The 55,339-nt window shown below is 65.6% G+C and carries 57 protein-coding genes (1 of these 57 only partly in view); 26 read left to right on the plus strand and 31 right to left on the minus strand.

The features are described 5' to 3' along the window. Positions 1 to 368 precede the first annotated feature (368 nt). The 4 genes from IP92_RS25315 to IP92_RS25330 form a co-directional block, all read right to left on the minus strand. On the minus strand, positions 369 to 791 hold the full coding sequence (locus tag IP92_RS25315) for a PaaI family thioesterase (protein ID WP_145880527.1): 423 nt from the start codon (positions 789 to 791) through the stop codon (positions 369 to 371). Positions 792 to 867: 76 nt separating this feature from the next. Beyond that, positions 868 to 1,791 carry an ABC transporter permease gene (locus IP92_RS25320; RefSeq protein WP_145880529.1) on the minus strand — a complete coding sequence of 308 codons (924 nt, stop codon included), beginning with the start codon at positions 1,789 to 1,791 and terminating at the stop codon, positions 868 to 870. Next, entirely contained in the window at positions 1,788 to 2,876 is a 1,089-nt protein-coding gene (locus IP92_RS25325; protein WP_145880531.1) for an ABC transporter permease, read from the minus strand. Before IP92_RS25325 ends, IP92_RS25320 begins: the two co-directional genes overlap by 4 nt. Further along, entirely contained in the window at positions 2,863 to 4,455 is a 1,593-nt protein-coding gene (locus tag IP92_RS25330) for an ABC transporter ATP-binding protein (RefSeq protein WP_145880533.1), read from the minus strand. Before IP92_RS25330 ends, IP92_RS25325 begins: the two co-directional genes overlap by 14 nt. 230 nt (positions 4,456 to 4,685) lie before the next feature. Between IP92_RS25330 and IP92_RS25335 the strand changes: the two genes are divergently transcribed. From IP92_RS25335 to IP92_RS25350, 4 genes are all read left to right on the plus strand, one after another. Continuing rightward, positions 4,686 to 5,438, plus strand: coding sequence for a GntR family transcriptional regulator (locus IP92_RS25335; protein ID WP_145880535.1), 753 nt, complete (start codon positions 4,686 to 4,688; stop codon positions 5,436 to 5,438). A gap of 223 nt (positions 5,439 to 5,661) precedes the next feature. After that, complete coding sequence (locus tag IP92_RS25340; RefSeq protein ID WP_145880537.1) at positions 5,662 to 6,507, plus strand: outer envelope protein; 846 nt, start codon at positions 5,662 to 5,664, stop codon at positions 6,505 to 6,507. A 21-nt stretch (positions 6,508 to 6,528) separates the two neighbouring features. Beyond that, positions 6,529 to 7,605: a BMP family ABC transporter substrate-binding protein gene (locus tag IP92_RS25345; protein WP_145880539.1), complete on the plus strand. Its 1,077-nt coding sequence runs from the start codon at positions 6,529 to 6,531 to the stop codon at positions 7,603 to 7,605. A gap of 28 nt (positions 7,606 to 7,633) precedes the next feature. Then, positions 7,634 to 8,122, plus strand: a complete 489-nt coding sequence (locus tag IP92_RS25350) for a nucleoside deaminase (RefSeq protein WP_145880541.1) — start codon at positions 7,634 to 7,636, stop codon at positions 8,120 to 8,122. 3 nt (positions 8,123 to 8,125) lie between these two features. Here IP92_RS25350 and IP92_RS25355 read toward each other — a convergent pair whose 3' ends face one another. The 9 genes from IP92_RS25355 to IP92_RS25395 all read right to left on the minus strand — a co-directional run bounded on the left by IP92_RS25355 (position 8,126) and on the right by IP92_RS25395 (position 16,506). Continuing rightward, positions 8,126 to 9,316 (minus strand): acyltransferase family protein, encoded by a 1,191-nt coding sequence (locus IP92_RS25355; protein WP_145880543.1) that lies wholly within the window; start codon positions 9,314 to 9,316, stop codon positions 8,126 to 8,128. A gap of 91 nt (positions 9,317 to 9,407) precedes the next feature. Further along, positions 9,408 to 10,082, minus strand: a complete 675-nt coding sequence (locus IP92_RS25360) for a uracil-DNA glycosylase (protein ID WP_145880545.1) — start codon at positions 10,080 to 10,082, stop codon at positions 9,408 to 9,410. A 53-nt stretch (positions 10,083 to 10,135) separates the two neighbouring features. Then, positions 10,136 to 10,495, minus strand: a complete 360-nt coding sequence (locus IP92_RS25365) for a hypothetical protein (protein WP_145880547.1) — start codon at positions 10,493 to 10,495, stop codon at positions 10,136 to 10,138. 1 nt (position 10,496) lies between these two features. Continuing rightward, positions 10,497 to 11,060 carry a hypothetical protein gene (locus IP92_RS25370; RefSeq protein ID WP_145880550.1) on the minus strand — a complete coding sequence of 188 codons (564 nt, stop codon included), beginning with the start codon at positions 11,058 to 11,060 and terminating at the stop codon, positions 10,497 to 10,499. Positions 11,061 to 11,390: 330 nt separating this feature from the next. After that, a complete protein-coding gene (lipA, locus tag IP92_RS25375) occupies positions 11,391 to 12,377 on the minus strand; it encodes a lipoyl synthase (RefSeq protein ID WP_145880552.1) in 987 nt (328 codons plus the stop codon). Between the two features lie 17 nt (positions 12,378 to 12,394). Next, on the minus strand, positions 12,395 to 13,084 hold the full coding sequence (gene lipB / locus IP92_RS25380; RefSeq protein WP_145880555.1) for a lipoyl(octanoyl) transferase LipB: 690 nt from the start codon (positions 13,082 to 13,084) through the stop codon (positions 12,395 to 12,397). Positions 13,085 to 13,208: 124 nt separating this feature from the next. Further along, positions 13,209 to 13,484, minus strand: coding sequence for a DUF493 family protein (locus IP92_RS25385; RefSeq protein WP_145880557.1), 276 nt, complete (start codon positions 13,482 to 13,484; stop codon positions 13,209 to 13,211). A 155-nt stretch (positions 13,485 to 13,639) separates the two neighbouring features. Continuing rightward, positions 13,640 to 15,793 carry a DUF6600 domain-containing protein gene (locus IP92_RS25390; protein ID WP_145880559.1) on the minus strand — a complete coding sequence of 718 codons (2,154 nt, stop codon included), beginning with the start codon at positions 15,791 to 15,793 and terminating at the stop codon, positions 13,640 to 13,642. A 74-nt stretch (positions 15,794 to 15,867) separates the two neighbouring features. Then, positions 15,868 to 16,506, minus strand: coding sequence for a LysE family transporter (locus IP92_RS25395; protein WP_145880561.1), 639 nt, complete (start codon positions 16,504 to 16,506; stop codon positions 15,868 to 15,870). Between the two features lie 106 nt (positions 16,507 to 16,612). On the opposite strand from IP92_RS25395, the gene IP92_RS25400 reads away from it, so the two are divergent. From IP92_RS25400 to IP92_RS25460, 13 genes are all read left to right on the plus strand, one after another. Next, positions 16,613 to 17,539 (plus strand): DUF808 domain-containing protein, encoded by a 927-nt coding sequence (locus IP92_RS25400; RefSeq protein WP_145880563.1) that lies wholly within the window; start codon positions 16,613 to 16,615, stop codon positions 17,537 to 17,539. Positions 17,540 to 17,793: 254 nt separating this feature from the next. After that, a complete protein-coding gene (locus IP92_RS25405) occupies positions 17,794 to 19,431 on the plus strand; it encodes a methyl-accepting chemotaxis protein (RefSeq protein WP_145880565.1) in 1,638 nt (545 codons plus the stop codon). Positions 19,432 to 19,447: 16 nt separating this feature from the next. Then, entirely contained in the window at positions 19,448 to 20,881 is a 1,434-nt protein-coding gene (hemN, locus tag IP92_RS25410) for an oxygen-independent coproporphyrinogen III oxidase (protein WP_145880567.1), read from the plus strand. A gap of 11 nt (positions 20,882 to 20,892) precedes the next feature. Continuing rightward, positions 20,893 to 21,660, plus strand: a complete 768-nt coding sequence (locus tag IP92_RS25415) for a sulfite exporter TauE/SafE family protein (RefSeq protein WP_145880569.1) — start codon at positions 20,893 to 20,895, stop codon at positions 21,658 to 21,660. Next, on the plus strand, positions 21,657 to 24,089 hold the full coding sequence (locus IP92_RS25420; RefSeq protein WP_145880571.1) for a heavy metal translocating P-type ATPase: 2,433 nt from the start codon (positions 21,657 to 21,659) through the stop codon (positions 24,087 to 24,089). Before IP92_RS25415 ends, IP92_RS25420 begins: the two co-directional genes overlap by 4 nt. A gap of 12 nt (positions 24,090 to 24,101) precedes the next feature. After that, positions 24,102 to 24,269: a cbb3-type cytochrome oxidase assembly protein CcoS gene (gene ccoS / locus IP92_RS25425; RefSeq protein ID WP_145880573.1), complete on the plus strand. Its 168-nt coding sequence runs from the start codon at positions 24,102 to 24,104 to the stop codon at positions 24,267 to 24,269. A gap of 242 nt (positions 24,270 to 24,511) precedes the next feature. After that, positions 24,512 to 25,948: a cytochrome-c oxidase, cbb3-type subunit I gene (gene ccoN, locus IP92_RS25430; RefSeq protein WP_145880575.1), complete on the plus strand. Its 1,437-nt coding sequence runs from the start codon at positions 24,512 to 24,514 to the stop codon at positions 25,946 to 25,948. Positions 25,949 to 25,958: 10 nt separating this feature from the next. Further along, complete coding sequence (gene ccoO, locus IP92_RS25435) at positions 25,959 to 26,588, plus strand: cytochrome-c oxidase, cbb3-type subunit II (RefSeq protein ID WP_145880578.1); 630 nt, start codon at positions 25,959 to 25,961, stop codon at positions 26,586 to 26,588. A 13-nt stretch (positions 26,589 to 26,601) separates the two neighbouring features. Beyond that, the gene (locus IP92_RS25440; protein WP_145880580.1) at positions 26,602 to 26,772 is read left to right on the plus strand and encodes a cbb3-type cytochrome oxidase subunit 3; all 171 of its coding nucleotides are present in this window, start codon (positions 26,602 to 26,604) and stop codon (positions 26,770 to 26,772) included. Then, complete coding sequence (gene ccoP / locus IP92_RS25445; protein WP_145880582.1) at positions 26,765 to 27,697, plus strand: cytochrome-c oxidase, cbb3-type subunit III; 933 nt, start codon at positions 26,765 to 26,767, stop codon at positions 27,695 to 27,697. Before IP92_RS25440 ends, ccoP begins: the two co-directional genes overlap by 8 nt. An 18-nt stretch (positions 27,698 to 27,715) precedes the next feature. After that, a complete protein-coding gene (ccoG, locus tag IP92_RS25450; RefSeq protein WP_145880584.1) occupies positions 27,716 to 29,101 on the plus strand; it encodes a cytochrome c oxidase accessory protein CcoG in 1,386 nt (461 codons plus the stop codon). A gap of 78 nt (positions 29,102 to 29,179) precedes the next feature. Further along, positions 29,180 to 29,695 carry a FixH family protein gene (locus IP92_RS25455; protein WP_145880586.1) on the plus strand — a complete coding sequence of 172 codons (516 nt, stop codon included), beginning with the start codon at positions 29,180 to 29,182 and terminating at the stop codon, positions 29,693 to 29,695. Positions 29,696 to 29,883: 188 nt separating this feature from the next. After that, positions 29,884 to 30,807 carry an antitoxin Xre/MbcA/ParS toxin-binding domain-containing protein gene (locus tag IP92_RS25460; RefSeq protein WP_145880588.1) on the plus strand — a complete coding sequence of 308 codons (924 nt, stop codon included), beginning with the start codon at positions 29,884 to 29,886 and terminating at the stop codon, positions 30,805 to 30,807. A 125-nt stretch (positions 30,808 to 30,932) separates the two neighbouring features. On the opposite strand, the gene fnr is transcribed toward IP92_RS25460, so the two are convergent. Beyond that, on the minus strand, positions 30,933 to 31,691 hold the full coding sequence (gene fnr, locus IP92_RS25465) for a fumarate/nitrate reduction transcriptional regulator Fnr (RefSeq protein WP_145880591.1): 759 nt from the start codon (positions 31,689 to 31,691) through the stop codon (positions 30,933 to 30,935). Positions 31,692 to 31,872: 181 nt separating this feature from the next. Here fnr and IP92_RS25470 point away from each other — a divergent pair, with 181 nt between their 5' ends. After that, complete coding sequence (locus IP92_RS25470; protein ID WP_145880592.1) at positions 31,873 to 34,983, plus strand: HAMP domain-containing sensor histidine kinase; 3,111 nt, start codon at positions 31,873 to 31,875, stop codon at positions 34,981 to 34,983. 9 nt (positions 34,984 to 34,992) lie between these two features. Here the strand turns inward: IP92_RS25470 and IP92_RS25475 are convergent, their stop codons facing one another. Beyond that, positions 34,993 to 35,463 (minus strand): hypothetical protein, encoded by a 471-nt coding sequence (locus tag IP92_RS25475; RefSeq protein WP_145880595.1) that lies wholly within the window; start codon positions 35,461 to 35,463, stop codon positions 34,993 to 34,995. Positions 35,464 to 35,522: 59 nt separating this feature from the next. On the opposite strand from IP92_RS25475, the gene IP92_RS25480 reads away from it, so the two are divergent. Beyond that, entirely contained in the window at positions 35,523 to 36,800 is a 1,278-nt protein-coding gene (locus IP92_RS25480) for an SDR family oxidoreductase (protein ID WP_145880597.1), read from the plus strand. Next, entirely contained in the window at positions 36,800 to 37,264 is a 465-nt protein-coding gene (locus IP92_RS25485) for a DUF2269 family protein (RefSeq protein ID WP_145880599.1), read from the plus strand. The genes IP92_RS25480 and IP92_RS25485 overlap by 1 nt, the downstream gene beginning before the upstream one ends. Positions 37,265 to 37,271: 7 nt before the next feature. Here the strand turns inward: IP92_RS25485 and IP92_RS25490 are convergent, their stop codons facing one another. After that, positions 37,272 to 37,586: a helix-turn-helix domain-containing protein gene (locus IP92_RS25490; RefSeq protein WP_145880602.1), complete on the minus strand. Its 315-nt coding sequence runs from the start codon at positions 37,584 to 37,586 to the stop codon at positions 37,272 to 37,274. Then, a complete protein-coding gene (locus IP92_RS25495; protein WP_145880604.1) occupies positions 37,583 to 37,930 on the minus strand; it encodes a type II toxin-antitoxin system RelE/ParE family toxin in 348 nt (115 codons plus the stop codon). Before IP92_RS25495 ends, IP92_RS25490 begins: the two co-directional genes overlap by 4 nt. A gap of 327 nt (positions 37,931 to 38,257) precedes the next feature. On the opposite strand from IP92_RS25495, the gene IP92_RS25500 reads away from it, so the two are divergent. Then, positions 38,258 to 38,911, plus strand: a complete 654-nt coding sequence (locus IP92_RS25500) for a hydrolase (RefSeq protein ID WP_145880606.1) — start codon at positions 38,258 to 38,260, stop codon at positions 38,909 to 38,911. Here IP92_RS25500 and IP92_RS25505 read toward each other — a convergent pair. Beyond that, the gene (locus IP92_RS25505; RefSeq protein WP_145880707.1) at positions 38,889 to 39,503 is read right to left on the minus strand and encodes a YdeI/OmpD-associated family protein; all 615 of its coding nucleotides are present in this window, start codon (positions 39,501 to 39,503) and stop codon (positions 38,889 to 38,891) included. The two genes, IP92_RS25500 and IP92_RS25505, sit on opposite strands and share 23 nt — an antisense overlap. Next, a complete protein-coding gene (locus tag IP92_RS25510) occupies positions 39,503 to 39,934 on the minus strand; it encodes an SRPBCC family protein (protein WP_145880608.1) in 432 nt (143 codons plus the stop codon). The genes IP92_RS25505 and IP92_RS25510 overlap by 1 nt, the downstream gene beginning before the upstream one ends. Before the next feature lie 50 nt (positions 39,935 to 39,984). On the opposite strand from IP92_RS25510, the gene IP92_RS25515 reads away from it, so the two are divergent. The 3 genes from IP92_RS25515 (at position 39,985) to IP92_RS30675 (ending at position 42,366) form a co-directional block, all read left to right on the plus strand. Continuing rightward, on the plus strand, positions 39,985 to 40,923 hold the full coding sequence (locus tag IP92_RS25515; protein WP_145880611.1) for a LysR substrate-binding domain-containing protein: 939 nt from the start codon (positions 39,985 to 39,987) through the stop codon (positions 40,921 to 40,923). A gap of 91 nt (positions 40,924 to 41,014) precedes the next feature. Continuing rightward, positions 41,015 to 42,235, plus strand: a complete 1,221-nt coding sequence (locus IP92_RS25520) for an MFS transporter (protein WP_145880613.1) — start codon at positions 41,015 to 41,017, stop codon at positions 42,233 to 42,235. Next, entirely contained in the window at positions 42,232 to 42,366 is a 135-nt protein-coding gene (locus IP92_RS30675; protein WP_260071727.1) for a hypothetical protein, read from the plus strand. The genes IP92_RS25520 and IP92_RS30675 overlap by 4 nt, the downstream gene beginning before the upstream one ends. Here the strand turns inward: IP92_RS30675 and IP92_RS25525 are convergent. Then, positions 42,358 to 43,266: a LysR family transcriptional regulator gene (locus tag IP92_RS25525; RefSeq protein ID WP_145880615.1), complete on the minus strand. Its 909-nt coding sequence runs from the start codon at positions 43,264 to 43,266 to the stop codon at positions 42,358 to 42,360. The two genes, IP92_RS30675 and IP92_RS25525, sit on opposite strands and share 9 nt — an antisense overlap. A gap of 90 nt (positions 43,267 to 43,356) precedes the next feature. Here IP92_RS25525 and IP92_RS25530 point away from each other — a divergent pair, with 90 nt between their 5' ends. Next, a complete protein-coding gene (locus IP92_RS25530) occupies positions 43,357 to 44,241 on the plus strand; it encodes a DMT family transporter (RefSeq protein ID WP_229418967.1) in 885 nt (294 codons plus the stop codon). Positions 44,242 to 44,245: 4 nt separating this feature from the next. On the opposite strand, the gene IP92_RS25535 is transcribed toward IP92_RS25530, so the two are convergent. The 3 genes from IP92_RS25535 to IP92_RS25550 are packed head-to-tail and all read right to left on the minus strand — an operon-like array spanning position 44,246 to position 46,138. Further along, entirely contained in the window at positions 44,246 to 44,818 is a 573-nt protein-coding gene (locus IP92_RS25535; RefSeq protein ID WP_145880620.1) for a YceI family protein, read from the minus strand. After that, positions 44,815 to 45,795: an SRPBCC domain-containing protein gene (locus IP92_RS30290; RefSeq protein WP_199271778.1), complete on the minus strand. Its 981-nt coding sequence runs from the start codon at positions 45,793 to 45,795 to the stop codon at positions 44,815 to 44,817. The genes IP92_RS25535 and IP92_RS30290 overlap by 4 nt, the downstream gene beginning before the upstream one ends. Next, the gene (locus IP92_RS25550) at positions 45,782 to 46,138 is read right to left on the minus strand and encodes an ArsR/SmtB family transcription factor (protein ID WP_145880622.1); all 357 of its coding nucleotides are present in this window, start codon (positions 46,136 to 46,138) and stop codon (positions 45,782 to 45,784) included. The genes IP92_RS30290 and IP92_RS25550 overlap by 14 nt, the downstream gene beginning before the upstream one ends. A gap of 183 nt (positions 46,139 to 46,321) precedes the next feature. On the opposite strand from IP92_RS25550, the gene IP92_RS25555 reads away from it, so the two are divergent. Then, complete coding sequence (locus tag IP92_RS25555; protein WP_145880711.1) at positions 46,322 to 47,305, plus strand: IS1595 family transposase; 984 nt, start codon at positions 46,322 to 46,324, stop codon at positions 47,303 to 47,305. Positions 47,306 to 47,473: 168 nt separating this feature from the next. Here IP92_RS25555 and IP92_RS25560 read toward each other — a convergent pair whose 3' ends face one another. The 8 genes from IP92_RS25560 to IP92_RS25595 form a co-directional block, all read right to left on the minus strand. Next, the gene (locus IP92_RS25560) at positions 47,474 to 48,487 is read right to left on the minus strand and encodes an alpha/beta hydrolase (protein ID WP_145880624.1); all 1,014 of its coding nucleotides are present in this window, start codon (positions 48,485 to 48,487) and stop codon (positions 47,474 to 47,476) included. A 41-nt stretch (positions 48,488 to 48,528) separates the two neighbouring features. Further along, positions 48,529 to 49,311 (minus strand): alpha/beta fold hydrolase, encoded by a 783-nt coding sequence (locus IP92_RS25565; RefSeq protein ID WP_145880627.1) that lies wholly within the window; start codon positions 49,309 to 49,311, stop codon positions 48,529 to 48,531. Positions 49,312 to 49,493: 182 nt separating this feature from the next. Next, complete coding sequence (locus tag IP92_RS25570; RefSeq protein WP_145880629.1) at positions 49,494 to 49,988, minus strand: energy transducer TonB; 495 nt, start codon at positions 49,986 to 49,988, stop codon at positions 49,494 to 49,496. Positions 49,989 to 50,081: 93 nt separating this feature from the next. Further along, on the minus strand, positions 50,082 to 51,584 hold the full coding sequence (locus IP92_RS25575; RefSeq protein WP_145880630.1) for a tryptophan halogenase family protein: 1,503 nt from the start codon (positions 51,582 to 51,584) through the stop codon (positions 50,082 to 50,084). A gap of 26 nt (positions 51,585 to 51,610) precedes the next feature. Continuing rightward, the gene (locus IP92_RS25580) at positions 51,611 to 52,612 is read right to left on the minus strand and encodes a cupin-like domain-containing protein (RefSeq protein ID WP_145880632.1); all 1,002 of its coding nucleotides are present in this window, start codon (positions 52,610 to 52,612) and stop codon (positions 51,611 to 51,613) included. Beyond that, positions 52,596 to 53,306: a SapC family protein gene (locus tag IP92_RS25585; protein ID WP_145880634.1), complete on the minus strand. Its 711-nt coding sequence runs from the start codon at positions 53,304 to 53,306 to the stop codon at positions 52,596 to 52,598. The genes IP92_RS25580 and IP92_RS25585 overlap by 17 nt, the downstream gene beginning before the upstream one ends. A gap of 15 nt (positions 53,307 to 53,321) precedes the next feature. Beyond that, complete coding sequence (locus IP92_RS25590; RefSeq protein WP_145880637.1) at positions 53,322 to 54,860, minus strand: tryptophan halogenase family protein; 1,539 nt, start codon at positions 54,858 to 54,860, stop codon at positions 53,322 to 53,324. A 119-nt stretch (positions 54,861 to 54,979) separates the two neighbouring features. After that, on the minus strand, positions 54,980 to 55,339 hold the 3' end of the coding sequence (locus tag IP92_RS25595) for a TonB-dependent receptor (RefSeq protein WP_145880639.1). It continues 2,616 nt past the right edge of the window; only the last 360 of its 2,976 coding nucleotides appear in the window; its start codon lies off the right edge, out of view; its stop codon occupies positions 54,980 to 54,982.

Below are 55,339 nucleotides of genomic sequence, written 5' to 3' on the forward strand. Positions count from 1 at the left end.
TCAGCTGTCGAACGAGAGCGGCCGTGGAACAGGACCAAATGGACATTGGCTGAGCCGCCTCCCGGCAGAGCTGAAATCGCCAAAGGGTCGAGAAAGCCTGCTCAAAGCACTGAATTCCGGCCGGGAATTCGCCCATCTCTCAGCGCCATCCGGCACGTTCAACCGCACCGGAGGGGACAATAGCGCCGTTGTGAGACGTGCGAACCTTCCCGGCACGCGACCGCGATTTCGGTAACTCTCGGGCGGGAATTATCGCCCGTCCCGCTCCTCATCCTTGCGCTTGCGCTGTTCGTACCACTCCCTGGCCAGCGGCGCCAGCGCCGCCATGATCCCGGCCACGATGATGGCGATCCCCGCGTACAGCATGACTATTTCGGGTACAGCACCATCTGCGTGCAGCGGAACAGCGCGATCGTCTTGCCCGTTGCCTTGTTCGTCACCGTGGCGTCCCACACCTGCGTGGTCTTGCCCATGTGGATGGCCGTCGCCGTCACGGCGATCGTGCCGTCGCGCGCCGTGCCCAGGTGGTTCGACTTCAGTTCGATCGTCGTGAAGTTCTCCGCGCCCTCCGGCAGATTCGCGAAGCAGCCATAGCCGCAGGCCGTATCGGCCAGGGTCACGATGGTGCCCGCATGCAGGAAGCCGTTCGGCGCCAGGTGGTGCGGGCCGATGTCGATTTCGGCCGAGAGCGTGCCCGGCGCCACGTCGGTCACCTTGATGCCCAGGTGTTCCGGCAGCGTACCCTTGGCGCGGTGGCTGAAACGCTCGAGTTTCTGTTGAATGTCGTCCATTGTTCTTGTCTCCTTGGAGCGGACGATCATAAACCACCCGCGGCGTGCGCGGGCCGAGCATGCGCTCTAATGCGTGCTAGTCAGCCCGGAAGTTCCGTCCCAGCGACATCGGCTTGTTCAGCAGGATCGTCTTTGGATCGCGGCAGATGATCACCAGGACGACGATGGTTGCGAGATACGGCAGCATCGACAGGAATTGCGACGGCACCGCGATTCCCAGGCCCTGGCCGTGGAACTGCAGCACCGTGACGCCGCCGAACAGGTAGGCGCCCAGCAGCAGGCCGCGCGGCTTCCACGTCGCGAACACGACCTGGGCCAGCGCGATCCAGCCGCGGCCGGCCGTCATGCCTTCGACCCACATCGGCGTCAGCGCCAGCGACAGGTAGGCGCCGGCCAGGCCGGACATCGCACCGCCGAACAGCACGGTGCCGTAGCGCAGGCCGGTCACGGACATGCCGATCGCATGCGCGCTGTGCGGCGCTTCGCCGACGGCGCGGATCTGCAAGCCCAGGCGCGTGCGGCCCAGCACCCACGCCACCAGCGCGACCAGCAGCAGCGAGCCGTACACCACCGCGTCGAAGCGGAACAGCAGTGGCCCGACAAAGGGCAGGTCGGACAGTATCGGGAACGACAGCGCCGGCAGCGGCGCGATGGTCTGGCCGACGAGGTCGCGGCCGATGAAGGCGGACAGGCCGATGCCGAACAAGGTCAGCGCAAGGCCCGTCGCCACCTGGTTCGTTTGCAGCGTGAGCACGAGGAACGCGAACACCAGCGCCATCGCGGCGCCGGCCAGCAGCGCCGCCAGCATGCCGATGCCGAGCGAACCGGTGTGCAGCGCGGCAGTGAAGCCGGCCACGGCGCCGACCAGCATGATGCCCTCCAGGCCGAGGTTCAGCACGCCGGAGCGTTCGGCCACCAGCTCGCCGGACGAAGCCAGCACCAGCGGCGTCGCCGCGCCGGCCGTGCTGGCGAGGAAGGCGATGACGTAGTCGGTATTCATGCGGCGATCTCCGTCGGAATGGGGGCGCGCGGTGCGTGCGCCTTGAAGCGGTAGTGGATGAACAGGTCGGCGGCCAGCAGGTAGAACAGCAGCAGGCCCTGGAACAGGCCGGTGATCGCGGACGGCAGCTGCAGCTCGATCTGCGCTGCTTCGCCGCCGATGTACAGCAGCGACATCAACAGCGCCGCGAGCACCACGCCCAGCGGATGCAGGCGCCCGACGTAGGCGACGATGATGGCGGCGAAGCCATACCCCGGCGATACGGACGGCTGCAGTTGCCCCAGCGGCCCGGCCACCTCGCCGACACCGGCCATGCCGGCCAGCGCGCCGCTGACGAGGAACGCGAGCCACACGTTCTTCGGTGCGGAAAAGCCCGCATACAGCGCGGCGGCGGGCGCGATGCCGCTGACCTGCATCCGATAGCCGGCAAAGGTGTGACGGCAGAAGAACCATGCGCCAGCCGCCGCGATCAACGACAGGATGAACGCCGCGTTCACGCGCAGGCCATCGACCAGCAGCGGCAGCGTCGCGCTGTCGGAGAACATCTTCGATTGCGGGAAGTTGTAGCCGGCCGGATCGCGCAGCGGGCCGTGCACCAGGTAGCCGAGGAACAGGTACGCGACGTAGACGAGCATCAGGCTGACGAGAATCTCGCTCGTGTTGAAGCGCGTACGCAGCAGCGCCGGTACCGCGGCCCACGCCATGCCGCCCAGCGCGCCGGCGGCGATCATCAGCGGCAGCACCCAGCCCGCTTCGACGTCGTCGAAATACAGCGCCACGCAGCCGGCCGCGATGGCGCCCATCGTCAGCTGGCCGTCCGCGCCGATATTGTGCACGTCGGCGCGAAAGCCGATCGCCAGGCCCACGCCGCACAGGATCAGCGGCGTCGCCTTCAGCAGCAGCTCGCCGATGCCGTAGGCCGTGGTGGCGGGCTTGATGAAGTACACATGGAACGCATGCAGCGGCTCCTGGCCGAGGAACAGGAACAGCAGCGAGCCGGTGGCAAGCATCGCCAGCGCGGCCAGCAGCGGCGACGCGAGCATCATCGCGCGCGACGGTTCGGGGCGGGCTTCAAGCCGGGACATGGTGGGTTCCTTCTTCGATCGTGGCGGCTGCGCCGCCTGTGGAAAAGTCGCCGCTCATCCACAGGCCGATCCGGTCGATCGTCGCCTCGTGCGCGGGAATGGTGGGGGACAACCTGCCTTTCGCCAGCACGGCGATGCGGTCGCACATCATGAACAGTTCATCGAGCTCCTCGGAGATCACGAGCACCGCCACGCCCTGGTCGCGCAGCCCGATGATCGCCTGGCGGATCAGCATCGCGGCGCCGACGTCGACGCCCCACGTGGGCTGCGCCAGCACCATCCCGCGTGGCGCCAGCGCGATCTCGCGGCCGACGATGAACTTCTGCAGGTTGCCGCCGGAGAGACTGGACGCCACCGCCTTGGCGCCGCCGCATTTCACGTTGAAGCGCTCGATCACGCGCTCGGCGAACGCGCGCACGGCGCCGCGCCGCACCAGTCCTCCCTTCAGCATGCCCGCGGGCCCGGCCAGGTAACCCGTCAGCAACGCGTTATCCGCCAGCGACATCGCCGGCACCGCGCCGCGGCCCAGCCTTTCCTCCGGCACGAAGCCGAGACCGAGCCGGCGGCGCTGCGCCGCGTCGAGGCGGCCGGCGGCTTGGCCGAGGATGCGGATGGCGTTCGCGTCACGCAGCGGCAGCTCGCCGGAGATCGCCTTCATCAATTCCTGCTGGCCGTTGCCGGAGACGCCCGCCAGGCCGACGATCTCGCCCGCGCGCACTTCCAGGCTGATGTCGCGCAGGTCGGTGCCGAACGGATCGGCGCTGGCGACGGTCAGCTTGTCCAATGCCAGCCGCACCTCGGCCGGCGCACGGGGCGCCAGCGTGCACGTGGGCAGGTCGCCGCCGATCATCAGTTCGGCCAGTTCGTGCGCGCTTTGCGTGCGTGGCGTGGCGGTGCCGGAGACACGGCCGGCGCGCAGCACGGTGGCCTTGTCGCACAGCGCGCGGATCTCGTCGAGCTTGTGGCTGATGTACAGGATGCTCACGCCTTCGGTCGCGAGCTGGCGCAGCGACACGAACAGTTTTTGGACGGCATCCGGCGTCAACACGGACGTGGGCTCGTCCATGATCAACAGGCGCGGGTGCTGCAGCAGGCAGCGCACGATCTCCACGCGCTGGCGCTCGCCGACGGACATGCTGTGCACGTGCCGGTCCGGATCGAGCGGCAAGCCATACTGTTCGGAGACGGCGCGGATGCGCGGCGCAAGCTCGCGCGGCGCCACCTTGTCGTCCAGCGCCAGCGCGATGTTCTCGGCCACCGTCAGCGTCTCGAACAGCGCGAAGTGCTGGAACACCATGCCGATGCCCAGGCGCCGCGCCGCCGCCGGCGACGGGATGTGCACCTGCCGCCCTTCCCACATGATCTCGCCCGCATTCGGCCGCGTGACGCCATAGATCATCTTCATCAGCGTGCTCTTGCCGGCGCCGTTCTCGCCCAGCACCGCGTGGATCTCGCCCGGCATCACGGTGAGGTTCACGTCGGCGTTCGCGATCACCGATGGATAGATCTTCGAGATGCCGAGCAGTTGCAGCCTCGGTTCGTTGTGCCGCCCTGGCGGCGGTGCATGCGGTTCGCTCATCGCTGCTCCTCGTGGTATCCGTTCCGATTGTGCAAGGAGCGTGCCATCGCCGAGCCGGACGATCGCGCTGCCTGTGCACGAAGTTGTATACAAACCGCACCACGATGTGTGCACAGCTCGCCGCAAGCGTGCATCGCGCGGCGCCGTCCTGCCACGACGGCGCCGCGCACGATTCCTGCTTGATGAGAACTTCGAGCGCGGACAGATCCCGCGCCGCTTACGGAGACCCCATGACCAAGCCAATCCCGGCCACGCCCGCACCGGCCCGCCGCAAGCGCGCCGCCGATCCCGCGGCCAGCCCCCTACCACCCGCGCCGCTACCCGTCGACCAGCGCATCCACAGTGCCGTCGTCAACGCGGTGATGAGCCATCGCCTGCCGCCCGGCACACGCCTCGGCGAGGCCGAGTTCTGCGAGCTGTACCAGGTCAGCCGCACCACCGTGCGCAAGGCGCTGCAGCGGCTCGCGCACGATCACATCGTGGTGCTGCGGCCGAACCGCGGCGCCGTCGTCGCATCGCCTTCGCCACAGGAGGCGCGCGACGTGTTCGCGGCGCGCCGCGCGATCGAGCGGGAAATCGTGCCGCTCGTGATCGGCGGGATCACGCCCGCGTCGCTGCGGCGCATCCGCGCCGCGATCGATGCGGAAGAACAGGCGCGGCGCAGCGGCGATCGCGCGGCGTGGATCCGCCTCGGCGGTGAATTCCACCTGCTGCTGGCCGAACTGGCCGGCAATGCGGTGCTGCGGCGTTTCATGATGGAGCTGGTATCGCGCTCGTCGCTGATCATCGCCGTCTACGAGAACCCGGGCGTGCCCATGTGCGGGAACGATGAGCACAGTCGCCTGCTGACGCTGATCGAGCAAGGCGACACCGCAGGCGCAACGCAGCTCATCGAACATCACCTGCTGGAGATCGAGGAACGCCTGCACCTCGGTGCACCGGAGCGCAAGCTCAGTCTTGCCGAAGCGCTGGCGGGGTGCTGAATAAAGTGCATACAAGCGTGCCTCATATCGTGCACAAGCCGCCCATGATGCGCACCGCGATCGCGCACGGCGTGCGCTGGCGGTGCAGCCGGTACAGGGACGCCGGCCTCTGCCCGATGGGAGAGACGGTGGCCCGCTCCTTGCTAACGGTAAAGCCCGGTATTGCATCCGATCCGCCGCCGCATCGGATGCAATCCCTTCGCCAACCAACCAAGGACCCTGCATGAAGACCTTCCGTTCCGCTGCCTTCCTGTTGCTTGCCGCGTGCGGCGCCGCCCACGCGGCCGACTGGAGCGACACGTCGCTGAGCTACCGCTACGGCACCAAGTTCGCCGAACCGTACAACGAGGCCGACATCACGAAGCACGTGGTGAACTTCAGCCACGTGAGCGGCTACAAGTACGGCAAGAACTTCTTCTCGATCGACTACCTGATCTCGGACGAGAACGACCCGTCGGCCGTCGGCTCCCGCAGCGGTGCGCACGAGGCGTACGCGGTGTATCGCCACACGCTGGACCTCGGCAAGATCAGCGGCGCCAACCTGGCATTCGGACCGGTGCGCGGCGTGGGCGTCACGGCGGGCTTCGACATCAACAGCAAGACGGACGCCGGCTACAACTCGAAGAAACGCATGCTCGTCGCCGGCCCCACGCTGATGTTCGACGTGCCGGGCTTCCTCGACGTGAGCCTGCTCGCGCTCCACGAGAGCAACGCGCCGTACAACGGCTTCACGCAGACGGCCACGGACCGCTATCGCTACAAGACGCACGCGATGCTGACGGCCGCGTGGGGCATTCCGTTCAGCGCCGGCATCCCGCTGTCGTTCGAAGGCTTTGCCAACTACATCGGCACGAAGGGCAAGAACGAATTCGGCGGGCCGACGGCCGTCGAGATCAACGTCGACATGCAGGTGATGTACGACCTGAGCGCGGCGCTCGGCGCGGCGAAGAACACGTTCAAGGTCGGCGTCGAGTACCAGTACTGGAAGAACAAGTTCGGCAACCCGTCGGACACGGTGCCGGGTGCCACCGCGCGTACCCCGATGGTGCGCGCCGAATACCATTTCTGACCAACCGAAAGAGGATCCAACATGAATCGTCGCACGCTGCTTGCCTTCGCCACCCTGTCCACCGCGCTGGCTGCCTTCGGCCCGGCCCATGCCGAAGAACCTCTGAAGGTCGGTTTCGTCTATATCGGTCCGGTCGGCGACGCCGGCTGGACCTACGCGCACGAGCAGGGCCGCCTGCAGATGGAAAAGGCGCTGGGCGGCAAGGTGAAGTCCACCTATGTCGAGAACGTACCCGAAGGCGCCGACTCGGAACGCGTGATCCGCAAGCTGGCCGCGGACGGCAACAAGCTTATCTTCACGACGTCGTTCGGCTACATGAACGCGACGGAAAAGGTGGCGAAGGCGTTCCCGAACGTCGTGTTCCAGCACGCCACCGGCTTCAAGACGATGAAGAACATGGGCTCGTACGAAGCGCGCCTGTACGAGGGCGCCTACCTGCAAGGCATCATCGCCGGCAAGATGACGAAGACGAACACGCTGGGCATGGTCGGCTCGTTCCCCGTGCCGGAAGTGATCCGCAACATCAACGCATTCACGCTGGGCGCGCAAAGCGTGAACCCGAAGATCAGGACAAAGGTCGTGTGGGTCAACAGCTGGTATGACCCGGCCAAGGAACGCCAGGCCGCCGAAACCTTGATTGCGCAGGGCGCGGACGTGCTGACGCAGAACACCGATTCCCCAGCCACGCTGCAGGTGGCGCAGGAGAAGGGCAAGTACGCGTTCGGCTGGGATTCGGATATGCAGCGCTTCGCACCGAAGGCCCACCTGACGGCAAGCACGAACCAGTGGGGCGGCTACTACACCGAGGTGGCCAAGGCCGTGATGGCCGGCACGTGGAAGACGGGCCAGGTGCATGGCGGGCTGACCGAAGGCATGGTCAAGATGTCGCCGCTGAACCCCGTGGTGCCGGCCGATGCCGCCAAGCTGTTCGAGGAAAAGAAGGCCGCTTTCACGAGCGGCAAGGCAAAGCCGTTCCAGGGGCCGATCAAGGACCAGTCGGGTGCTATCAAGGTGGCGGCGGGCGCCGAGCTGCCGATGAAGGACGTGTTGTCGATGAACTTCTACGTGCAGGGCGTGGAAGGCACGATCCCGAAGTAAGCGCATGACGCGGCGACAAGGAGCAACGATGCCCACCCCCACTGAGCAGGACCAGCGCTTCCTGACCGAGGTCTTCGCCCTGGCACAGCGTTCGCGCGACGCCGGCCATCACCCGTTCGCCGCGCTTGTGGTGGCGGCCGATGGCCGCGTGATCGCCGAGGCGATGAACGCATCGAGCAGCGACCGCACGGCGCATGCTGAGATGAACGCGCTGCGTGCCGCGTCGTCGCAATACAGCCCGCGGGAACTGGCCGGCGCGACGCTGTACTCGAGCGCCGAGCCGTGCGCGATGTGTGCCGGCGGCGCCTACTGGAGTGGCGTCGGGCGCGTGGTGTACGGCATGGCGGAAGCGACGTTGCTGGCGCTGACCGGCAGCGATCCCGAGAACCCGACGCTGTCGCTGCCGTGCCGCCAGGTGTTCGCCGCCGGGCAGCGGCCGACCGAGGTGATCGGGCCGCTGCGCGAAGATGAAGCCAAGATCGCTCACCAGGGCTTCTGGCACAACGGCGACGCTTAAGCGCTACAGCTTGAAGAAGATGCGCCGGCGGTAGAGCTGCCACAGCAGGAAGGCCAGCAGCAACAGCAGCAGCACCGAGTACGTGGCCGATGCGATGCGCGCCTCGGGTATCGCCTGGCCAAGCAGATGGGCGGCCGCATCGTGCAGGCTGGCGCGCGGGCCGCCCAGCAGCGGCAGCTGCATCAACGTATCGAGCAGCGAGATGCCGATGAACGCCAGCGTGGCATTGGTGCCGAACACCATCACGAACGTCCAGCCGGCGCGCACGCGCATCAGCAGCAGGAACAGCAGCAGCGAGAAGCCCGTGGACAGCAGCGCGAAGCTGGGCGTCCAGATCTTTTTCACCACCGGGATCAGCGGGTCCAGCAGCTGGCCTGCCGCAAGGCAGAGCACGCCAGCGACCGCCAGCGCTGCAAACGTTTTCACGTCTCGGCGCCGTTGCAGAGCGAGCGTGGTTGCGGTGCCGGCCAGCACGTTGATCAGTGCGCCGAGCGTCGAGACAAGGCCTTCCGGCTCATAGGTCACTTGCCCGTTCGTCATACCGTAGGGCCACAGGTGGTGGACGCCGAACAGCGCGCGGTCGACGACCGTCGGCAGCGAATGCGCGGAATCGAAGCAGGCCGGCCCGCAGCCAGGTGCATCCCAAGCCAGCAATAGCGCGCCATAGCCCGCCACGACAGCACCTGTGGCGCCGAGCACGGCACCGAGGGGAATCCGGAAGCCCGCCTCCGTCCTGCGCCCGGCGGCGATGCACCACAGGCCGACGAGCAGATAGCACAGGCCGATCCGTTGCAGGATGCCCATCAGGCGCACGCTGCCGAAGTCGAATGCGGGCAGCAGGTTCAGGAAGATGCCGAGCGCGATCAGCGCGACGGAACGGCGTACGACATTCGCCGCCAATGCGGCTTTGCCACCGGCGGCGCGTCGCCCGAAGGAGAACGGCAGCGCCGCGCCGACGCAGAACAGGAAGGTGGGGAAGATCATGTCCGCCAGCGCGAAGCCGCGCCAGTCGGCATGGGTGAGGATCGTGAAGCGGTGTTCCCAGTCGCCTGCGTACGCGACCAGGATCATGCCGATCACTGCGAGGCCGCGGAGCAGGTCGATGGCGGGCAGGCGGGCAGTGCGAGCGGGATGGGAAGATGGTGCGAGGGACTGCTGAGTTGATACGACGTGGAGCCTGACGCCGTTGGCCATGGGATCACCCTTCGTTATGCAGTACGCGGATAGACAAGCGCAGTGGAAACGCTTCCTGAGTGACTATGCGCCCGGCATGCGAACCCGTCAATCACCCCCACACGATCGGCTCCTGCCCCGTCGCCCGCAAATACTCGTTCGCCCGCGAAAACGGCCTGCTGCCGAAGAACCCCTTGTGCGCCGAGAACGGCGACGGGTGCGGCGACGTGATCACGAGGTGTTTGCGGGCGTCGATCAACGCCCGCTTGGCGATCGCGTAGCTTCCCCATAGGATGAACACGACGTGCTCGCGGCGCTGCGACAGCAGGCTGATCGCCGTGTCCGTGAAGTTCTCCCAACCCTTTCCCGCATGCGAACCGGCTTCGCGGGCGCGCACCGTCAGCACGGCATTGAGCAGGAACACGCCCTGCTCGGCCCAGTCGGACAGGTCGGTGTGCGTGCGCTTCACGCCGAGGTCGCTTTCGAGCTCCTGGAAGATGTTCTGCAAACTGGGTTGTGGGCGATTGCCGTCCGGGACAGAAAAACAGAACCCCATCGCCGCGCCGGGCGTGTGGTACGGGTCTTGGCCGAGGATGACGACCTTGACCTTGTCGAACGGCGTCAGGTCGAAGGCGCGGAAGATGTGCTTGCCCGGCGGGCAGCACTGGCCGGCCTGGTATTCGGCACGGACGAAGCTGGTGAGTTCGGCCCAGTATAGCTTGTCGAACTCGGGCTGCAGGTGTTCCTTCCAGGTGGGTTCGATGCGTACGGTCTTTCTAAAGTTCATGTTTTAGACTCTGCTACATATATCTAAGTGATGAATAGCAGAGCGAAATTAAACTATGTATTAATCATATGTTGAATTTCTGTGAGCATACCCTCCAGCGTTTCGTCGATCTTTAAGGCATTTCGCCTCGCCAAGTTGTGCAAAACCATCAGCTGCTTATAGTCTTGCCTGTCCTCTGCTAAGCTAAAAACGCTACGCTCAATGATCTCGCCCGTATTATTTAGAAAAGAAATATCAGCAAGGCTCATCGACTCTCCATGTTCCCCCTCAAACTCCCAGCTATCGACGGTTATCGAACCATGGCCTAAGTTCAACATGAGTTCGTTTTTCCTTGCTGTTGATTGCCAATTCAATTTCTTGGCCTCTGTGCCTTGCACTAACGATTGAACAATGCTATTCAACTTGTCATCCATATTAGTTCCTTGGCAATGTATCCTGCTGCAACTGGTGGACAATATCTAAAATTTCTTCCAAACTGGCATTCGCGGCGTTTGCCCGAAAAGAGTTTCCAGAATTAGTCAATTCTTTCTCCATGCCATTTATTAACTGGTTTAACGTTCGTGTAACCGCAATTAAATCGAAGGGGTTCGATCGACGCGCGTTCTGAATCTGCGCTATAGAAATCACAGCCTTTAATTCTTGCAGTCGAAGAACACCTGTTTCATATTTCTTTCCACGCGTATAGCCCTGAATTTCTTGTATCAGTTTTACACCCTTCGCCAGTTCACCATATACATTCAAATTGTAAAGCTGGCCTCTAGTCTGGTCTGCTGTAACACGGATTATCTCAGCTTCGGAACGGAGTTGGTGGATCTGGTACAGAGTATAAACAAAACCCACCACGGATAGATTAGTCCCTATCACTCCCCAAAAGGTGGTAAAAAAATTACTATTTATCCTATCAAAGAAAACATACGTCGATACGGTGGTGGCTACGGCCAATATCAACACCACAGCGAGTTCAAATTTTTTTCTCATGGATATTCACAAAGAAGATTACCGCACTATACAGCACGATAGCTTTCTGCCCCAAATATACGGACGGCGGCCTCAGCCGCCGTCAAACGTCCAACTCTTTCGAAAACCACTTGAGATCACATCGACAAAGGAGGCACCTCAAGCAAGTCTACTGAAGTAGAGAACAATAGGATAATTTCTCAGCGAATGACTACTGCGCTGCCAGAGCCGACGGACGGATTATGAAAAACACCGTCTTGCAATGAATCCTTGTTAAGCGAGAATCTAGGTACTAAGGTTGATCAGTGTAGCCACATAAACCCTAGGTCTTTCTCTCTCCCATAATGCTTATTAAACAGCTTCCAGCAGGTTATGCGCCTGCACGTCCGCATGGTACGAGCTGCGCACCATCGCGCCCACGGCGGCGTGTCCGAAGCCCATCTTGTACGCTTCTTCCTCGAACATCTTGAACGTGTCCGGGTGGACGTAGCGGCGCACCGGCAGGTGGCTGTTCGACGGGGCCAGGTATTGGCCGATCGTCAGCATGTCGATGTCGTGCTCGCGCATGTCGCGCATCACTTGCAGGATCTCTTCGTCCGTTTCGCCCAGGCCGACCATCAGGCCGGACTTCGTCTTCACGTGCGGGTACATTGCCTTGAAGTCTTTCAGCAGCTTCAGCGAGTGCAGGTAGTCCGCGCCGGGGCGGGCTTCCTTGTAAAGGCGCGGCACCGTTTCCAGGTTGTGGTTCATCACGTCCGGCAGGCCGTCGGCAAAGATGTTCAGCGCCTTTTCCAGGCGGCCGCGGAAGTCCGGTACCAGCACTTCGATCTGCGTCTTCGGCGACAGTTCCTTGGTCTTCTGGATGCACTCGACGAAGTGGCCGGCGCCGCCGTCGCGCAGGTCGTCGCGGTCGACCGACGTGATCACCACGTACGACAGGCGCAGCTTGGCGATCGTGTTGGCCAGGTTGCCCGGCTCGTTGACGTCCAGCGGGTCCGGGCGGCCGTGGCCCACGTCGCAGAACGGGCAGCGGCGGGTGCACTTGTCGCCCATGATCATGAACGTTGCCGTGCCCTTGCCGAAGCACTCGCCGATGTTCGGGCAGGAAGCTTCCTCGCACACGGTCACCAGCTTGTTCTCGCGGAGGATGTCCTTGATCTCGTAGAAACGGCTCGACGCGGACGCGGCCTTCACGCGGATCCACTCCGGCTTCTTCAGGCGCTCCACCTGCTCGACCGGCACGATCTTGATCGGAATGCGCGACGTCTTGCTGGCGCCTTTCTGCTTCTCGCTCGGGTTGTAAGCGGCGGCGGTGCTGGAAGTGGTTTCGGTGGTCATAAGAGTCTCAAGTTGATTCACGCGGCTGCAAGAGCGGCTACGGAGGCGGAAGGGTCGAGCTGGCGCACCAGCTCGTTGGCCAGCGCCAGCTGCACGTCGGCCAGCGGCACGTCGACGCCCATCGTCCGCATGTCGATGGTTTCCAGGCCGGCGTAGCCGCAAGGGTTGATCCAGGTGAACGGCGCCAGGTCCATCGCGACGTTCAGCGACACGCCGTGATACGTGCAGCCGTTACCGCGCACCTTCAAGCCCAGCGCGGCGATCTTCGCGCCTTTTTTCGGGCCGCCGGCAATGTAGATGCCGGGCGCGCCTTCGATGCGTTCGCCGGCAAGATTATACGATGACAACACATCGATGATCGCCTGCTCGATCTTGTGCACGAACTGGCGGGCATACAGCTTGCCACCCGGTTTGTTGCGGCGCAGGTCCATCAGCAGGTAGATGACGACCTGGCCGGGGCCGTGATACGTCACTTCGCCGCCGCGGTCCGTCTGCACGACCGGGATATGTGCCGCGCCACCCAGCAGGTGGCCGCGATCGGCGCCCAGGCCCAGCGTGTAGACGGGCGGGTGCTCGACGATCCACAACTCATCGGGCGTATCCGGCGTGCGCGCATCCGTAAAGGTGCGCATCGCGGCGAACGTGGGTTCGTAGTCGGCGTGACCGAGATGGCGGATCACCGCCGGTTCGGGACGGGTCGTGGACATGGCAGGGGCTGCAGGAGTCAAAGCCCCGCCATTATACGCCCCTCAAATTGCTTCTGCTCAAAGCGTAAGCATGCGGCGGCAGGGGCGCTCTGTAAGGCGGCGCTGCCACAACGCCAGCGACGCTTTACAGGACGACCTTGACCATCGGGTGGCCGGACAGGTCGGAATACAGCGCATCGAGCTGCTCGCGGCTGGTCGCCCGCACGACTACGGTCAGGCCGGTGTACTTGCCGCCCGACGAAGGACGGACTTCCAGCTTGCCTTCATGGAAAGTCGGGTCGTGCCGGACGATCACTTCCACGATCGTGGTGGTAAAGGCTTCGTGCGTCGGGCCCATCACCTTGATCGGGAAGTCGCTCGGGTACTCGATGAGGGACTCTTTCGGAGGGATTGCAGCCATGTTTTTTCCAATCGGTGAACAGATGAGTGAAAGGCCGGGAAAGCGGTGTTCCGCGGCGCCATCCGCTATTTTACAAACCAATCGGTACCGCTGCGGAGAAAAAGCCGGCGCGGGCGGCGCAGTGCCCGCGCTTCATGCCATGCATTGCTGGAAAATCAACGCTCGCGCATGTTCTCGCCCCGGTCCGATCGCCGGCCACGCTCGTGCCCGGCCTGCGCCGGCTGGGCCTGCGGTGCGGGCGCCGGCTGGGCCACCGGTGCCGGCGGCGCCGGACGGGGTTGCACAACCGGTGCAGGCGGCGGCGCCTGGATCGATGGCCGCTGGGCCTGCTGGGCAGCTTGCGCTGCACGGGCTTGCGCTGCCTGAGCGGCCTGGGCGGCCTGGGCTGCCTGCGCCGCTTGGGCTGCCTGGGCGGCAATGCCGTGCCGTTCGTGTTCACGGCGCTGCTCCGCGCGCTCTTCGATCATGTCCCGCTGCCGTTCCAGCCGCTCGTTGGCAATGAACGAACGGGACGGAGCCTGCGCAGGCTCCGGTCGCGGCGCCGGCGTGCTCGGGGCCACGGTCGTGATCGGCGCCTGCGTGCGCGGCCGCTCCGAGTGGAACCGCTCGGTGACGATCACCCCCTGGCTGCGCTCCGCCGGCGGGCGGTTCGTGTCGAGCCGCATCCGGTCCGGCACGCCGTCGCGGTTGCGGTCGATCTGCAGGCGGTCGGCCACGCCGTCATGGTTGCGGTCCGTTTCCATCCGGTCGGCAATGCCGAAGCGCTGCGGGTCGGTTTGCAGGCGGTCCGGCGTGCCGTCGCGGTTCCGGTCAATTTGCTGACGATCGATCTGCTGCCGATCGACGAAGCCGTCGCGGTTGCGATCCGTTTGCAGGCGATCCGGCGTACCGTCGCGATTGCGGTCGATCTGCATGCGGTCGGGGATGCCGTCGCGGTTGCGGTCCGTTTGCAGGCGATCCGGCGTCCCGTCGCGGTTGCGGTCGATTTGCTGGCGATCGGGGATGCCGTCGCGGTTGCGATCGACCGGCGTGCGTTCGGCCAGCCCGTCGCGGCTGCGCTCGAACGTGCGCACGCCGGCCGGCACGACCGGTGTCGCCACCGGCAGGTTGCCTGGATTCGGTGCCACCGTGGCACGCGGCACGTTGGTCACGCGCACGGTGCGACGCTGCTCGAACTGGTCGCGCGGCACGATCGTGATGCCTTCGCGGCGGGCCGGCACGGCGCGCCACCGTTCGGTGCCGCGGAACTGCCAGCCAAGGCGGCGCTCATGGTCCGGGGACACCTGGTAGTGCGGCACATAGCGGTCGCGCGGTGTCAGCGGATACCAGCCCATGCCGGGGCCCCGGTGGCGGTCCGTGAAGCTGACCGACCAGCCGGACCCGCCGACCCAGCCGACCAGCGCCGGTGCCCACACGGGGCGGCCGACGATGCGGCCCGGCGCCCAGCACCAGCGGCGGTTGACGACGACCCAGCGGCCATAGTGGAAGGGCGCGTAGCCCCACGGCGCGTTGTCGACCCACGTCCAGCCCCACGGCGCCACCCACACCCAGCGGCCGTCGCGGTACGGCGCCCAGTCGAGCGGCACGGAGCGGGGCGCCCACAGCGGACCGTAATCGTCGCTGACCGTCCAGCTGCCGTAGTGATCGAGTTCCTCGTAGCCCGTCACGTAGCTGGGCACGTAGCGCGTGGCGATGGCGGCTTCGTCGCGGCGGTCGCGCGCGGCGGCCCAGGCGTCGAAACCGTCCTGCCGGGCCAGCACGGTGCGTACGTCGTCGCCGCGCACGTCGACCCGCCGGCCGGTCCCCAGGTTCAGCATCGCGCCGGCGGCCTCCACCCGCGCCGCGCCCAGCTGCACGGAAACGCTCATCGTGTCCGGCTCGCGGTCGGCATCCACGCGCACCGTGCCGGGTTCCGTCAGCGTTACGCGCCCCTGCGGCGTTGCCAGCTCGAAGCCGGCCAAGGCCTGCGGATCGCGCACGCGTATGCTGGCGCTGCCGTAGTTCAGGCGCAGGTGCATCACGTCCTCGTCCAGCTCCTCGATGTCCAGCGCGCTGTCGCCATCGAGCCGGACGGCGACCGGGCCGACGCGAAATTCCGTGCGCGAGCCGCCGGCCGTCGTGATGTGGTCTCCCTGCTTGACGGGCCAGTTCAGCAGCGAGCCGGTTTCCTCGCCTTCGTCCGTCTGCACGGTGACGCGGCCCTCGGCCGCGGAGATCCGGCCGACCAGGGTGGGCGGGTCGGCCAGCGCCAACGACGAAACGGCCACGAGGGCCGCCAGCAGCAGGAAGTGAGCAAGCTTGCGTGTCATGATGTCTCCGGGAGTTATAGTCATATAACGCCGCAAGCTGGACCGCGACGACGTCCGTTACAAATATTTTCGAATCAGGCGTGGCCCCGCTTCACGAAGAACAGCGCGGTGCCGACGGCCATCAGCAGGCCGCCGAACACGCGGTTCTGCACGCGCATCGCGCGAACGTCGCGGAAGTAACCCTGCATCGTCGAGGCCAGCAGCGCGTAGCCGTGCATGACCGTCATGTCGATCGCGACCATCGTCACCGCCAGGATCAGCAGCTGCGGCAGCACGGGCTCGCCCTGCGTGATGAACTGCGGCAGCACGGCCACCATGAAAATGATGCCCTTCGGGTTTGTGGCATTGGTCAGGAAGCCCGTCAGCACGCGGCGCCGCACGGACGGCAGCTCGGCGCGCCCGGCTACGCCGATATCGGCCCCTTCCTGCACTTTCGCGCGCCATTGCGCCACGCCCAGGTAAATCAGGTACAGCGCGCCGACCGTCTTGACGATATTGAATGCCACCTCGGAAGCGAGCAGCAGCGAGCCCACGCCGGCGCCCGCGATGAACAGCACCAGCAGCAGGCCCAGTTGCAGGCCGAGCACCGTGGCGCTTGCCTTCTTCACGCCGTACGACAAGCCGTGCGACATCGACAACACGGCGCCCGAGCCGGGCGACAGCGCGATGATGACGGCGGAGATGGCAAAGCCGAGCCAGGTGGCGAAACTCATGGAATTCCCAACGCAAAACGCCCATTGTAGCGCGCGGATGGCTGGCGCGACCGAGGCGGCGGCTAAGGTAATATTGCGTATTTATCACCTCCGAGAGAATCCCCCGATGGCCGGAACCAGCCTGCTTGCACTGATCGACGATATCGCCTCCATCCTTGACGACGTGGCCGCCATGAGCAAGGTAGCCGCGAAAAAAACCGCTGGCGTGCTGGGCGACGACCTTGCGCTGAACGCGCAGCAAGTGTCCGGCGTACAGGCCGACCGTGAGCTGCCCGTCGTGTGGGCGGTCGGCGTCGGCTCGCTGAAGAACAAGGCGATCCTCGTGCCGGCCGCGCTGGCGATCAGCGCGCTGGCGCCATGGGCCATTACGCCGCTGCTGATGGTCGGCGGCGCCTACCTGTGCTTCGAGGGCTTCGAGAAGCTAGCCCACAAGTTCCTGCACAGTAAGGCGGAGGACGAAGCCCACCATGCCGAGCTGGTGGCCGCCGTATCGAATCCGCAGATCGACCTGTGCGCCGTCGAGAAGGAAAAGATCAAGGGCGCCGTGCGCACCGACTTCATCCTGTCCGCCGAGATCATCGTGATCGCGCTGGGCACGGTGGCCGATGCGCCCTTCGCGCAGCAGGTCGCCGTGCTGGTCGGCGTGGCGCTGTTGATGACGGTGGGCGTCTACGGCCTCGTCGCCGGCATCGTCAAGATGGACGACGCCGGCCTGTACCTGACCCAACGCGGCGGCAACGGCGTGGTGCACGCCGTCGGCCGCGTGCTGCTGGCCGCCGCGCCAAGGCTGATGAAATTGCTGGCGGTGCTGGGCACCGTGGCGATGTTCATGGTCGGCGGCAGCATCCTCACGCACGGGATGCCATTCGTGCATCACGCGGTCGAAGGGGCCGCCGCGGCCGCCGGCCCGATCCTTGGCGCGATCACCACACATGTGGCGGACATCGTGGTCGGCGTCGTCACTGGCGGCATTGTGCTGGCGGGCGTGACGCTGATCGGCAAGGTGCTGCGCGGCATCAAAGGCAAGCGCTAAGTCCGCTCTTCTACCGGCCGCCGCCTTCCGGCGGCCGCGTCCCCTTGACGGAACGACCACCGTTCCGTTGCGCTTTCACCTCCCCGCCAGGCTCCTCATCGCAGGCCGTTTTGGGCCTGTTGCTCCCGTTCCGGTAATTTTGATCTACATCAAGGATTTTGGGGGTTGCCCTCCCTAAACTGGAATCCGTGGCGCCATTGCCATGAAGAAATAATCTATAAGAATCAAAGTGTTTCCAGGCTCAGGAGTATCAGATGCGCAAGAATCTGCCAGTCACCAATCGCGAAGTGGACCTCGACGACGACCAGGCCATTGTGTCGAAGACAGACCTTGACGGCAACATTGTCTACGTCAACCCGTATTTCATCCATATCAGCGGCTTTGCCGAGGAAGAGCTGATCGGTGCGCCGCAGAATATCGTGCGCCATCCGGACATGCCGGCCGAAGCGTTTACCGACCTGTGGACGTCGATCAAGGGCGGCATGCCGTGGACCGGCATCGTCAAGAACCGTTGCAAGAACGGCGACCACTACTGGGTCAAGGCGAACATCACGCCGATCCGCGACCAGGGCCGCACGATCGGCTACATGTCGGTGCGCACCAAGGCCACCCGCACGCAGATCGAGGAAGCGGCGAACGCCTACCGCGCCCTGCGCGAAGGCAGCCGCGAGCTGGAAATCCGCAACGGCCAGATCATCCGCCATGGCTTCACCCACCTGCTGGCGCGCCTGTCGCACGTGTCACTGGCGATGCGCATCTGGCTGTCGACGTCCGTCGTCAACGTGCTGCTGACGATCGTCTGCGCGGCCAGCCTGTTCGGCGACGGCAGCAGCGACACGATCCGCTACACGATCTTCGGCGCCACGTTCGTGGGCCTGTTGATCAACGTGTTCCTGTGGTACACGCTGCGCGTCGGCATGCTGCAACCGCTGGCCCGCGCACTGACCGGTGCCCGCGCGATCGCGGCCGGCGACCTGTCCGGCACGTTCGAGACGCACAGCACCGATGAAGTGGGCCAGCTGCTGCGCGCACTGCAACAGATGAACAACAACCTGATCGCCACGATCCGCGACGTACGCGTGAACGTGGAGACGATGGCCGTCGCCACCCGCCAGATCGCGGCCGGCAATGCGGACCTGAACGGCCGCACCGAGGCGCAAGCCGCGAGCCTGGAAGAAACGGCATCGTCGATCGACGAGTTCTCGTCGACGGTGAAGGCGAACGCCGACAACTCGCAGCAGGCCAACGAGCTGGCCGTTGCCGCCTCCGACGTGGCCGAGCAGGGCGGCGCGATCGTGTCCGAAGTGATCGCCACGATGGACGAGATCAACACCTCGTCGAAGCAGATCGTCGACATCATCGGCCTGATCGAAGGCATCGCGTTCCAGACCAATATCCTGGCGCTGAACGCCGCCGTCGAGGCAGCGCGTGCCGGCGAACAGGGCCGCGGCTTCGCCGTCGTGGCGGGCGAGGTGCGCAGCCTGGCGCAGCGTTCGTCGGTGGCGGCGAAGGACATCAAGAACCTGATCGACGTCTCCGTCGGCAAGGTCAGCGTGGGCATGGAGCGGGCACACCGCGCCGGCGCGACGATGGAACACGTGGTGAGCTCGGTCAAGCAGGTGACGGCCATCATGCAGGAGATTTCGACCGCGTCGCGCGAGCAGAGCATCGGCGTCGACCAGGTCAACAAGGCGATTGCCCACATGGACGAAGTGACGCAGCAGAACGCCGCGCTGGTCGAGGAAGCGGCAGCCGCCGCGAACAGCCTCGCCGAGGAAGCGCGCGGCCTGACGCAAGCCGTCGCCCTGTTCCAGCTTGGGAAAAAAAAGACAACGCAGCAGGTGCGCAGCGGCCGCGCGCCCGCCCTCAACGTAAAACGACTGGCCGCCTGACCCTACAGGAATCATCATGACTACCACGCCGAAGGTCGAATTCGACGCCGCCATCATCAACAAGCTGTCGATGTCCGGCCCGCGCTACACCTCCTACCCGACCGCCGACCGCTTCACGCAGGACTTCAGCTACGGCAGCTTCCTCGAAGCGCTGGCCGGACTGACCCTGCGCGGCGGCCGCCGCCCGCTGTCGCTGTACCTGCACGTGCCGTTCTGCGACAAGCTGTGCTACTACTGCGCCTGCAACAAGATCATCACGAAGGACCGCAGCAAGGCCGTCACCTACCTCGGCTACCTGAAGCAGGAGATCGCGATGCAGGGCAAGCTGTTCGCCGGCATGAACCGCGTCGAGCAATTGCACTTCGGCGGCGGCACGCCGACCTACTTCTCCGACAAGCAGATGGACGAACTGATGGCGCACCTGCGCCGCCACTTCGAATTCGCGCCGGACTGCGAAGGCGAATACTCTATCGAGATCGATCCGCGCACGGTGGACCCGCAGCGCATCCACACGCTGCGCTCGCAAGGCTTCAATCGCGTCAGCCTGGGCGTGCAGGACTTCGACCCGGACGTGCAGAAGGCCGTCAACCGCATCCAGCCGTATGAAGAGACGATCGGCGTGATGAACGCCGCGCGCGACGCCGGCTTCCGCTCGATCAGCGTGGACCTGATCTACGGCCTGCCGAAGCAGACAATCGCGACGATGACGCGCACGCTGGCACAGGTGATCGAAGCGAACCCGGACCGCATCGCGCTGTACAACTACGCGCACATGCCGCACCTGTTCAAGCCGCAGCGCCGCATCGCCGACGAAGACCTGCCCGCGCCGTCCGTCAAGCTCGACATGATGAAGCTGTGCATCGACACGCTGACCGGCGCCGGCTATGTGTACATCGGCATGGACCACTTCGCGAAGCCGGAAGACGACCTAGCGATCGCCCAGCGCCAAGGCCGCCTGCACCGCAACTTCCAGGGCTATTCGACGCATGCCGAGACCGACCTGGTGGCCTGCGGCGTGTCGGCGATCAGCGCCGTCAACGGCAGCTACAGCCAGAACGAGAAGGGGCTGGACGAATACTATGCGAAGCTGGACGCCGGCAAGCTGCCGATCTGCCGCGGCTACACGCTCGACAACGACGACAAGCTGCGCCGCCTGATCATCCAGCGCCTGATGTGCGACTTCGAACTGTCCGTCGTCTCCGTCGCGCAGGGCATGGCCACGCCGTTCCGCGACTACTTCGCCGCCGAGCTGAAGGAACTGCGCGAATTCGAGAAGGACGGCCTGGTGACGTTCGAGGACGACTGGATCACCGTGACGCCGAAAGGGCGCCTCTTGATCCGTAACATCTGCATGGTGTTCGACCGCCACCTGCGCGCCACGCGCCAGCTGGCTGCGCAGCAGCCGGCCGCCTCCAACGTGCAGCCGCTGCGGTACTCGCGTACGATCTGACGGGAGCAGCGATGAGCGGGCTGAATCTGCTGCCCGTGTTCGCCGTCGGCCTGGCCGGCAGCGTGCACTGCGTCGGCATGTGCGGCGGGATCGTCGGCGCATTGTCCGCCGCCACACCCGCACGTGCGCGCACGATCCCGATCGTGCCGGCCGCCACCGCGCTGCCGGCCGCTTCGGCATTGGATGGCGCGCTGCGCGTGCTGGGCTATAACACGGGCCGGATCGGCAGCTACATGCTGGCCGGCGCACTGGCCGGCGGCCTGGCGAACGGCGCCGCCAGCCTGGCGCATATCGCGCGCTGGCAAGGCATCGCCTACGTGCTCGCGAACGCGATGCTCGTCGCCCTCGGCCTGTACCTGATGAATGCGTGGCATGGCCTGGCGCGCGTCGAAGCGGCCGGCAACGTGCTGTGGCGCCGCGTGCAACCCGCGATGAAATACCTGGTGCCGATGGATACGCTGCCGAAGGCGGTCGCGTTGGGCGGCCTGTGGGGCTGGGTGCCGTGCGGCATGGTGTATTCGGTGCTGCTGACGGCGCTGCTGTCCGGCTCCGCCGCCAGCGGTGCGGCCGTGATGCTGGCGTTCGGGCTTGGCACGTTGCCGATGCTGCTGGCGCTCGGCCTGGCCGGCGCCCGCATCCGCCAGGCGATGCAGCGCCCCATCGTGCGCGCCGCGTGCGGCATGCTGGTGCTGGGCTTTGGCGTGCTAGGCATGATCCGCCACGCGTCCGGCCTGCCGCACGGCTGGCTCGATGCGCTGTGCGTGACGGTGCCGCTATGAACGCCGTCCTCTCTCCCCAGTGCTATCACTGCGGCCTGCCCGTGCCGAGCGGATCGCACTGGCGCGTCGCCATCGACGGCATCGAACGCGATATGTGCTGCCCCGGCTGCGAAGCCGTCGCACGCACGATCGTCGACATCGGCCAGACCGGCTACTACCGCGACCGCACCGGCTATGCGGCCACCGCGGGCAGCGCGGACGTGGTGCCGCCCGAACTGAAACTGTACGACGCCGACCCGCGCTTCGCCGGCAGCGGCGCCGACAAGGAAGCCGTGCTGCTGATCGAAGGCATCCGCTGCGCGGCCTGCGTGTGGCTGATCGAACGGCGCCTGCTGGCGCTGCCGGGCGTGACGGCCGCGAACCTGAACGTGGCGACCGAACGGCTCACCGTGCGCTGGCATCCCGACTATGTGCAGATCTCCGGCATCCTGCAGGCGTTGCGCGGCATCGGCTACACGGCGTGGCCGTACGATGCGGCGCGCCACGAGGAGCAGTTGCGCAAGGCCAGCCGCACGCTGGGCCGGCAGCTGTTCGTGGCCGGCCTGTCGATGATGCAGGTGATGATGTACGTGGCGCCCGCGTATCTCGCCGACGCCGGCACCCTGGACGACGACATGGCCGCGCTGATGCGCTGGGCCAGCCTGCTGCTCACCATTCCCGCCGTGATCTACTCGGCGCAGCCGTTCTTCCGCGGCGCGTGGGCGAGCCTGAAGGCGCGCGCGCTCGGCATGGACGTCCCCGTGGCACTGGGCATCGCCGCCGCGTTCGGCGGCAGCGTGCTCGCCACGTTGCGCGGCAGCGGCGACGTGTATTTCGATTCCGTCACGATGTTCATCTTCCTGCTGCTGGGCAGCCGCTGGCTCGAGCTGATCGCGCGGCGCAAGGCAGCCGGCGCGCTCGAGCGCATGCGCCATGCGCTGCCCGCCTCGGCCACGCGCTACGCCGGCTGGCCCGCGGCGCGCGAGACGGCCGTCGTCAGTGCAGCATCGCTGGCGCCGGGAGACCACATCGCGGTGCGCACCGGCGAAGCGTTTGCGGCGGACGGCGTCATCGCCGATGGCCGTACGTCCGTCGACCTGTCGCTGCTGACGGGCGAATCGGCGCCACAGCCGCAAGGACCGGGCGACAAGGTTCCCGGCGGCGCCGTCAACGCCGGCCCCGCCGTGGTGCTGCGCGTGACGAAACCGGTGGCGGACAGCACGCTGTCGGGCCTCCTGAAGCTGGTCGAACAGGCGGGCGGCTCGAAGCCGCGCATCGCCCAGTGGGCCGACCGTGTCGCTTCCCGCTTCACGGCGGCGCTGCTGCTGTTCGCGCTGGCCACGTTCCTGTTCTGGAGCTGGCACGATCCGGCGCGCGCCTGGCCGATCGCGATTGCCGTACTGGTGGTGTCTTGCCCGTGCGCGCTGTCGCTGGCCACGCCTTCCGCGCTGGCCGCCGCCACCGACACGCTGCTGGGCAAGGGCGTGCTGGTGATGCAGCCGCACGTGCTGGAAACGCTGCACCGCGCCACCCACGTGGTGTTCGACAAGACCGGCACGTTGACGATGGGTCACCCCGCCGTGCAAACGGTACGCACACATGGCGGCATGGACCGCAACGCATGTATCGCCGTGGCCGCCGCGCTGGAGCAGGGCAGCCTGCATCCGATCGCGCGTGCCATCGCAGCCTTGCATGAAGAGCAGCCGACGATGCACGATCCGCGGCACGGCTGGCACGCGGATGCATTGCGCGAGGTGCCCGGCCAGGGCCTGGAAGGCGTCGTGCAGGGGAGGCGCTACCGGCTCGGCAACGGCGCGTTCGTGGCCGGTATCGCCGGCGGCGACGCGCCCGCCGCGCTGCCCGACAGCACCGCGGTCTATCTCGGCACCGAAGACGAATGGCTGGCGTGCTTCACGATCACCGACCCGTTGCGCAGCGATGCGCAGCGGACGATCGACCACTTCAAGGCGCAGGGCAAGCAGGTGGTGCTGCTGTCCGGCGACCGGCAGGTGCTGGCCGATGCGGTGGCGGCGCAGCTGGGCATCGTGAAGGCGATCGGCGATTGCCTGCCGGCGGACAAGCTCGCGTACGTGCAGCACGTGCAACAGAAGGGCGGCGTCGTCGCGATGGTGGGCGACGGCATCAACGATGCGGCGGTGCTGTCCGCCGCGGACGTGTCGTTCGCGATGGGCACCGGCGCCGCGCTGGCACAGGCGCATGCGGACACGGTGCTGCTGCACGGGCAATTGAGCCTGGTCGCCGAGACGGCGGCGATGGCGCGTGCGACGATGCGGGTGATCCGCGAGAACCTCGCCTGGGCGTCGGTCTACAATGCGGTGGCGATTCCCGCCGCGGCGTTCGGGCTGCTGGGGCCCTGGCTGTCCGGCGTCGGCATGGCGTTGAGCTCCGCGCTCGTCGTTGCGAACGCGCTGCGCCTGCGCTGGAAGTGAAAGAGAGAAAACATGGAAGCCCTGTATCTGCTGGTCCCCCTGAGCATCGCGCTGGTCTTCGGCGCGCTGTGGGTGTTCTTCAAAGCGTCCGACGACGGCCAGTTCGAGGACCTGGAAGGCCCTGCGTTGCGCATCCTGCAGGACGACGATGCGCCGTCGGCAGGTACCAAGCCGCGTTGAACCCGCGGTGTTGTCTTATCTTCATCGAACTTGATCGATCGGCCAGGAAGCCTTGATCTAAAGGCTTTCCAGCCTGTCCACGGCCCTCGCGGCACCTCGTTGTACCCGCACCTCACTTGGTGCGCACACCTTGTCTTTCAATCCAGAGTAAATCGTTCGGCACCTAATCCCTTCGGCCAATTTTGATCTAGGTCAAGGTTTTTGGGGGTTGCCCTGCGTAACCTCCGAATCACATCTAACAAATGTCTTTCGGGGGTGTTCAATTGGAACAGAACTACAACTACAAGGTCGTTAAGCAATTCGCGATTGCGACCGTAGTGTGGGGCATCATCGGCATGCTGGTCGGCGTCATCATCGCCGCACAGCTGGCGTGGCCCGCACTTAACTTCGACATACCGTGGCTTACGTACGGCCGTCTGCGGCCGCTGCATACGAACGGTGTGATTTTCGCATTCGGCATTTCGGGCCTGTTTGCGACTTCCTACTACGTGGTGCAACGCACCTGCCAGGTGCGCCTGTTTTCGGACAAGCTCGCCGCCTTCACGTTCTGGGGCTGGCAAGCGGTCATCCTGTCCGCCGTCGTCACGCTGCCGATGGGTCTGACCCGCGGCAAGGAATACGCGGAACTGGAATGGCCGATCACGATCCTGATCGCCGTCGTGTGGGTCTCCTACGCGATCGTGTTCTTCGGCACGATCATCAAGCGCAAGGTGAAGCACATCTACGTGGCGAACTGGTTCTTCGGCGGCTACATCCTGGCCGTCACGTTGCTGCACGTCGTGAACGGCATGAGCATGCCGGCCACGCTGACCAAGTCGTACTCGATGTACACCGGTGTGCAGGACGCGATGATCCAGTGGTGGTACGGCCATAACGCCGTGGGCTTCATCCTGACGGCCGGCTACCTGGGCATGGTGTACTACTTCATTCCGAAGCAGGCCGAGCGCCCCGTGTACTCGTATCGCCTGTCGATCGTGCACTTCTGGGCACTGATCTTCACCTACATGTGGGCGGGCCCGCACCACCTGCACTACACCGCGCTGCCCGACTGGACCCAGTCGCTCGGCATGGTGTTCTCGCTGATCCTCCTGGCACCGTCGTGGGGCGGCATGATCAACGGCATCATGACCCTGTCCGGCGCATGGCACAAGCTGCGCACCGACCCGATCCTGAAGTTCATGATCGTCTCGCTGTCGTTCTACGGCATGGCCACGTTCGAAGGCCCGATGATGTCGATCAAGACCGTCAACTCGCTGTCGCACTACACGGATTGGGGCATCGCCCACGTCCACGGCGGCGCACTGGGCTGGGTGGGCTTCATCACGATGGGCTCGATCTACTACCTGCTGCCGCGCCTCGCTGGCAAGACCAAGATGTACAGCACGCGTCTCGTGGACCTGCACTTCTGGGTCGCGACGATCGGCGTGGTGCTCTACATCGCCGCAATGTGGATCGCCGGCGTGATGCAGGGCCTGATGTGGCGCGCGGTGAACCCGGACGGCACGTTGACCTACACGTTCGTCGAGAGCGTGAAAGCGACCTACCCGTACTACGTCGTGCGCTTCGGCGGCGGCGCCCTGTACCTGACGGGCATGCTGATCATGGGCTACAACACCTGGAAGACGCTGTCGGGCCGCGAAGTGCCGGCGACCGCGATTCCGGAACTGAAAGCCGCGTAAGGAGAACGAGATGAGTGTTGCAAAAAAAGGCTTTTCGCATGAATGGATCGAGAAGAACCCCTGGCTGCTGATCGCACTGGTCACGCTGGTGGTCTCGGTCGGCGGTGCCGTGGAAATCGTGCCGCTGTTCTTCCAGAAATCGACGACGGAACCCGTGGCCGGCCTGACGCACTACGCGCCGCTGCGCCTGGCGGGACGCGACATCTACGTGCGTGAAGGCTGCTACGCCTGCCACTCGCAGATGGTGCGCCCGTTCCGTGCCGAGACCGAGCGCTATGGCCACTACTCGGTGGCCGGCGAGTTCGTGTTCGACCGTCCGTTCCAGTGGGGTTCGAAGCGCACGGGTCCCGACCTGGCGCGCGTCGGTGCCCGCTACAGCGATGAATGGCACCGTACCCACCTGCGCAACCCGCGCGACGTGGTGCCGGAATCGAACATGCCGGGTTATCCATGGCTGGCCAAGACCAACCTCGACCCGCAGGGCATCGTGCCGAAGCTGAAAGCGCTGCAACGCCTGGGCGACGGCTACACGGATGCGGAGATCAAGGCCGCTCCCGCCGAGCTGGAAGGCAAGACGGAAGAAGATGCGCTGATCGCCTACCTGCAGGGTCTCGGCACCCTGATCAAGTCGCGTAACTGAGCGGGAGACCGACATGGCAATCGAACATATTTTCGACAGCGCCAGCAGGGTGATGACGGTGATCTCGTTCATCACGTTTGCCGGCATCTGGGCGTGGGCATGGTCCGCGCGCAAGCAAAAGGATTTCTCCGAGGCGGCCCAGCTGCCATTCACGGAGAAGGACGAGGAGAAGCAAAATGTCTGATTTCACCAGCGAGTTCTGGAACTTTTATATCGTGCTGCTGACGGTGCTCGGCATCGTGGGCTGCGCCGTGCTGCTGTGGGCCCAGTCGACGCACAAGGTCACCGCTGAAGAAGCAGCGTCCGGCAAGGTCGGCACCACCGGCCACGTGTGGGACGAGGACCTGACGGAACTGAACACGCCGATGCCGCGCTGGTGGATGTGGATGTTCTACATCACCATCGTGTTCGGCGCCGCCTACCTGTTCCTGTATCCGGGCCTCGGCACCTATGCGGGCAAGCTGGGTTGGAAGTCCTCCGGCCAGTACAAGGAAGAACTGAGCAAGGCCGATACGCAGTATGGCCCGCTGTTCGACAAGTACCGCAAGCAGGACCTGAAAGCCGTCGCAGCCGATCCGCAAGCCCATGCGATGGGCGAGCGCCTGTTCCTGACGTACTGCGCGCAGTGCCATGGTTCCGATGCCCGCGGCAACAAGGGCTTCCCGAACCTGACGGACAAGGACTGGCTGCACGGCGGCGCGCCCGAGACGATCAAGCAGACGATCATGAACGGCCGTCACGGCGTGATGCCGCCGATGGGCGCCGCGGTCGGTGGCGAGAAGGATATCGAGAACGTCGCGCATTACGTGCTGAGCCTGTCGGGCAGCACGGCGGCCGATCCGATCAAGAGCGTGCTCGGTAAAGGCAAGTTCGCCGCGTGCATGGCTTGCCATGGCGCCGGCGGTGTCGGCAACCAGGCGATGGGCGCACCGAACCTGTCGGACAAGACGTGGCTGTACGGCGGCAGCGCCGAAACGATCATGGAAACGATCCGCAAGGGCCGCGACAACACGATGCCCGCATTCGGCGACTTCCTCGGCGAAGGCAAGGTCCACGTGCTGGCAGCCTACGTGTGGAGCCTGTCCAACGAACCTGGCAAACAGCAGTAAAACCAAAGAGGTAGCAGCATGAACGCCCCAGTCGAACCCAAGGTCACCGAGCACGTCGTACGCATGTACGAGGCGCGGCAACCGATCTATCCACGCGAGACGAAAGGCCGCTACGCCAGCCTGCGCTGGTTGTGCGTGTGGCTGACGCAGCTCGTGTTCTACGGCGTGCCGTGGCTCACGTGGAACGATCGCCAGGCCGTGTTGTTCGACCTGGGCACCCGCAAGTTCTACCTGTTCGGGCTCGTGCTGTGGCCGCAGGACTTCATCTACCTGGCGGCCCTCCTGATCATCTGCGCATGGGGCCTGTTCCTCGTGACGGCGGTGGCGGGCCGCGTGTGGTGCGGCTTCGCCTGCCCGCAAACGGTGTACACCGAGATCTTCCTTTGGATCGAACGGAAGATCGAGGGCTCGCGCGCGGCCCGCATCGCGCTCGACAAGCAGGGCCCGTCGCTGAAGAAGACGGCCAAGAAGGTCACCAAGCATCTCGTGTGGGGCGTGTTCGCGCTGTGGACGGGCTTCACGTTCGTCGGCTACTTCACGCCGATCCACGAGTTGGGCACTTCCGCGTTCACGCTGTCGTTCGGCCCGTGGGAGTGGTTCTGGGTGCTGTTCTACGCGTTTGCCACGTACGGCAACGCCGGCTGGCTGCGCGAGCAGGTGTGCAAGTACATGTGCCCGTACGCCCGCTTCCAGAGCTCGATGTTCGACCGCGACACGCTGATCATCACGTATGACGCGAAACGCGGCGAGCCACGCAGCAAGAAGGGTACGGGCGGCTCGTGCATCGACTGCACGATGTGCGTTCAGGTTTGCCCCACCGGCATCGACATCCGCAAGGGCCTGCAGTACGAGTGCATCGGCTGCGCCGCCTGCGTCGATGCCTGCAATATCGTGATGGACAAGATCAATGAGCCGCGTGGCCTGATCCGCTACAGCACGGATCATGCGATGGAGCGCGGCATGAACTCGGCCGAGATCCGCAAGCGCGCATTGCGCCCGCGGGTGCTGGCTTACATCGGCGCGCTGGTGGCCGTGATCGTCGCCGTCAGCATGACGCTGGCGACCCGCACGCCGCTGAAGGTGGACGTGATCCGCGACCGCGGCTCGATGGGCCGCGAAGTGGACGGCGGCGCGATCGAGAACGTGTACCGGCTGCAGGTCATGAACACGTCCGAGCGGGGCCACCGCTTCCGCATCGTGGCGCAAGGCTTGCCGGGCCTGAAGCTGGCCACCGAGGATACCGTCGAACTGGCGCCGACCGAAACGCGCGCCGTGCCGGTGCGCGTGCAGGCGCCGCACGGCGCGGGCAGCGCCGGCTCGAACCACATCGTCTTCACGCTGACCGCGGTGGACGACAAGGAAATCACCGTCAGCGAAAAAGCGGTCTTCATCGTACCGCGCTGACCGATACAACGACCTGGCCGGACATGGTGTCACGGCCGGGCGCACAGGCTAACGAGCCTTTGGCTCACAGGAGTAATCATGGAACTGACGATGTCCGCCACCCCGTGGTACCGCCACCGCTGGCCGTGGCTGCTGATGGCCGGCCCGGCGATCGTGCTGGCGGCCGGCAGCTATACCGGCTACCTCGCCTTCACCCAGCAAGATGCGCTGGTCGTGGGCGACTACTACAAGAAAGGCAAGGCGATCAACCAGGACCTGCGGCGCGACCGCGCGGCCACCGCGCTGGGCGCCTCCGTAGCGCTGCGCTACGACGCCGAACACGGCGTGATGCACGGCCGCCTGGCCACGCACACGCCTGTGCAGGGCACGCTGCTGCTGCACCTGGCCCACGCCACGCAGCCGGAGAAGGACATCCGCCTGCTGGTGCGCCCCGACGCGACGGGCAGCTTCGCCGTGCCGCTGCCGCAGCTCGAGCGCAGCCGCTGGGTCATCCTCGTCGAGGACGAGAAGCGCGAGTGGCGGCTCGAGGGCGAGTGGCAGTGGCCGATGGAGCGGGAGTTGACGCTGGGTGCGCCAGACACGTCCGCAAGGTAATCCCAGGGTGCCGAGGTTGGTACCCTGACCGGATTTTCGGCACCAGAGGTTTGAAAAATCCACTCGCGCACTCAAATCTGGTACACTCGCTGTAACAACTAACCCGTGATGCCGGTGTGGCTCGACCATCTGGAGCACGGGGGAAGAAGCCGGCGCAAGCCGGTTTTTTCGTTTCAAGGGGAGCAAAGATGGCAGATGCGATCGTCCCCACTCCGGTGCCGTTGCGCACGCGCGTGTACATCGATGGGTACAACCTCTACTACGGCTGCCTGAAAGGGACGCCGTACAAGTGGCTGGATCTGATGGCGCTGTTTGAACAACAGATCCTGCCGTCCAGCGCCCCGGACAGCAGTGTGTTGCTGCCGCTGAGCATCAAATACTTTACCGCGAAGATCAAGGAGCAAGCCGCCAAGGCGCTGGACTCCGTGTCGTCGCAGGCCCGCTACCATACGGCTCTACGCAAACGCTACCATGCGCGCATCGAACTGATCGAAGGGTATTATTCTCTTACCCAGTCGAAGGCCAGACTCGTCGACAACGCTGTGCCGGCCAAGTGGGCACGCGACTGCGCACAAACCCTGGTGTGGAAGCTGGAAGAAAAACAGTCTGACGTCAATCTCGCTCTGCAGGCCTATCATGACGCCATCACCGGGGCGGTCGATCAGGTAGTGATCGTTACGAATGACACGGATATCGCGCCTGCGTTGAAGATGATCCGCACTTACTCCGCGGTCAAGATCGGGCTTGTTGTACCGACCAGGCCGGGCCTCCGGGAACCGAATGATGACTTGCTAAAGCTGGCGCACTGGACTCGCACGCATATCACCGACCGTGAGCTGGCCAGCGCTCAGTTGCCCCGTGTCGTCGTCGGCGGGAAAAAGCCGACGATCAAGCCTGAGTCGTGGTATGCCCGCCCCGATTTGATCGAGCAAGCATTGATGCGTGCTGCGGCGGTGGTCGGCAGTCGCGGGAAGGCTTTCAACTGGCTTGAAACACCCAATCGGTACTTTGATAACCTGGCTCCGATCGACTTGCTCGACGCCGAGGCCGGCGCGGCCCGGGTGATGGCCTATATCGCCGACCATGAGCGTAACAGTCAGGACGGAACGTGACTACGGTTCTTTGTCCAGTTGCCACTCGGCGGAACAGGCGCTGTACCTGGAGCACATCAGCGCTTCATTGCAGGGGGTGGATGACCGCGTGCGGCGCAGATCCTTGAAAATCGATTCCGCGGTGCTCAGGCGCAGACTTCCGTCCCTGCCGTGATCGCCTTCAGCCGCGGCAGGTCGAGCACCTCGATCTCGCGGTTCGATACGCGCAGCAAGCCGATCTTCTTGAATTTGTTGAGCAGGCGGCTGATGCTTTCGATCGTCAGGCCCAGGTAGTTGCCGATGTCTTCGCGGGACATGCGCAGCTGGAACTCGGTGCTCGAATAGCCGCGCGCCTCGTAGCGCGATGCCAGGTTGACGAGGAAGGCGGCAAAGCGTTGCGTGGCCTGCATGTTCCCGAGCAGCAGCATCACGCTTTGCTCGCGTGTGATTTCCTGGCTCATCATCCGGTGGAAGTGGCGCAGCAAGGTGGGCATGTCGGCCAGCAGCTGTTCCAGGCTGGAGAACGGGATTTCGCACACTTCCGAGTCTTCCAGCGCCATCGCGCTGCAATAGTGCTTGTCGGTGCTGATCGCGTCCATGCCCAGCAGTTCGCCGCCCATCTGGAAGCCCGTCACCTGCTCTTCGCCGTTGGCGTTGATCTGGTAAGTCTTGAAGTGGCCGAGGCGGATCGCGTACAGGTTCGTGAACGGGTCGCCGATGCGGAACAGGTTGTCGCCCTTGGGCACCCTGCGGCGGCGGCCGATGATCTTGTCCAGCTTGTCCATATCGCCCATGTCCAGGCCCATCGGCAGGCACAGCTGGTGCATGCTGCAGGTCGAGCAGCGCGCCTTCAGGATCTCGATGGTCGCGCCGGGAATGGTCAGGGGAGGAAGCTCATGCATCATAATGGAAATCGTGTAACGGTTGACCGACAGTGTACTTGATCCGGGTACCGCGCAGCGTGCGCTGCCGTACACGGGAAACTTTCATTCAGCGTGCTCCCCCGCACAGTGCGCTCGCGTCCGGCCGCGCATAGTGACAAGAGAACAATCCGAGTCCGGGAATGACCGGGGCGAGGAGGAGACCGTGAAACCGCTGGGCATCAAAGCCAAGGTCGCGTTCGCGACGACCATCACGTCCATCGTGATGATCGCGCTCGTCACCGTACTGCAGGCCCAGCGCATGCAGGCGGACTTCACGCGCGTATTGTTCGCCCAGCAGGATGCGCTCGTCACGCGCACCGCCATCGAGCTCGACGACAAGCTGTCGATGTTGCGCAACATTATCGCCGAATCGGCCCGTTGGCAGCCCCGCGACATCTGCAACAATCCGCCTGCGTTGCGCGGCTACTACGATTACCGCGCCGTGCTCCGCCTGTTCGACGACGTGCTCATTGCCACTCCGACAGGTACCGTGATCGCCGACTTGCCCGCATTGCCGGGCCGCCCCGGCGTCAGCATCGCCGACCGTGCCTACTTCCAGCGTGTGATGCGTGAAAAGATGCCGGTGATTGCCGAACCGGTGATCGGCAAGGCCGGCAAGCAGCCGGTCGTGCAGATGGTCGCCCCCGTGCTCAGCGAGGAAGGCGAGGTGCAGTGCGTGCTGATCGGCGTGCTGCGGCTCTACAACGACAACCTGCTGGGCCACCTGCGCACCGCGAAGGTGGGCCGCACGGGTTTTTATTACATCGTCACCGGTTATGAACCTTCCGTCTACGTCGTGCATCCGGATACCTCGAAACTGCTGCAGCCGCGCGCATTGACGGGCCATCCGGCCACCGTGGGGGCGATCCGCGAGGGCATCGACGGTACCGCGATCAGCACCAGCGTCGAAGGCGTGCAGGCACTCGTCAGCTACAAGCACCTGAAGACGGTGCCGTGGATCCTGATCGCTTCGCTGCCCGCGAAGGAAGCGTTCGAGCCGTTCGAAGGCCTGCTGGTACGGCTCGCCTTGTGGGGCACGCTGGCCTCGCTGGCGACGGCCGCCGTCATCACGTGGATCACCTTGCGACTGATGTCGCCGCTGGTCAGGCTGCGCGACGCGATCCGCGAACTGCGCGGCACGTCGCACCGGTTCGCGCCGCTGCCCGTGATGGCGCGCGACGAGATCGGCGAACTGACGGAAGCGTTCAACGACCTGATGCGCGAACGTTCGGCCGCGGACGAGCACGCGCGGGCGCTGATGGACGAGCTGGCGGCCCGCGCCGCCGAGCTGGAAAAAGCGCGCGACCGCGCCGAGGCGGCCAACCGCGCAAAGAGCGATTTCGTGGCCAACATGAGCCACGAGATCCGCACGCCGATGAACGCGGTGCTCGGCATGGCGCACCTGCTGCAGAACACGCCGCTGACGCCGCAGCAGCGCAAGTACCTGAACATGATCCGCACGGCGGGCGATTCGCTGATGGGCATCCTGAACGACGTGCTGGACTTCTCGAAGATCGAGGCGCAGCGGATGGAACTGGCACCCGTCGAATTCGACCTCGACGATTCGATGAGCACGCTGGCGACAACGATGACGATGAATGCCGGCGACAAGGAACTGGAGCTGGCGATCGTCGTCGAGCCGGATGTGCCGCGCCTGCTCCGTGGCGACGCGCTGCGGCTGCAGCAGGTTCTGGTGAACCTGGCCGGCAACGCGATCAAGTTCACCGAGCAGGGCGAGGTCGTCGTGCAGGTGGGCCTCGTGCGCCGCGGCGAGACGGACGCCGTGTTGCGCTTCGAAGTGCGCGACACGGGCATGGGCATGAACAGCGAACAGCTGGCGCACCTGTTCCAGGCGTTCACACAGGCCGACGAGAGCATCACGCGGCGCTTCGGCGGCACCGGCCTGGGCCTGGCGATCACGCGCCGCCTGATCGAACTGATGGGGGGCGCGATCCACGTCGACAGCACGCCGGGAAAGGGCAGCTGCTTCTGGTTCGAACTGCCGTTCGGCGTGCTGGTCGGGCAAGGCGCGCCGCGCAAGCCGGCGGCCGGCTCGCTGTCCGTGCTGGTGGCCGACGACAATGGCACGAGCCGCGACCTGATCGCGAAACTGATTCACGCGTGGGGCTGGGAAGCGGAGCTGGCCGACACCGGCGCCACCGCGCTGGCGCTGTTCGGGCACCGGATGCGGATCGGGCGGCCTTACGACGTCGTGCTGACGGACTGGCACATGACAGGCCCGGACGGCCTGGCCCCCGCCACCGCCATCCGCCAGGCGGCGGATGGGCACCGCCAGCCCATCGTCGTGATGATCAACGCGTTTGCCCGCGAACGTCTCGAGCAGATCTCGAAGAGCGGCGAGGCGGACGCGGTGCTCGTCAAACCGATCACCAGTTCGACGCTGTTCGAGGCGCTCCACCAGGCGCTGGCCGCGAAGGCCGGCGGCGACGAGGCGGCGCCGCCGCCGGATGAATACCTGGGCCGGCTCGCCGGAGTCCACTTCCTGCTCGTCGAGGACAATGCGCTGAACCAGGCGGTGGCGCGCGGCATCCTCGAACATGCGGGCGCCACGCTGGACGTGGCCGGCGACGGCCAGCAGGCGCTCGACGTGCTGCGCGCGAACGCCGCGGCATACGACGTGGTGCTGATGGACATGCAGATGCCCGTGATGGACGGTTTCTCCGCCACCGCCGCCATCCGCAACGAGCTGGGCTTGCGGCTGCCGGTGATCGCCATGACGGCCGGCGTGCTGGCTTCGGAACGGGATCGCTGCGTGCAGGCCGGCATCACGGACTTCATCGCCAAGCCGATCGTCGTCGAAGAGATGATGACGGTGATCGACCGTCACCTGCCGGCCCGGCGCCGGACGCCCGCCGTGGAAAGCCTCACGCTGCCCGCTGCGCAGTCGGACGAACCGGTGTTCTCGATGGACAGCCTGATGCGCGTGATGGGGCGCGACCCGAAAGGCCGCGCGCTGATGCGCAAGATGGTCGAAGGCGCGCTCGAGGGCGGCATGCGGCCGGCGGACGAAGCCGACCAGGCGCTGGCCGCCGGCGATGCGCAGGCGGCCGCGCGCATCTTCCACGGCTTGCGCGGCGCGATCGGCGTGCTCGGTGCGAAGCGGCTGATCAAGGCAACGATGGATGCCGAGATGGCGATCGCCGAACTGCCGCCGGACCAGCTGGCACCGCATTTCGCCGCCGTGCGGCACGAGCTAGCGCTGGTGCTGGAAGCGGGGAGCGCCTGGCTCGCGCAGGTGGACGGCGCAGGCTGACTGCAGGCCTCAGTGACGGCGGTGATTGAACCAGGCGCCCGCGGCCAGGCCGATCGCGAACGCGCCATACACCAGCGCCAGCGAAGGCTTCGACACGCGTTCCTCATAGCCGGGCTTCAACCGCTGCGGCGTCAGCTGGTAGTCGACGAAGCACGCCACGCCGGCGGCCGCAACGGCAGCGGCCACGGTGACGCCGGGCTTGCGCTTGTCCAGCACCTTGCCCGCCACCTGCTCGAAGATACTGGCCCAGAAGTGCGCGCTGGCGTGGTGGATCGCATACCCCACCAGCGTGTACTTCCACGTGGGCGCATCCTTGCCGAACGCCTTGTCGCCCCACAGCCAGTGGCTGATCGCATTCGCTCCGGCGAACATGCTGCCGCTCTCCTGATGCGAGCGCAGCGCCAGCGCGCCCGTCGACGTCAGGCTCGCGATCGTGCCCGGCACGATGCCCTTGGCGATGACCTGCTTCCAGTTGTCCATGCGTTTCTCCGGTGTCTGGCTTTTTCCCTATACTGGTGCTCCCGACATGAGGACACCCGATGCTGATCCTGCTCACCGGTTCGACCGGCTTTCTCGGCTCCCGCCTGTTGCCGCTGCTGCGCGCCCAGGGCCATCGCGTGCTGTGCGCGGGCCGCAGGGCGCATGGCGACTGCGAATTCGTGCAAGCCGACTTTGCCCACGATAGCGAAAAATCGGCCTGGGTGGCGCGCCTGTCCGGGGTGGACGCCGTGATCAATACGGTGGGCATCATCCGCGAGGTGCCGGGTCAGACGTTCGCCCGACTGCACACGGAAACGCCGCGCGCGCTGTTCGCCGCTTGCGTCGAGGCGGGCGTGGGCCGCGTCATCCAGGTGTCCGCCCTCGGTGCCGACGCAGCGGCCGAGACCGAATACCACCTCAGCAAGAAGGCCGCCGACGATTACCTGGCCACGTTGCCGATTCGTTCCCGCATCGTGCAACCTTCGCTGATCTACGGCCCGGAAGGCACCAGCGCGCGCATGTTCCGCACACTGGCGACGATGCCGTTCGCCGTGCAGTTCGGCGCTGCCCCGCAACCGGTGCAACCGATCCACGTGGAGGACGTGTGCGCGGCCATCGTCGCGCTGCTGGCCGAGGAAGGCGGACCGCGCAGCGCGCGGGTGCCGCTGGTGGGCCCGGCGCCGCTGCCTTTCATCGACTACCTTGCCGCGCTGCGGCGCGCGCTGGGGCTGGGCAAGCTGCGCACGCTGCGCCTGCCCTCAAGTTTTGCACGGGCGATGGCTGCCGTCGGCGGCCTCGTGCCGGGCAGCCCGCTGACGCCTGACACGCTGCGCATGCTCACGCGCGGCAACACGGCCGACCCGGCCGACACGATCCGCCTGCTGGGCCGCCCGCCCCGCGCTGTGGACAAGTTCGTCACTGATCCACAGGCCGAGCGCCGTGAGGCGCAACTGGGCTGGCTGTTGCCGCTGTTGCGCGTGAGCCTGGCCATCGTGTGGATCTGGACGGCCTATGTGTCCGCCTTCGTCTACCCGGTGCAGGACAGCTACGTGCTGCTGGAACGCACCGGCATTCCCGCCGTGCTGGCCCCGCTGATGCTGTATGGCGCCAGCGCGCTCGACCTGGCATTCGGCATCGGCACGCTAGCGCTGCCGGCCAGGCTGCGGCGCTGGCTATGGCTGGCGCAGGTCGCACTGATCGGTTTCTACACGGTGGTGATCGCGCTGCGCCTGCCGGAATTCCTGTGGCATCCGTATGGGCCGCTCAGCAAGAACCTGCCGATGCTGGCCGCGATCTGGCTGCTGTACGAACTGGAAAAACACCCGGAGAAGACGTGATGGAATACGTGATCGTGAAGTGGCTGCACATCCTGTCGTCCACGTTCCTGTTCGGCACCGGCATCGGTTCGGCGTGGTACCTGCTGTTCGCCGTCATCAGCCGCAACGTGGCGGCGATCGCCGTCGTCACGCGCATCGTCGTCATGGCCGACTGGATCTTCACGGGCCTGACGATGATCGCGCAGCCCGCGACCGGCTTCTATCTCGTGCACCTGGCCGGCTTCCCGCTCCACAGCAAATGGATCATGTGGTCGATCACCCTGTTCGTGATCGCGGCGTGCTGCTGGTTCCCCGTCGTGTGGCTGCAGATGCGCCTGCGTGACACGGCCGCCGCCGCGGCCGCCGAAGGCACCCCGCTGCCGCCTGCGTTCTGGCGCTACTTCAAGAGATGGATCGTACTGGGCATTCCCGCGTTCTTCGCGTTTCTCGCGGTGTTTTACCTGATGGTGGCGAAGCCGATGTGAAGCCCGATCAGAGCGCCGCGATCAGGTCGAGAATCTCAGGATCGCGGTCGATCAGGCTGAGCAGGATGGCGGCTTGCGCGTTCGGCTTCGAGATACCCTGTTCCCAGTTCTTGATCGTGCGCAGCTCCGTGCGCAGCTGGCGGGCAAACACGGGCTGGGAGACGTGCAGCTTCTCGCGCACGGCACGCACTTGTTCGGGTGTCATTTCGGGTGGGCTTTGGTACTCCACCTTCGTCGTGCGCAGCGTGAGCTTGCCTTTGCGCGCCTGTTCCAGCGCGTCGAAGCCTTCCATCAGGTCGGCAAAAACATCTCGTTTGGTCATTGTGTGGCTCTCCGTGCCTTGATTTCCAGTTCCAGGCGCTGCTTCAGCATCTTGCGCTGTTCCGGCGTGAGGTCCGCCGCTTCGTCCTTGCCATAGACGGTGAACAGCCAGAACTGATCATCCGCATCCTTCCAGAAGTAGATGACGCGCAGGCCGCCCCGCTTGCCTTTGCCGCGCCGCTCGTCGCCGTACCTGATCTTTCGCAAGCCACCGGCGCCGGGGATCACGTCCCCAGCTTCCGGGTTTTTCATCAGCTCGTTCTGCAAGTCCTTGAACGACTCGTCGTCGAAGTAGTCGTCACGGACGCGCTCGAACGGCGGAAGTTCGATAAACGTCGCTTTCATGTAAGTGTACCTAATTTGGGTATAGTTTTGTGAGATTTCCGCATCACCGCGAGTTGAATCGAACCGGGTCTTCGGCGTTAGCATGGCGGGGACTGATCCTCTCATGCGGCACGAAGTGTCTGGCTGATGCAAGCCAAACGATGAGATGAGGCTCCAGCGCCGCTGACGAACAAAAAAATTGTTCGAAAATTTCGACAATACGAAGGCAATCTTTCCGTTTTTGTTTTTCCCCGGTCTTGTTCATACTTCATTCCATCGACGCAGCACACAGCAAACAACGGCGCGTCAGACCTTTCGAAATTTTGAACAAACCGAGGAGAATCCATCATGCCAATCGCCAAAGCCCAACCTGGTAGCACCCTGCTGAACGGTAACGATCACACGCTGATCATGATCGACCACCAGTCGCAGATGTCGTTTGCAACGAAATCGATCGATGCCACCGTGCTGCGCAATAACGCCGCGCTGGTATCGAAGGCCGCCGCCGAATTCAAGGTGCCGACGATCCTGACCACCGTCGCCGCCGAATCGTTCTCCGGCCCGATCTACGACGAGATCCAGTCCGTATTCCCGGACCAGAAGCCGATCGACCGCACGACGATGAACACGTGGGAAGACCAGCGCATCGCCGACCGCGTCAACGCGATCGGCAAGGGCCGCATCGTGCTGGCAGGGTTGTGGACGTCCGTCTGCATCGTCGGCCCCGCGCTGTCGGCGCTCGACCAGGGCTTCGAGGTGTACGTGATCACGGACGCCTCCGGCGACATCACCGAGGAAGCGCATGAACGTGCCGTGCAGCGGATGGTGCAGGCCGGCGCCCGCCCGATCACGTCGCTGCAATACCTGCTGGAACTGCAGCGTGACTGGGCCCGTGGCGAGACCTACGACGAGACGGTCAAGACCGCGATCCAGAACGGCGGCGCGTATGGCCTGGGCCTGATCTACGCGAAGTCGATGTTCAACGCTTCCGAGGGGCACTGACCGGGAAGATATGGAGTAGCTCGCCGCGCGCGAGCATCTCCACGAATTGCGCGATGCGCTTCGCCCGGGTTTCCGGGCGTTTTGCCTGGTGCGTGCGGAACAGGATCGCGTAGCGGTTGGTGCTGTTCAGCGTGGCGAAGAAAGCCTTCGCCTGCGGCGCCGCGTCGAGTGCCGCCTGCAAGTCGGGCGGCACCTCGGCCTTGCCTTGCGACGCATACGCGGCATCCCAGCGGCCATCCGCCTTGGCGCGCTCGATCTCGGCCAGGCCGGGCGGGCGCATGCGGCCCGCGTCGATCAGGGCCTGCACCTTGTCCCGATTGACCTTCGACCAGATGCTGCGTTTCGCACGTGGCGTGAACTTCTGCATCCACCAGTGCTCGTCGATCGACTTTTTCTGGCCGTCGATCCAGCCCCAGCACAGCGCCACCTCGACGGCTTCAGGGTACTGCACCGTCTTCGTGTCGGCCTTTGCTTTCGCGATACGCATCCATACGCCGGGTTCGCGGGCGTGCTCGCGCTTGAGCCAGCGTTCCCATTCGGCCGCATCCGCGAACGCCAGTTCCGGCAGTTCAGGTTTCGGGGCAGTCGCCATCATGCCTCCTTGCGCAGCAACTCGGCCAGGCGGTCGAGATTCTGCTCGTTCGCTTCGCCGGCAAAGCGCGCCACGCGGGCGCAGGCAATGGGATCGTCGAAGTGCATCGTCCAGTGCAGCCGGGTGCCGTCACCTTCCTCCGTCAGCACGAACGTGGCGCGAAATAGCGTGCCGATGACGTGGTCGAACACGATCCGCGCGGGCGGCACGATCTCGACGAAGCGCGACTCGTTCGGGTAGTTGACGCCGTCCGGACCGTGCATCACGAACGTCCAAACGCCGCCCGGTTCGAAGTTGAAAGCCTTGAAAGTGCTGGTGAAGCCTTCCGGACCCCACCACCGTGCCAGCCGGGCCGGGTCGCTGAAGGCGCGAAACACCTGCTCGCGGGGCGCGGCCAGTACGCGGGTCGTCACGATATCGCATTCGTCCATGTCGTCTCCTCGGATCGGTAGCAATATTCTAATGCGCTATCATCGACCGCATGGCGCATTCTCTCCTCAACCTGCCACCGCTGGACGCGCTGCGCGGCTTCGTCGCGGCGGCGCGCCGGCTGTCGATCACGGCGGCGGCCCAGGACCTGTGCCTGACGCAGTCCGCCGTCAGCCGCCAGATCCAGGCGCTGGAGGAGCGGCTCGGTACCGCGCTGTTCGTGCGCGGCAACCGCAGCATCGCATTGACGGATGCCGGACGCCAGCTGTTCGACCTGACCTCGCCATGGCTGGACGAGCTGGCCATTCTCGCCGCCACGTTGAAGCACGATGCGGCGCCTCAACCCGTGACGATTTCCGCCAGCATCGGCGTGGCCGCGCTGTGGGTGTTGCCGCGCCTGGGCGCCTTCCAGGCCGCGCATCCGGACGTCGACATCCGCATGGCCGCCAGCAACCGGCTGATGGACCTGCAGCGCGACGGCGTGGACCTGGCGATCCGCTACGCGCCGCCGGCGGCGGTACCGGCCGATGCGCTGCGGCTGTTCGACGAGGAAGTGGCGCCGGTCGCCAGCCCCGCCGTCGCGGCGGCCGCCTTCGCCACACCGGACGCGCTGGCGCGCCAGGTGCTGCTCGACCTGGACGATGGCGGCCAGCGCACATTCCTGCACTGGAGCCCGTGGCTGCAGCGTCACGGCCTGCCCCACCAGCCCCGCGCGACGCTGCGCTTCAACCAGTACGACCAGCTGATCCAGGCGGCCGTCGAAGGCAACGGCGTCGCGCTGGGGCGGCTGGCGCTCGTGCTGCCGCTGCTGAAGGATGGCCGGCTGGTGGCGCAGATGAGCCGGCGCATGCAATCCGAATATGCCTACTGGCTGCTGCAGGCGGCGCCCGAGCCGCGCCGCGAGGTCGAGCTGGTACGCGCGTGGCTGAGAGAGCAGGTCGCGTTGACGGCGGCGCACCTTGCCCAGCTGGGAGGTGCCGCCGCCGCGTGACGCATGCGCGCCGCGCATGGATCGCATGCGCGTTTACCGCTCGTGCGGCCGGGTACCGGACCGCTATCCTCGCTGGCAAAGGAGGATCGCCATGAAATCGTCGAAGTCATTCCCGAAGTTATTCCTTACCTCACCCCTTGCCGCCGTGCTGTGCGGCGGCATCATCGTCGGCCTCGCGCTGGGCATGCGCCACGTGCAGGGCCTGTTCATGCTGCCGATGACGGGCGCGCGCGGCTGGAGCCGCGAAGCGTTCGCGCTGGCGATCGCACTGCAGAACCTCGTCTGGGGTATCGCGCAACCGTTCACCGGCATGATCGCCGACCGCTGGGGCGTGCGCCGCGTGCTGGTCGCTGGTTGCCTGCTATATGCGCTTGGCCTGTACCTGATGGCGCACGCCGTCACCGGCACGCAACTGGCGCTGTCGGCCGGATTGCTGATCGGGATCGCGCTGTCCGGCACCACGTTCGGCACCGTCTACGGCGCCATCAGCCGCATCGTGCCGCCGGCGCGGCGCAGCTGGGCGCTGGGCCTGGCGGGCGCCGTGGGCGGCGTCGGCCAGTTCGCGATGGTGCCGGCCACGCAGGGCCTGATCGGCAGTGTCGGCTGGATGGCAGCACTTGTCGTGTTCGCGCTGGTGCTGGCGCTCGCGCTGCCGCTGGCCTGGCCGCTGGACGACCGCACCGCCCAGCCGGTCGTGCGCGCACAGCAGGCCATGGGCCAGGCGATCCGCGAGGCGCTGGCGCACAAGGGGTTCTGGCTGCTGAACCTGGGCTTTCTCGCCTGCGGCTTCCAGCTGGCGTTCATCGCCGGGCACTTTCCAGCCTACCTCGTCGACCGCGGCTTCGGCGCCGAGACGGGCGTCGTGGCGCTGGCCATCGTCGCGCTGGCGAACGTGGGCGGCACCTACCTGTGCGGCCAGCTGGGCAGCCAGTACCGGCGCAAGCACCTGCTGGCTTACCTGTACCTGATCCGTTCGGCGACGATGCTGGCGTTCGTGCTGCTGCCCGTCAGCACGGCCACCGTCTACGCATTCGCGTTCGTGATGGGCTTGACGTGGCTCGGCACCGTGCCGCTGACGAACGGCCTCGTGTCGCAGGTATTCGGGGTGCAGTACATCGGCACGCTGTTCGGCTTCGTGTTCGTCGGCCACCAGCTGGGCGGCTTCCTCGGCATGTGGCTGGGCGGGGCGCTGTTCGACGCGACGCACTCGTACGATGCGATGTGGCTGCTCTCCGTACTGGTCGGCCTGGTGGCCGCGGCGCTGCACTGGCCGATCGACGACCGCGCCGTCGTGCGCCTGCAGGCGGCATGATGAAGCGCGGCGAATCCATCGCGCTGGCCCTCACGGCGCTGGCGCTGTGCGGCATCTGCGCCTGGGCCGTGCACGCGCTGCTGCGGCCGGGCAGCGTGCTGGCGCTGGCCGGGTTGATGTCGCTATGCTGACAGTCGCTCCGGTTCGCGAATCCCCTTCGCCGCCACCCGCGCGATCTCGGCGAACGCCTGCACGGCGGGCGCCGCCTGCGCCAGGTTACGGAAGATCAGGCCGACACGGCGCTTCGCCATCGGCCGCAGCGGGCGCACGGCGATACGCGGGTGCGTCTGGCCCATCGAATACGGCAGCGCCAGCTCCGGCATCACGGCGACGCCGTCGCCGCTATCGACGAGCCCCAGCACCGTGACCATCTGCGACATCCGGTAGCGCACCTTCGGCGCCAGCCCGGCCTGCGCGAACAGCGGCTCGACCAGCGCCGAGCAACCCTGCTCCGGCATGATGAACGGGAAGGTCGCCAGCTCTTCCAACGTCACCGAGCGCTTCGCCGCCAGCGCGTGGTCGTGCTGCAGCAGCGCCACCAGCTGGTCCTCGACCAGCGGCACGGTGTCGAAGCGGTCGTCCGGCAGCACGGCGAAGCCGACGTCGACGCGGCGATCGGCCACCCACTGGATCACGGCGGCATCGGGCCCTTCGTCGATCTGCACTTCGATGCCCGGGTAACGGGCGCGGAATACCTTGAGGATCGCCGGCAGCAGCTTCAACGACGACGTGGGGCCGAACGAGCCGATGCGGATCAGCCCCTGGTTCAGGCCCCGCGCCACGGCGGCATCCTGCCGCATCGCCTCGGTCAGGCCGAGGATTTCGCGGGCCCGCAGCAGCAGCCGGCCGCCCAACTCCGTCACGTCGACCGCGGCCTGCTGGCGCTCGACCAACTGCACGTCCAGCTCCTGTTCCAGCGAGCGGATCGCGTGCGACACGGCGGACTGGCTGATACCGAGCCGCAGCGCGGCGGACGTGAACCCGCGCATCTCGGCCACCATCACGAAGATTTCCAGCTGAGTGAACGTCATGCTCTTGTCTCATGAGCTTTCGCTCATTTGCCTATGAGTTGGGATAAGCAATAATGTATGGCTTCCGCAACCCCGCACGCAAGCCCAAAAATGAAAAACCAACTCGTGTACGTGAAACTCGTCTTCGTCACCCTGTTCTGGGGCGGCACGTTCATTGCCGGGCGCATCGTCGCACACGCGCTGCCGGCACTGACGGCGGCCACGCTGCGCTTCGCCGTCGCCGCGGTGCTGTTGCTGCTGCTCGCATGGAAAAAGGAGGGCGGCCTGCCACGCCTCTCGCGCCAGCAGATGATGGCCACGGCCGCGCTGGGCCTGACGGGCATCTTCCTGTACAACCTGTGCTTCTTCGGCGCGCTGGGTTCGATGCCGGCCGGCCGCGCGGCGCTGTTCGTGGCGCTCAACCCGATCGTCACGGCGCTGGCCGCCGCCGTGCTGCTGCGCGAGCGGCTGCATGCGATGAAGTGGGCCGGCATCGGGCTGGCGTTCGTCGGCGCGGCCGTCGTCATCACCCGTGGCGACGTGCTGACGGCGCTGCACGACATCGGCACATCGCTCGGCAAGGGTGAACTGCTGATGCTGTGCGGGATCAGCAGCTGGGCGGCCTACACGCTGGTGGGCCGCGCCGCGCTGAAGGGACTGACGCCGCTGGCGGCCACCACCTATGCGGCGCTGTGGGGCCTGCTGTTCCTGACGGTCGGCGCGGCACCGGACCTGGCCACGCTGCACTGGAGCGCGATCGGCTGGCAGGTGTGGGCGGGCTTGGGCTACCTCGGGGCATTTGGCACGGTGCTGGGCTTCGTCTGGTATTACGAGGGCGTCAAGGCGATCGGCGCATCGCGCACCGCCGTCTTCAACAACCTCGTTCCAGTGTTCGGCATCAGCCTGGCCGCGCTGCTGCTGGGCGAGCAGGTGCTGGCATCCATGGTGGCCGGCGGCGTGCTGGTGGCCGCCGGCGTCACGTTGACGAACCGCTGAGCGGCTACTGCTTCGCCACCGCCTCGACCTGGATGCGCAGCGCCACGTCCATCGAGAAGCCGTAGTCCTTGCCGGCGGGCAGGCCGAACTCCTCGCGGTTGAACGTGGCGGAAGCATCGGCGCCGCACAGCTCGCGCTTGAGCATCGGGTGCGGGATGCACTTGAAGCGGTTCAGCTTCAGCACGACGGGTTTCGTCACGCCATGCAGCGTCAGCGTGCCGCGTACCTCGGACGGGGTACCGGCGTTGAAGCCCGCCAGCGTGCCCTGGTAGACCGCCTTGGCGCCGTACTTGGGCACGTCGAAGAAATCCTTGCCCGCGGCCCACGTGTTCAGCTGGTCCTGGCCGAAGTCGATCGACGCCAGGTCCATCTCGACGTTGACGGTGCCGGTGCCGGCGGCGCGGTCCAGCACGACGGTGCCGCTGCTCTTGTTGATCTTGCCGCGCCAGAACGAGATGCCCATGTGGTCGGCCTCGAAGCTGGGGAACGTGTGGGCCGGATCGATCTCGTACGCGACGGGGGCGGCGATGGCCCCCGTCGCGGCGCACATCAGCAGGGTCGTGATCACTTGCTTCATGCTTGCTCCTCCAGTTGATTGGCAATGTAGGCGGCCAGCTTGTCGATGGTCTGGTTGCCCAGTTCCTCGGCGCCGTATCTCCTGACCTCGGCCAGCGCTTCCGGGCTGGCAAACACGGAGCGCATCGTCAGCAGCGTGGTGCCGCCGGTATCCTCGAACGTCACGATGACGTCGAAAGCCGGGTCGGCATCGCTGCCGCTGCCATGACGATACACGAGCCGCGCCGGCCGCTCCACCTCCACGTATTCGATCAGGTTCGGCCACACCGTGCCATCGGGGCCCGTCATCTCGAAGCGCCAGCTGCCGCCGGGGCGCACATCCATTGCCGCCGTCTTCACTGCGAAACCGTTCGGGCCCCACCAGATGCCGACGTGTTGCGGATCGGTGAACGCGTCGAACACCAGTTCGCGCGGCGCGCGCAACGTGCGCGTGATGACGATCTCGCGGTCCGCAGTGTTCACGCTCTTGAGGTATTGCTCGAGGTATTGCTCGAATACGTCGTACATGCCGTTGAAGCCTTGCTCCATCGACGCGTGGCCGGCCTGGAACGCCGCGCGCTCGGCCTCGCTGGCGTTGACGGGCACCGAATGCAAGGTCATCACCGTCTTGCCGTCGTCTTCTTCCAAGGTGGTCGTGTTCAGCACTTCGAGAGGCCACAGCGGCAGCAGCGGATAGCGGATGCGGTTGCCCTGCTCGTCCGCGAAGCCGTTGACGAACACAATGCGCCGCGGCTTGTCGATCTCATGGAAATCGAAGCGGCCCCACACTTCCATGCCGGCGCCGCCGGCGCGCGGGTGCATGCAGTAGTGGAAGATGCCGCCCGGCCGCACGTCGGCGCGCGCCACCGTGATCGTGCATTCCTTCGGGCCCCACCAGTGCTGCAGGTGGGCGGGATCCGTCATCGTTGCGAATACCAGTTCGCGGGGTGCGTCGAATACGCGGCGGATCGTGAAACCCGCGTCGTCAGCGTTGGCCATGCTTGGTCTCCTTCTTGTTCTGCAGTGTGGTGAGGTAATCCTCCAGCCGGTCCAGGCGTTCGTCCCAAAGCTGGCGGTACTGGTCGATCCAGCCGCGCGCCTCGCGCAGCGGTTCCGCCTCCAGCCGGCACGGGCGCCACTGGGCCTGCCGGCCACGCGAGATCAGGCCGGCGCGCTCGAGCACTTTCAGGTGCTTCGTGATCGCTGGCTGCGTCATGTCGAACGGGGCGGCCAGCTCGGACACGGATGCCTCGCCATCCGCCAGCCGCGCCAGGATGGCACGGCGCGTCGGATCGGCCAGGGCCGCGAACGTCAGGCTCAGCTGTTCGTCGTTTGCTGTCATCTCGTCTTATAAAACCAAAAGGTTATTTAACCTGTTGGTAATGTAGAACGTGCGGACGGCGCTGTCAAGAGAATAAAAAAGGCGCAGTGCCCCGGCCGTGTTGGAACGAATTGAACTTTTCCCCTGTCGCGTTGTCTCAGCTGTATCGACAGCGGCGATACGGAGGCGGCGATGGACAAGCCGATGGACCCGGACAAATTCGAGCGGTTCCTCGGGCGCCTGCGGAGGCAACTGGAAAAGCTCACGCGCCAGCAGGTTGGCCGTACGCAGGATGCTGTGGCGGCCCATGCGGCACGCTGGCAGTGCCTGGACATCATCGAGGCGTTCGGGCGGCTGCGCAAGAAGTGCCCGCACTGCGGCCACCGGCGCTTTTACCGGCACGGCTACACATCAGGCCTGCAACGCTATCGCTGCCTCGGCTGCACGCACACGTTCTCGGCACTGACCAACACGCCACTGCTCCACCTGCGCCGGCGCGACCGCTGGCTGCCGTACCTGCAATGCATGCTCGATACGCGCACGGTACGCGCGTCAGCAACAGTGGTCGGCATCCACCGCAACACGAGTTTCCGCTGGCGCCACCGCTTCCTGAACCGCGTGGTGCACGACCGGCCGATCCCTTTGAAGGGCATCGTGGAGGCCGATGAAACGTACCTGCTCGAATCGCAGAAGGGCTCGCGCTGCCTGAACCGGCCGGCCAGAAGACGTGGCGGCGTGGCGCACAGCCGCGGCATCAGCAAGGAGCACGACTGCATCCTCGTCTTGCGCGATCGCGGCGGGCAGACGCGCGACTGGTGGACGGGACGCGGCCGTGTCACCAGCAAGCAGCTGTCGTGGGCTCTGCCGGCGGCACTGGATCAGGACGTCGTGCTGGTAACCGATGGCGCGAAGGCCTACCGCACCTTCATCGCCGCGTATCCGTTTGCCCACGTGCCGCTGAACCTCGCGGCCGGCATCCGGTCACGCGGCCCGTACCACCTGCAGAACGTGAACAACTACCACAGCCGCTTCAAGACCTGGCTGCGCACCTTCCTCGGCGTGGCCAGTCACTACCTGCCGAACTACCTGGGCTGGCGCCATGCGCTGGATGGCGGCCGGATCACGACCCCGGAAGGGCTGCTGAAGTCGGCGCTGGGCCTGCGCACCACCACGGCGGCAAGTCATTGAAAGGCGGGCGAACAGGGGCAAGTGGGCAAGGCCCATCCGCACCGAGCCCCACGAAAAAAGACTCCTGCAAAGACCCCTGCAAAAACCGGCACCAACACGTTCGGGTGACAGCGCCATAAAAAAAGCCGGACCACGGCGTGGTCCGGCTTTGCAGGAAGGTCGGAAGGCTTATTGCAGGCGCTGCTTGAGTTCGTCGCCTGCCTGGCGCATCGCGGCGCGGGTGCCCGGCACGTCGGCCAGCACGTTGAGCAGGCCGAAATCGTGGATCATGCCGTTGTAGCGCACCGCTTTCACGTCGACGCCGGCCGCATCCAGCTTGCGGGCATAGGCTTCGCCTTCGTCACGCAGCACGTCGAACTCGGCGGTCTGGACCAGTGCCGGCGGCAAGCCTTTCAGCTGTTCCGTGCTGGCTTGCAGCGGCGACGCATGGATCTCGCGGCGGGCGGCCGGGTCGCGGGTGTAGTTATCCCAGAACCACGCCATCATGTCGCGGGTCAGGAAGTGGCCGTTCGCATATTCGCGGTACGAACCCGTGTCGAAGTTCGCATCCGTTACCGGCCACAGCAGCACCTGGGCCCGCAGCGCCGGGGCGCCCTGTTCCTTCGCCATCAGGCTGACGACCGCCGCCATATTGCCGCCGACGCTGTTGCCGGCCACGGCCAGGCGCTTGCCGTCGACATTGATCTCGGCGCCGTGTTCGGCCACCCAGCGGGTTGCCGCATACGCCTGGCCAATCGCCACGCCGTAGCCCGCTTCAGGCGACGGGGTGTAGTTGACGAACACCGCCACGGCGCCCGAGTTGGCCACGAGGTCGCGCACCAGCCGCTCGTGGGTCGGGTAGTCGCCCAGTACCCAGCCGCCACCGTGGAAGAACATGAATGCCGGCAGCTTGCCCTTCACGCCGGCTGGGCGGACGATCGTCAGCTTCAGCGGTTTGCCGTCGACGACGATGGTTTTTTCGCTGACGTCCGCCGCGGCCAGCTTCGCCTTGGCACCGGCCTGGGCGCCGACCAGTACGGCACGTGCTTCTTCCGGGCTCATCTGCTCGATCGGCTTGCCCCCTTCCAGGGCCTTCAGGAAGGTCGCGGTGTTGCGTTCGACACCAGGCAGGCTGGCGGCATTGACTTGGGCAGCGCCGATGGCGAGGAGGGCGGCGGCGACGATGGTTTTGACGGTTTTCATGATGCTTTTCCTTGTTCGTTATTAGATAGCGCGCTACTTATCTATTGTTTCGCCTGGGCCGCTTGTTCGATCAGCGAGGCCACCTCGGCAGGGTGCGACGTCATCACGACGTGGGAGGCGCCCGGAATCACGACCGTCTTGCGGGAACCGGCACGCTCGGCCATGAAGCCCAGCGCGGCGGCGGGAATGTTCTTGTCCGCGGAGCCGTAGATGAAGTACGACGGCGTTTTCTTCCATGCCGGCACGCCAGCCTGCTCCGTCAGCGCCGCTTCGGCGATCGGGCGCTGCGAGACGGCCATCAGTTCGGCCTCTGCACGCGGTACGTCGGCAGCGAATTGCTGGTGGAACTTGTCTTGCTGAATGTAGAAGTCCTTGCCGCCGTCAGGCAGGGCCACCGGTTCGGCCAGCGCGCTGCCCAAGGTGCCGCCCGGATAACGGCCGGACAGTTCCAGCGCCGTTTCACCTTTGTCCGGAGCGAAGGCCGCCACATAGACGAGGCTCTTCACGTTGGCCTGGCCGTAAGCCGCGGCGGAGATCACGGCACCGCCGTAGGAGTGGCCGACCAGCACGACCGGACCCTTGACGCTTTTCACGACGTTGGCCACCGACTCCGCATCGCCCTTGACGCTGCGCAGCGGGTTGGCCGCGCCGATCACCGTGAAGCCGTCGGCACGCAGCTTGGCGGCGACGCCGTTCCAGCTGCTCGAGTCGGCGAACGCGCCGTGCACGAGGATGACGGTCGGCTTCAGTTCGGCAGCGCTGGCGGGGATGGCGGCGGCACCGGTGATGGACAGGGCGAGGGCGATGGTGTTGATGGCTTTCATGGTGGACTCCTTTAGTTAATTAGCGATTAGATCGTGCGCTACATATTTGGTTTGACTTCAGCGCTTCCGTGCTGCTTTGCATGTCTGCGCTGTCGATGGAATGAAGTATAGGTAGTGTGCGATTTAATTGCAAGCGATTTTATAAATATTTTTTTGGCACGGTCGTGCGCCGTGCCATCGGGTCAGTGACTCAACGTGAATTGCGACCTGAACGGGAATTCCTGCGCACAAGGCGTGCCCCGGCACAGCGCCGGTTTGTACTTTTCCAGCATCAGCACATTGGCAACGACGGTCGTCAGTTTCGGGTCGGGCGAGCTGTACACCTTCACCTGGCTGGCGCGGCCGTCCGGGCCCACGATGACGCCCATGTCCACCATGCCTTCGACATGCAGCTTGCGGTGCACCGTGCTCATCGCACGCATCAGATTGCCATAGCCGCGTGCCGGGAACGGCGGTTCGTCGTCTGGCCCCATGTCTTCGTACATCGCGCGCAGGCGGGCCTTGTCCGCGTCCGATAACTCGCTGTAGGTCTTGTCGCCCGGCATGGACAAGCGGGCGGCATCCCGTTTGATGTTGGTGCCGATGCGCGGCTCTTCTTCCTTGATCCGGTAATCCTGGGCGTGGGCCAGGCAAGTCGACAACGCCAGCAACAGGCCGGCGGCGAGATGGGTATGCACGGGGAGCTCCTCAGCTGAAAACCGTGTTATACCTCATCTTACCCCTTTGAAAAGTCTCGCTTTGTCACACCGGGCCGCGTTTTACCAGCCGAATCACCAGCCCGTGCCCGAGCAATACTGCTCCACGTAGCGCTGGTGCGACGGCAGCTGGGCCACCGTGCGGTCGATCGACCCGCTGATATTGCCGAGGAAGCGCGCCAGTTCCTCGTCGCCCATCAGGTCGGCCGTCTGGTGGTGCGAGGCGGGCAGGATGCCCTGGCCCAGCATCACCTGGATCCACGAGTTTTCCGCGAACAGCTCGTTCGGGACGCGGAACACCCGGCCCGTTTCGCGGAACAGGTCGATGCGATGCTGCAGCGAAGCCGGCAGCTTCATCGCCGCGGCGTCGCGCCAGTACGGCGTGTCGCGCCGGTTCGTCACCGTGTAGTGCAGGATGATGAAGTCGCGGATGTGCTGGATTTCGTAATCGGCCTGCTTGTTGTATTCGTCGATGTCGGCCTGGCTGATGCCGTGCTGCGGGAACATCTGCATCAGGCGGATGATGCCGCGCTGGATCAGGTGGATGCTGGTCGATTCGATCGGCTCCAGGAAGCCGCTGGCCAGGCCGATCGCCACGCAGTTGCCCTTCCACGTTTCCTTGCGCTGGCCCGGCTTGAAGCGGATCACACGCGGCGTCATCAACGGCTCGCCGTCGACGGCCGCCTGCAAGGTGCGCAGCGCCGTCTCGTCGTCCGTATAGCGGGTCGAGTAGACGAGGCCATTGCCGACGCGGTGCTGCAGCGGAATCTGCCACTGCCAGCCGGCGTCGCGCGCGATCGACCGGGTCAGCGGAACGGCGTCGCGCACCGACTTCGTTTGCAGCGCCACGGCGCTGTCGTTGAACAGCCAGTGCGACCAGTCCTCGTAGCCGACGCCCATCGCCTGCCCGATCAGCAGCGCGCGGAAGCCCGTACAATCGATGAACAGATCGCCCTCCAGCTCGGCGCCGTTCTCCAGGCGCAGCGCGCGGATGTCGCCCGTGTTCAAGTCCTTGCGCACCTCGGCGATCTTGCCTTCGACGCGCTGCACGCCATAGCGCTCCGAGAATTTGCGCAGGAACTTCGCGTAGCGGGTCGCGTCCATGTGGTACGCGTAGTTCATGCCGGCGTTCGGCAGGTGCGCGAACTTGTTCTGCAATGACGCCTTCAGCTCCAGGCAGTAGTCGCCGTAATCGCCGGCCAGGCCGCGCTCGCGGCCCTTGTGCCAGAAGTGCTGGAAGCCGGCCGTCCAGTGGTCCGTGCCCGTCGTGCCGAACGAGTGGATGTAATCCTCGTTCACGTTGCGCCAGTTCTCGAAGCTGATGCCGAGCTTGAACGTGGCCATCGTCTCGGCCATGAATTCCTGCTCGTTGATCTCCATCACGTGGTGGAAGTTCATCAGCGTGGGAATGGTGGCCTCGCCGACGCCGACGGTGCCGATTTCATCGGACTCGATCAGCCGGATGTCGAGCAGCTTGCCGAGCGATTTCGACAGGCCCGCCGCCACCATCCAGCCGGCCGTGCCGCCGCCGGCGATGACGACGCGCCGTACCGGCTTGCTGTCACGTGCTTGTTCCATGCTTGTCTCCTGTTTTTTGGTCTCGGTCAGCGGTTGAGCCGCTTGATCAACTGCGCGCGCACGGCGCGCGTCATGTCTTCCGTCAGCGGCGCGAGCATGCGCCGGCTGGCCGGGGGAATGTGGGCGGCCGTGTCGTCGTCGGCCTCGAACACGTAGTGACGGAACAGCTCGCGCCACGCATCGCGCTGCGCCGGCGGCAGGTCGCGGATCGTGGCGATCGCGTACATCAGCGCATTGGTCGGCGTGTCCGCATAGTGGGGCGACTGGCGCCACCAGTAATTGACCAGCACATTGAACGGCTCCAGCGCCTCGACGTGGTGCCACCACATGCTGGGCAGGAACAGCGCGTCGCCCGGCTCCATCTCGGCCACCTGCGCGTGCTCCAGCGCTTCGCGAAAACGCGGGAAGCGCGTGAAGTCGGGATCGTGCAGGTCGACGAGGCTGATCGGCTGGCCGGCCGGCGTCAGGTCCAGCGGGCCAACGTACAGGTTGCGCAGCTGGTCCGGTGGGAACAGCGTGAAGCGGCGCCGCCCGGCCGTCACGCAAGCCAGGTTGTCCGGCGCGTCGTAATGGGCGGCGATGCGCGTCCGGTTGCCGATCCAGATCGACGCCAGCGGCTCGCGCCCTTGCAGGTCGACGTCGTTCTCGGCCCGAAAGCCCGGCAGCACGGCGTCGATCGTGGTCGAGCCGACATAGATGGCCGGTGGTTCGGCATCGGCGCGATGCGCTTCCAGCTCGGCCAGCACACCCTGCAGCGGCGCGTGCACGGGCCGGAAATTGAAGCCGGAGATGTCGTCGTTGTAGAAGAAGCGGCCACGGATCTCGGGCGGCCCCAGCATCGCGACGACCGGGGTATTGCCGTAGAAGCGCAGCAGGTAGTCGGAGGCCGCCTGCTGCGATTGCTGCGCCGCGCGCACCATCGGCCAGTGCGCGACGAGGCCGCGCAGCAGCAGCGGCTGCGTGGACGTCAGGATGCGCGCGTTCAGGTCGCGCGGCGTCAGGCCCTTGAGTTCAGCGACCGGCAGCATGCTTGCGGTTCTTCCTGTCGATCAGCGCGCGGAACTGCGACAGCGAAGCGAGCACCATGTAGATCGGCTGCAGGTGGCCGGCCTGGTGCAGCGCGGCGATCGCGTCGGCAGGCAGCGCGGCCAGGCGCTCCTCGTGGATCGTGTAGAAGCCGGCCAGCCGGTTCTGCGAGCCGTCGTCCAGTTCGATGTCGAACACGAACGATTCCAGCAGCTCGTACTTCAGCAGCGCCTCCACGAAAGCCACGTTGTGCTGCAAGCCCTGGTGGATCGTGAACAGCATCGAGTTCACGCGCTCCAGGAATTCGGACACGCCGCCGTGCGGCAGGAAGGCCGGCTCGCCTTCCGTCTGCGAGACGCGGGGATTGTCGAGGTCCACGTGCACCAGCAATTCCTCGCCGTTGCGGCCGATCAGGAAGGGCTGGCGCTGGACCATCAGCGGAACCTCCGGCGCATCCCAGCCGTCGGCGGACAGGAACAGGTTTTCGCCGGCTTGGAAGCCGAACAGCGCGATGGGTTCGAACGAACGGCCGTCGTCCGTCTTGCGGAACACGATCGGGTAGTGCGCCTGCAGCGTGCGCAATTCGGCGGGGAACGTGGCGGTGTACATCACGTCGTCGCCGAACTCGGCGCCGTGGCGGGTGATGACTCTCAGGTCCTTGTGCTGGACGTTGTTCAGCAATACGTGGTTCGGCATGGTGTCTCGTTGTTTTCAGATTTTCTGCAAGCCGTGCAGCCGGATATGGTCGAGCAGTTCGCGGTTCGACGGCAGCGCGCGCAGCATCCTGCGCGTCAGCTCCGCCGCCTCGCGGAAGTACGGATCGGCCGCCGCCGTGTCGGTGCGGCGCGTGACGTGGTCGCGCTCGGGCAGGAAGCCCATCCCGTACAGCACATACTGCCAGCTGGCGGACGGGAACACTTCCTCGATACGATAAAAGTCCAGCCGCGACGGCGCGCGGTGCCGCCACAACGTCAGCAGCTCGCGCAGCCGCGCGGGGATCGTTTCGCTGCGGCGGTTGTCGTGCCAGTAGTCCGAGCCGGTGCGCCGGCTCAGCACATAGTGCAGCTTCAGGAATTCGATCACGCGCTCCCAGCGGTACGTGAACGCATCGTTGAAGCGGTGCGCCACGATGTCCATCGCGTCGCGGTTGGCGGGCAGGTCGTCGCTGACCATCGCCGCCGACATCTCGACCAGCGCCAGCGCCGATGCCTCCAGCGGTTCGATGAAGCCGGCCGACAGGCCGATCGCGACGACGTTATGGTGCCAGAACCGCTGCCGGTATCCCGGCTCGAACGTCAGCTTGCGCGGGGCGGGCATGTCAGCCGGGCCGCCCGTCGCGGCCACGTAGCGGCGCAGGTCCGCCTCGGCTTCGGCGTCGCTCGTGTGGGCGCTCGAGTACACGTGACCGATGCCGCGCCGCGTCGGCAGGCCGATGTCCCAGATCCAGCCGGCGCGCTGCGCGGTGGACGTCGTCTGCGATGCGATCGGGCTGTCCGGCGCCGCATACGGCACCTGCACGGCCAGCGCGCTGTCGTTGAACAGCACGTGCTTCTGGCGCAGCAGCGGCACGCCGTAGTGGCCGCCCAGCAGCATCGATTGCATGCCGGTGCAGTCGACGAACAGGTCGCCGGCCAGCGGGCCATGCGCGCGCGTGCGCAGCGCGGCGATGTCGCCATTCGGTGCGCTGTCGATGCCCGTCACGTGATCGGGCACGTAGCGCACACCCAGCTTCTCCAGGCAGTGCTTCTTCAGGAACAGGCCGAACTTACCGGCATCCAGGTGGTAGCCGTAGTTGGCCACGGCGGCGAATTCGGGCGTGGCCGGCTGTTTCGGTGCGCGGCCCTGCACGCACAGGTGCGGCTGGTAGCTGACCAGGTCCGCGAACGGCACCGCGGCGCCCGTATCGAGCCAGGCGCGCACGAGGTCCGTCTCGCCATACCCCTGCGGCAGCACGAACGGGTGGAAGTAGTAGTCGGCGGCGCCGCCGCCCTCGCGCCAATCGTTGAAGCGCGAGCCCTGCTTGAACGCCGCGTCGCATTCGCGGAAGAATGCGGATTCGGAAACGCCGATGCGGGACAGCGTGTCGCGCATCGACGGCCACGTGCCTTCGCCGACGCCGATCGGCGCCACATCGGGCGATTCGATCAGCGTGACTTGCAGCGCGGGATGGTCGGCGGCGAGCACGCCGGCGGTCAGCCATCCGGCGGAACCTCCGCCGACGATGACGACATGGTTGATCGGCTTGGACATGACAGGTACGGTTGCAGTGTTGGCAATTAGTCTAACCGAAAAACTATCCCTGAAAAGCAAAAATCGGGGTGGACCGGCAACGCCGGCACACCCCTCTCACGCTTTCAGTGGAAACGCTCTCAGAACTTGTAGCGCAGACCCAACATATAGCGTGGTCCCGACTGCTGGGCTTCCATCAGCATCTGCTCCGTACGGCCGTGCTGGCGGGTCGTCTCGTTGGTCAAGTTGATGCCTTCGAACTGCAACGACAGCTGTGGTGTGATCGAATAACCGATCGACAGGTCCAGCTGGCCATAGGCCTCGGTGTACTTCGGATTCGGACCGGCCGCGTCGAACGTCGAGTTCAGGAACTTGTCGCGCCAGTTGTAGGCCGCGCGGACCGTCCACTTGTCGTTCTCGAAGATGCCGACCAGGTTGGCCGAGTCGGACAGGCCGACCAGCGCGAACTGCTCGCCGATGCCGGCGTTGTTGAAGCCCAG

Origin of the sequence: Pseudoduganella flava (assembly GCF_007830495.1) — a bacterium.
GTDB lineage: Bacteria > Pseudomonadota > Gammaproteobacteria > Burkholderiales > Burkholderiaceae_D > Rugamonas > Rugamonas flava.

Bases quoted from the DNA above. Each gene is read 5' to 3' on its own strand.
- IP92_RS25495 (WP_145880604.1), bottom strand. From the start codon at position 37,930: ATGAAAGCGACGTTTATCGAACTTCCGCCGTTCGAGCGCGTCCGTGAC.
- IP92_RS30675 (WP_260071727.1), top strand. From the start codon at position 42,232: ATGATGAAGCGCGGCGAATCCATCGCGCTGGCCCTCACGGCGCTGGCG.
- lipA (WP_145880552.1), bottom strand. From the start codon at position 12,377: ATGACCACCGAAACCACTTCCAGCACCGCCGCCGCTTACAACCCGAGC.
- IP92_RS25340 (WP_145880537.1), top strand. From the start codon at position 5,662: ATGAAGACCTTCCGTTCCGCTGCCTTCCTGTTGCTTGCCGCGTGCGGC.
- IP92_RS25440 (WP_145880580.1), top strand. From the start codon at position 26,602: ATGGCAATCGAACATATTTTCGACAGCGCCAGCAGGGTGATGACGGTG.
- IP92_RS25505 (WP_145880707.1), bottom strand. From the start codon at position 39,503: ATGGCGACTGCCCCGAAACCTGAACTGCCGGAACTGGCGTTCGCGGAT.
- IP92_RS25535 (WP_145880620.1), bottom strand. From the start codon at position 44,818: ATGAAGCAAGTGATCACGACCCTGCTGATGTGCGCCGCGACGGGGGCC.
- IP92_RS25405 (WP_145880565.1), top strand. From the start codon at position 17,794: ATGCGCAAGAATCTGCCAGTCACCAATCGCGAAGTGGACCTCGACGAC.
- IP92_RS25550 (WP_145880622.1), bottom strand. From the start codon at position 46,138: ATGACAGCAAACGACGAACAGCTGAGCCTGACGTTCGCGGCCCTGGCC.
- IP92_RS25510 (WP_145880608.1), bottom strand. From the start codon at position 39,934: ATGGACGAATGCGATATCGTGACGACCCGCGTACTGGCCGCGCCCCGC.
- fnr (WP_145880591.1), bottom strand. From the start codon at position 31,691: ATGATGCATGAGCTTCCTCCCCTGACCATTCCCGGCGCGACCATCGAG.
- IP92_RS25365 (WP_145880547.1), bottom strand. From the start codon at position 10,495: ATGGATGACAAGTTGAATAGCATTGTTCAATCGTTAGTGCAAGGCACA.
- IP92_RS25355 (WP_145880543.1), bottom strand. From the start codon at position 9,316: ATGGCCAACGGCGTCAGGCTCCACGTCGTATCAACTCAGCAGTCCCTC.
- IP92_RS25335 (WP_145880535.1), top strand. From the start codon at position 4,686: ATGACCAAGCCAATCCCGGCCACGCCCGCACCGGCCCGCCGCAAGCGC.
- IP92_RS25530 (WP_229418967.1), top strand. From the start codon at position 43,357: ATGAAAAACCAACTCGTGTACGTGAAACTCGTCTTCGTCACCCTGTTC.
- IP92_RS25455 (WP_145880586.1), top strand. From the start codon at position 29,180: ATGGAACTGACGATGTCCGCCACCCCGTGGTACCGCCACCGCTGGCCG.
- IP92_RS25350 (WP_145880541.1), top strand. From the start codon at position 7,634: ATGCCCACCCCCACTGAGCAGGACCAGCGCTTCCTGACCGAGGTCTTC.
- ccoO (WP_145880578.1), top strand. From the start codon at position 25,959: ATGAGTGTTGCAAAAAAAGGCTTTTCGCATGAATGGATCGAGAAGAAC.
- hemN (WP_145880567.1), top strand. From the start codon at position 19,448: ATGACTACCACGCCGAAGGTCGAATTCGACGCCGCCATCATCAACAAG.
- IP92_RS25480 (WP_145880597.1), top strand. From the start codon at position 35,523: ATGCTGATCCTGCTCACCGGTTCGACCGGCTTTCTCGGCTCCCGCCTG.
- IP92_RS25325 (WP_145880531.1), bottom strand. From the start codon at position 2,876: ATGTCCCGGCTTGAAGCCCGCCCCGAACCGTCGCGCGCGATGATGCTC.
- IP92_RS25555 (WP_145880711.1), top strand. From the start codon at position 46,322: ATGGACCCGGACAAATTCGAGCGGTTCCTCGGGCGCCTGCGGAGGCAA.
- IP92_RS25395 (WP_145880561.1), bottom strand. From the start codon at position 16,506: ATGAGTTTCGCCACCTGGCTCGGCTTTGCCATCTCCGCCGTCATCATC.
- IP92_RS25390 (WP_145880559.1), bottom strand. From the start codon at position 15,793: ATGACACGCAAGCTTGCTCACTTCCTGCTGCTGGCGGCCCTCGTGGCC.
- IP92_RS25475 (WP_145880595.1), bottom strand. From the start codon at position 35,463: ATGGACAACTGGAAGCAGGTCATCGCCAAGGGCATCGTGCCGGGCACG.
- IP92_RS25320 (WP_145880529.1), bottom strand. From the start codon at position 1,791: ATGAATACCGACTACGTCATCGCCTTCCTCGCCAGCACGGCCGGCGCG.
- IP92_RS25590 (WP_145880637.1), bottom strand. From the start codon at position 54,860: ATGTCCAAGCCGATCAACCATGTCGTCATCGTCGGCGGAGGTTCCGCC.
- IP92_RS30290 (WP_199271778.1), bottom strand. From the start codon at position 45,795: ATGGCCAACGCTGACGACGCGGGTTTCACGATCCGCCGCGTATTCGAC.
- IP92_RS25490 (WP_145880602.1), bottom strand. From the start codon at position 37,586: ATGACCAAACGAGATGTTTTTGCCGACCTGATGGAAGGCTTCGACGCG.
- ccoG (WP_145880584.1), top strand. From the start codon at position 27,716: ATGAACGCCCCAGTCGAACCCAAGGTCACCGAGCACGTCGTACGCATG.
- IP92_RS25460 (WP_145880588.1), top strand. From the start codon at position 29,884: ATGGCAGATGCGATCGTCCCCACTCCGGTGCCGTTGCGCACGCGCGTG.
- IP92_RS25415 (WP_145880569.1), top strand. From the start codon at position 20,893: ATGAGCGGGCTGAATCTGCTGCCCGTGTTCGCCGTCGGCCTGGCCGGC.
- IP92_RS25580 (WP_145880632.1), bottom strand. From the start codon at position 52,612: ATGCTGCCGGTCGCTGAACTCAAGGGCCTGACGCCGCGCGACCTGAAC.
- IP92_RS25330 (WP_145880533.1), bottom strand. From the start codon at position 4,455: ATGAGCGAACCGCATGCACCGCCGCCAGGGCGGCACAACGAACCGAGG.
- lipB (WP_145880555.1), bottom strand. From the start codon at position 13,084: ATGTCCACGACCCGTCCCGAACCGGCGGTGATCCGCCATCTCGGTCAC.
- IP92_RS25565 (WP_145880627.1), bottom strand. From the start codon at position 49,311: ATGAAAGCCATCAACACCATCGCCCTCGCCCTGTCCATCACCGGTGCC.
- IP92_RS25420 (WP_145880571.1), top strand. From the start codon at position 21,657: ATGAACGCCGTCCTCTCTCCCCAGTGCTATCACTGCGGCCTGCCCGTG.
- IP92_RS25525 (WP_145880615.1), bottom strand. From the start codon at position 43,266: ATGACGTTCACTCAGCTGGAAATCTTCGTGATGGTGGCCGAGATGCGC.
- IP92_RS25400 (WP_145880563.1), top strand. From the start codon at position 16,613: ATGGCCGGAACCAGCCTGCTTGCACTGATCGACGATATCGCCTCCATC.
- IP92_RS25345 (WP_145880539.1), top strand. From the start codon at position 6,529: ATGAATCGTCGCACGCTGCTTGCCTTCGCCACCCTGTCCACCGCGCTG.
- IP92_RS25500 (WP_145880606.1), top strand. From the start codon at position 38,258: ATGCCAATCGCCAAAGCCCAACCTGGTAGCACCCTGCTGAACGGTAAC.
- ccoS (WP_145880573.1), top strand. From the start codon at position 24,102: ATGGAAGCCCTGTATCTGCTGGTCCCCCTGAGCATCGCGCTGGTCTTC.
- ccoN (WP_145880575.1), top strand. From the start codon at position 24,512: ATGTCTTTCGGGGGTGTTCAATTGGAACAGAACTACAACTACAAGGTC.
- IP92_RS25520 (WP_145880613.1), top strand. From the start codon at position 41,015: ATGAAATCGTCGAAGTCATTCCCGAAGTTATTCCTTACCTCACCCCTT.
- ccoP (WP_145880582.1), top strand. From the start codon at position 26,765: ATGTCTGATTTCACCAGCGAGTTCTGGAACTTTTATATCGTGCTGCTG.
- IP92_RS25585 (WP_145880634.1), bottom strand. From the start codon at position 53,306: ATGCCGAACCACGTATTGCTGAACAACGTCCAGCACAAGGACCTGAGA.
- IP92_RS25575 (WP_145880630.1), bottom strand. From the start codon at position 51,584: ATGGAACAAGCACGTGACAGCAAGCCGGTACGGCGCGTCGTCATCGCC.
- IP92_RS25360 (WP_145880545.1), bottom strand. From the start codon at position 10,082: ATGAACTTTAGAAAGACCGTACGCATCGAACCCACCTGGAAGGAACAC.
- IP92_RS25515 (WP_145880611.1), top strand. From the start codon at position 39,985: ATGGCGCATTCTCTCCTCAACCTGCCACCGCTGGACGCGCTGCGCGGC.
- IP92_RS25485 (WP_145880599.1), top strand. From the start codon at position 36,800: ATGGAATACGTGATCGTGAAGTGGCTGCACATCCTGTCGTCCACGTTC.
- IP92_RS25315 (WP_145880527.1), bottom strand. From the start codon at position 791: ATGGACGACATTCAACAGAAACTCGAGCGTTTCAGCCACCGCGCCAAG.
- IP92_RS25560 (WP_145880624.1), bottom strand. From the start codon at position 48,487: ATGAAAACCGTCAAAACCATCGTCGCCGCCGCCCTCCTCGCCATCGGC.
- IP92_RS25370 (WP_145880550.1), bottom strand. From the start codon at position 11,060: ATGAGAAAAAAATTTGAACTCGCTGTGGTGTTGATATTGGCCGTAGCC.
- IP92_RS25385 (WP_145880557.1), bottom strand. From the start codon at position 13,484: ATGGCTGCAATCCCTCCGAAAGAGTCCCTCATCGAGTACCCGAGCGAC.